Origin of the sequence: Halalkalicoccus tibetensis (assembly GCF_037996645.1) — an archaeon.
Lineage (GTDB): Archaea > Halobacteriota > Halobacteria > Halobacteriales > Halalkalicoccaceae > Halalkalicoccus > Halalkalicoccus tibetensis.
Window position 1 is genome coordinate 1 of record NZ_JBBMXV010000003.1, and the last position, 56,379, is coordinate 56,379.

48 protein-coding genes, 3 tRNA genes and 3 rRNA genes (1 of these 54 only partly in view) are annotated in these 56,379 nt (G+C 67.0%); 25 read left to right on the forward strand and 29 right to left on the reverse strand.

All coding sequences use genetic code 11. From position 1 onward, the window contains the following. Both WOA58_RS08450 and trpB read left to right on the forward strand, forming a co-directional pair. Positions 1 to 492, forward strand: a 492-nt coding sequence (locus WOA58_RS08450; protein WP_340603756.1) for a SufD family Fe-S cluster assembly protein, incomplete at its 5' end; no start/stop codon positions are given. Between the two features lie 92 nt (positions 493 to 584). Next, on the forward strand, positions 585 to 1,736 hold the full coding sequence (gene trpB, locus WOA58_RS08455; RefSeq protein ID WP_340603757.1) for a tryptophan synthase subunit beta: 1,152 nt from the start codon (positions 585 to 587) through the stop codon (positions 1,734 to 1,736). On the opposite strand, the gene WOA58_RS08460 is transcribed toward trpB, so the two are convergent. Then, complete coding sequence (locus WOA58_RS08460; protein WP_340603758.1) at positions 1,733 to 2,107, reverse strand: DUF7522 family protein; 375 nt, start codon at positions 2,105 to 2,107, stop codon at positions 1,733 to 1,735. The two genes, trpB and WOA58_RS08460, sit on opposite strands and share 4 nt — an antisense overlap. A 151-nt stretch (positions 2,108 to 2,258) precedes the next feature. Between WOA58_RS08460 and WOA58_RS08465 the strand changes: the two genes are divergently transcribed. From WOA58_RS08465 to WOA58_RS08475, 3 genes are read left to right on the forward strand one after another with little or no spacing between them, the layout of a single operon-like run. Then, complete coding sequence (locus WOA58_RS08465) at positions 2,259 to 3,050, forward strand: SDR family oxidoreductase (protein WP_340603759.1); 792 nt, start codon at positions 2,259 to 2,261, stop codon at positions 3,048 to 3,050. Beyond that, positions 3,047 to 3,391, forward strand: coding sequence for a cupin domain-containing protein (locus WOA58_RS08470; protein WP_340603760.1), 345 nt, complete (start codon positions 3,047 to 3,049; stop codon positions 3,389 to 3,391). Before WOA58_RS08465 ends, WOA58_RS08470 begins: the two co-directional genes overlap by 4 nt. Further along, positions 3,388 to 4,200 (forward strand): fumarylacetoacetate hydrolase family protein, encoded by an 813-nt coding sequence (locus WOA58_RS08475; RefSeq protein ID WP_340603761.1) that lies wholly within the window; start codon positions 3,388 to 3,390, stop codon positions 4,198 to 4,200. The genes WOA58_RS08470 and WOA58_RS08475 overlap by 4 nt, the downstream gene beginning before the upstream one ends. Here the strand turns inward: WOA58_RS08475 and WOA58_RS08480 are convergent. Next, entirely contained in the window at positions 4,197 to 4,787 is a 591-nt protein-coding gene (locus tag WOA58_RS08480; RefSeq protein WP_340603762.1) for a DUF502 domain-containing protein, read from the reverse strand. The two genes, WOA58_RS08475 and WOA58_RS08480, sit on opposite strands and share 4 nt — an antisense overlap. 105 nt (positions 4,788 to 4,892) lie before the next feature. On the opposite strand from WOA58_RS08480, the gene WOA58_RS08485 reads away from it, so the two are divergent. After that, positions 4,893 to 5,108 carry a hypothetical protein gene (locus WOA58_RS08485; RefSeq protein ID WP_340603763.1) on the forward strand — a complete coding sequence of 72 codons (216 nt, stop codon included), beginning with the start codon at positions 4,893 to 4,895 and terminating at the stop codon, positions 5,106 to 5,108. A 16-nt stretch (positions 5,109 to 5,124) separates the two neighbouring features. Here WOA58_RS08485 and WOA58_RS08490 read toward each other — a convergent pair whose 3' ends face one another. From WOA58_RS08490 to WOA58_RS08500, 3 genes are all read right to left on the reverse strand, one after another. Further along, positions 5,125 to 5,406: a DUF6360 family protein gene (locus WOA58_RS08490; RefSeq protein WP_340603764.1), complete on the reverse strand. Its 282-nt coding sequence runs from the start codon at positions 5,404 to 5,406 to the stop codon at positions 5,125 to 5,127. 69 nt (positions 5,407 to 5,475) lie between these two features. Continuing rightward, positions 5,476 to 7,251: a nitrite/sulfite reductase gene (locus WOA58_RS08495; RefSeq protein ID WP_340603765.1), complete on the reverse strand. Its 1,776-nt coding sequence runs from the start codon at positions 7,249 to 7,251 to the stop codon at positions 5,476 to 5,478. A 91-nt stretch (positions 7,252 to 7,342) separates the two neighbouring features. Further along, positions 7,343 to 7,651, reverse strand: a complete 309-nt coding sequence (locus tag WOA58_RS08500) for a hypothetical protein (RefSeq protein ID WP_340603766.1) — start codon at positions 7,649 to 7,651, stop codon at positions 7,343 to 7,345. A 457-nt stretch (positions 7,652 to 8,108) separates the two neighbouring features. Here WOA58_RS08500 and WOA58_RS08505 point away from each other — a divergent pair, with 457 nt between their 5' ends. Then, a complete protein-coding gene (locus WOA58_RS08505) occupies positions 8,109 to 8,774 on the forward strand; it encodes a DUF7119 family protein (RefSeq protein WP_340603767.1) in 666 nt (221 codons plus the stop codon). Here WOA58_RS08505 and WOA58_RS08510 read toward each other — a convergent pair. After that, positions 8,755 to 9,990: an ArgE/DapE family deacylase gene (locus WOA58_RS08510; RefSeq protein ID WP_340603768.1), complete on the reverse strand. Its 1,236-nt coding sequence runs from the start codon at positions 9,988 to 9,990 to the stop codon at positions 8,755 to 8,757. The two genes, WOA58_RS08505 and WOA58_RS08510, sit on opposite strands and share 20 nt — an antisense overlap. 83 nt (positions 9,991 to 10,073) lie before the next feature. Here WOA58_RS08510 and WOA58_RS08515 point away from each other — a divergent pair. Then, a tRNA-Lys gene (locus WOA58_RS08515) sits at positions 10,074 to 10,147 on the forward strand. A gap of 381 nt (positions 10,148 to 10,528) precedes the next feature. On the opposite strand, the gene WOA58_RS08520 is transcribed toward WOA58_RS08515, so the two are convergent. The 7 genes from WOA58_RS08520 to WOA58_RS08550 all read right to left on the reverse strand — a co-directional run bounded on the left by WOA58_RS08520 (position 10,529) and on the right by WOA58_RS08550 (position 17,546). Further along, positions 10,529 to 10,708 (reverse strand): hypothetical protein, encoded by a 180-nt coding sequence (locus WOA58_RS08520; protein WP_340603769.1) that lies wholly within the window; start codon positions 10,706 to 10,708, stop codon positions 10,529 to 10,531. 339 nt (positions 10,709 to 11,047) lie between these two features. After that, a tRNA-Cys gene (locus WOA58_RS08525) sits at positions 11,048 to 11,123 on the reverse strand. A gap of 233 nt (positions 11,124 to 11,356) precedes the next feature. Then, positions 11,357 to 11,470: ribosomal RNA gene (rrf, locus tag WOA58_RS08530) — 5S ribosomal RNA — on the reverse strand. A gap of 114 nt (positions 11,471 to 11,584) precedes the next feature. Next, positions 11,585 to 14,504 (reverse strand): 23S ribosomal RNA (locus WOA58_RS08535). A gap of 273 nt (positions 14,505 to 14,777) precedes the next feature. Beyond that, positions 14,778 to 14,849 (reverse strand) — tRNA-Ala (locus WOA58_RS08540). Positions 14,850 to 14,965: 116 nt separating this feature from the next. After that, positions 14,966 to 16,439, reverse strand: a 16S ribosomal RNA gene (locus tag WOA58_RS08545). Together the 16S, 23S and 5S rRNA genes with 2 tRNA genes alongside form the textbook arrangement of a ribosomal RNA operon. 798 nt (positions 16,440 to 17,237) lie before the next feature. Further along, positions 17,238 to 17,546, reverse strand: a complete 309-nt coding sequence (locus tag WOA58_RS08550) for a non-histone chromosomal MC1 family protein (protein WP_340603770.1) — start codon at positions 17,544 to 17,546, stop codon at positions 17,238 to 17,240. 181 nt (positions 17,547 to 17,727) lie between these two features. Here WOA58_RS08550 and WOA58_RS08555 point away from each other — a divergent pair, with 181 nt between their 5' ends. Beyond that, entirely contained in the window at positions 17,728 to 17,925 is a 198-nt protein-coding gene (locus WOA58_RS08555) for a hypothetical protein (protein ID WP_008419196.1), read from the forward strand. Between the two features lie 16 nt (positions 17,926 to 17,941). Further along, positions 17,942 to 19,000, forward strand: coding sequence for a quinone-dependent dihydroorotate dehydrogenase (locus WOA58_RS08560; RefSeq protein WP_340603771.1), 1,059 nt, complete (start codon positions 17,942 to 17,944; stop codon positions 18,998 to 19,000). Between the two features lie 9 nt (positions 19,001 to 19,009). Here the strand turns inward: WOA58_RS08560 and WOA58_RS08565 are convergent, their stop codons facing one another. From WOA58_RS08565 to WOA58_RS08575, 3 genes are read right to left on the reverse strand one after another with little or no spacing between them, the layout of a single operon-like run. Next, on the reverse strand, positions 19,010 to 20,575 hold the full coding sequence (locus tag WOA58_RS08565; protein ID WP_340603772.1) for a tryptophan--tRNA ligase: 1,566 nt from the start codon (positions 20,573 to 20,575) through the stop codon (positions 19,010 to 19,012). Further along, positions 20,572 to 21,603, reverse strand: coding sequence for a tRNA-intron lyase (gene endA, locus WOA58_RS08570; RefSeq protein ID WP_340603773.1), 1,032 nt, complete (start codon positions 21,601 to 21,603; stop codon positions 20,572 to 20,574). The genes WOA58_RS08565 and endA overlap by 4 nt, the downstream gene beginning before the upstream one ends. A gap of 30 nt (positions 21,604 to 21,633) precedes the next feature. Further along, positions 21,634 to 22,356 carry a DUF91 domain-containing protein gene (locus WOA58_RS08575; protein WP_340603774.1) on the reverse strand — a complete coding sequence of 241 codons (723 nt, stop codon included), beginning with the start codon at positions 22,354 to 22,356 and terminating at the stop codon, positions 21,634 to 21,636. Positions 22,357 to 22,437: 81 nt separating this feature from the next. Here WOA58_RS08575 and WOA58_RS08580 point away from each other — a divergent pair, with 81 nt between their 5' ends. Then, a complete protein-coding gene (locus WOA58_RS08580; protein WP_340603775.1) occupies positions 22,438 to 23,088 on the forward strand; it encodes an HAD family hydrolase in 651 nt (216 codons plus the stop codon). Here the strand turns inward: WOA58_RS08580 and WOA58_RS08585 are convergent. Both WOA58_RS08585 and WOA58_RS08590 read right to left on the reverse strand, forming a co-directional pair. After that, on the reverse strand, positions 23,071 to 25,407 hold the full coding sequence (locus WOA58_RS08585; RefSeq protein WP_340603776.1) for a DEAD/DEAH box helicase: 2,337 nt from the start codon (positions 25,405 to 25,407) through the stop codon (positions 23,071 to 23,073). The genes WOA58_RS08580 and WOA58_RS08585 overlap by 18 nt on opposite strands. 36 nt (positions 25,408 to 25,443) lie before the next feature. Continuing rightward, positions 25,444 to 27,000, reverse strand: a complete 1,557-nt coding sequence (locus WOA58_RS08590) for a TrkH family potassium uptake protein (RefSeq protein ID WP_340603777.1) — start codon at positions 26,998 to 27,000, stop codon at positions 25,444 to 25,446. A 99-nt stretch (positions 27,001 to 27,099) separates the two neighbouring features. On the opposite strand from WOA58_RS08590, the gene lipA reads away from it, so the two are divergent. The 5 genes from lipA to lpdA all read left to right on the forward strand — a co-directional run bounded on the left by lipA (position 27,100) and on the right by lpdA (position 33,325). Then, on the forward strand, positions 27,100 to 28,035 hold the full coding sequence (lipA, locus tag WOA58_RS08595) for a lipoyl synthase (RefSeq protein ID WP_340603778.1): 936 nt from the start codon (positions 27,100 to 27,102) through the stop codon (positions 28,033 to 28,035). Positions 28,036 to 28,251: 216 nt separating this feature from the next. Next, positions 28,252 to 29,364 carry a pyruvate dehydrogenase (acetyl-transferring) E1 component subunit alpha gene (gene pdhA / locus WOA58_RS08600; protein ID WP_340603779.1) on the forward strand — a complete coding sequence of 371 codons (1,113 nt, stop codon included), beginning with the start codon at positions 28,252 to 28,254 and terminating at the stop codon, positions 29,362 to 29,364. Further along, positions 29,365 to 30,354 (forward strand): alpha-ketoacid dehydrogenase subunit beta, encoded by a 990-nt coding sequence (locus tag WOA58_RS08605; protein ID WP_340603780.1) that lies wholly within the window; start codon positions 29,365 to 29,367, stop codon positions 30,352 to 30,354. A gap of 2 nt (positions 30,355 to 30,356) precedes the next feature. Then, positions 30,357 to 31,898 carry a dihydrolipoamide acetyltransferase family protein gene (locus tag WOA58_RS08610; RefSeq protein WP_340603781.1) on the forward strand — a complete coding sequence of 514 codons (1,542 nt, stop codon included), beginning with the start codon at positions 30,357 to 30,359 and terminating at the stop codon, positions 31,896 to 31,898. A 2-nt stretch (positions 31,899 to 31,900) separates the two neighbouring features. Continuing rightward, positions 31,901 to 33,325: a dihydrolipoyl dehydrogenase gene (gene lpdA, locus WOA58_RS08615; RefSeq protein WP_340603782.1), complete on the forward strand. Its 1,425-nt coding sequence runs from the start codon at positions 31,901 to 31,903 to the stop codon at positions 33,323 to 33,325. Here lpdA and WOA58_RS08620 read toward each other — a convergent pair whose 3' ends face one another. Beyond that, the gene (locus WOA58_RS08620; protein WP_340603783.1) at positions 33,326 to 33,628 is read right to left on the reverse strand and encodes a DUF7577 domain-containing protein; all 303 of its coding nucleotides are present in this window, start codon (positions 33,626 to 33,628) and stop codon (positions 33,326 to 33,328) included. A 48-nt stretch (positions 33,629 to 33,676) separates the two neighbouring features. After that, positions 33,677 to 35,626 (reverse strand): ABC transporter substrate-binding protein, encoded by a 1,950-nt coding sequence (locus WOA58_RS08625; protein WP_340603784.1) that lies wholly within the window; start codon positions 35,624 to 35,626, stop codon positions 33,677 to 33,679. A 113-nt stretch (positions 35,627 to 35,739) separates the two neighbouring features. Between WOA58_RS08625 and WOA58_RS08630 the strand changes: the two genes are divergently transcribed. From WOA58_RS08630 to treF, 3 genes are all read left to right on the forward strand, one after another. Then, the gene (locus WOA58_RS08630; RefSeq protein WP_340603785.1) at positions 35,740 to 36,591 is read left to right on the forward strand and encodes a prephenate dehydratase; all 852 of its coding nucleotides are present in this window, start codon (positions 35,740 to 35,742) and stop codon (positions 36,589 to 36,591) included. Between the two features lie 61 nt (positions 36,592 to 36,652). Continuing rightward, positions 36,653 to 38,608, forward strand: coding sequence for a bifunctional metallophosphatase/5'-nucleotidase (locus tag WOA58_RS08635; protein WP_340603786.1), 1,956 nt, complete (start codon positions 36,653 to 36,655; stop codon positions 38,606 to 38,608). Positions 38,609 to 38,714: 106 nt separating this feature from the next. Then, a complete protein-coding gene (gene treF / locus WOA58_RS08640; protein ID WP_340603787.1) occupies positions 38,715 to 40,199 on the forward strand; it encodes an alpha,alpha-trehalase TreF in 1,485 nt (494 codons plus the stop codon). Here treF and WOA58_RS08645 read toward each other — a convergent pair. Genes WOA58_RS08645 through WOA58_RS08665 form a run of 5 tightly spaced genes read right to left on the reverse strand, consistent with a single transcriptional unit; the run spans position 40,196 to position 44,171 of the window. After that, entirely contained in the window at positions 40,196 to 40,600 is a 405-nt protein-coding gene (locus WOA58_RS08645) for a hypothetical protein (RefSeq protein ID WP_340603788.1), read from the reverse strand. The genes treF and WOA58_RS08645 overlap by 4 nt on opposite strands. After that, positions 40,597 to 41,352: an ABC transporter permease gene (locus tag WOA58_RS08650; RefSeq protein ID WP_340603789.1), complete on the reverse strand. Its 756-nt coding sequence runs from the start codon at positions 41,350 to 41,352 to the stop codon at positions 40,597 to 40,599. The genes WOA58_RS08645 and WOA58_RS08650 overlap by 4 nt, the downstream gene beginning before the upstream one ends. Then, a complete protein-coding gene (locus WOA58_RS08655) occupies positions 41,352 to 42,194 on the reverse strand; it encodes an ABC transporter ATP-binding protein (protein WP_340603790.1) in 843 nt (280 codons plus the stop codon). The genes WOA58_RS08650 and WOA58_RS08655 overlap by 1 nt, the downstream gene beginning before the upstream one ends. Before the next feature lie 22 nt (positions 42,195 to 42,216). Beyond that, entirely contained in the window at positions 42,217 to 43,044 is an 828-nt protein-coding gene (locus tag WOA58_RS08660; RefSeq protein WP_340603791.1) for an ABC transporter permease, read from the reverse strand. Continuing rightward, positions 43,041 to 44,171: an ABC transporter substrate-binding protein gene (locus WOA58_RS08665; protein ID WP_340603792.1), complete on the reverse strand. Its 1,131-nt coding sequence runs from the start codon at positions 44,169 to 44,171 to the stop codon at positions 43,041 to 43,043. Before WOA58_RS08665 ends, WOA58_RS08660 begins: the two co-directional genes overlap by 4 nt. 381 nt (positions 44,172 to 44,552) lie before the next feature. Between WOA58_RS08665 and leuS the strand changes: the two genes are divergently transcribed. Both leuS and WOA58_RS08675 read left to right on the forward strand, forming a co-directional pair. After that, the gene (gene leuS / locus WOA58_RS08670) at positions 44,553 to 47,204 is read left to right on the forward strand and encodes a leucine--tRNA ligase (RefSeq protein WP_340603793.1); all 2,652 of its coding nucleotides are present in this window, start codon (positions 44,553 to 44,555) and stop codon (positions 47,202 to 47,204) included. 64 nt (positions 47,205 to 47,268) lie between these two features. Further along, positions 47,269 to 47,475 (forward strand): DUF7535 family protein, encoded by a 207-nt coding sequence (locus tag WOA58_RS08675; protein ID WP_340603794.1) that lies wholly within the window; start codon positions 47,269 to 47,271, stop codon positions 47,473 to 47,475. Positions 47,476 to 47,481: 6 nt separating this feature from the next. On the opposite strand, the gene WOA58_RS08680 is transcribed toward WOA58_RS08675, so the two are convergent. The 3 genes from WOA58_RS08680 to thsB all read right to left on the reverse strand — a co-directional run bounded on the left by WOA58_RS08680 (position 47,482) and on the right by thsB (position 51,092). Beyond that, complete coding sequence (locus tag WOA58_RS08680; RefSeq protein WP_340603795.1) at positions 47,482 to 48,468, reverse strand: ornithine cyclodeaminase family protein; 987 nt, start codon at positions 48,466 to 48,468, stop codon at positions 47,482 to 47,484. Between the two features lie 46 nt (positions 48,469 to 48,514). After that, positions 48,515 to 49,219 (reverse strand): hypothetical protein, encoded by a 705-nt coding sequence (locus tag WOA58_RS08685; protein WP_340603796.1) that lies wholly within the window; start codon positions 49,217 to 49,219, stop codon positions 48,515 to 48,517. Positions 49,220 to 49,418: 199 nt separating this feature from the next. Continuing rightward, positions 49,419 to 51,092: a thermosome subunit beta gene (gene thsB, locus WOA58_RS08690; RefSeq protein WP_390220763.1), complete on the reverse strand. Its 1,674-nt coding sequence runs from the start codon at positions 51,090 to 51,092 to the stop codon at positions 49,419 to 49,421. 540 nt (positions 51,093 to 51,632) lie between these two features. Between thsB and WOA58_RS08695 the strand changes: the two genes are divergently transcribed. Then, on the forward strand, positions 51,633 to 53,735 hold the full coding sequence (locus WOA58_RS08695) for a minichromosome maintenance protein MCM (RefSeq protein WP_340603797.1): 2,103 nt from the start codon (positions 51,633 to 51,635) through the stop codon (positions 53,733 to 53,735). 5 nt (positions 53,736 to 53,740) lie between these two features. On the opposite strand, the gene hisA is transcribed toward WOA58_RS08695, so the two are convergent. Further along, positions 53,741 to 54,469, reverse strand: coding sequence for a 1-(5-phosphoribosyl)-5-[(5-phosphoribosylamino)methylideneamino]imidazole-4-carboxamide isomerase (hisA, locus tag WOA58_RS08700; protein WP_340603798.1), 729 nt, complete (start codon positions 54,467 to 54,469; stop codon positions 53,741 to 53,743). A gap of 222 nt (positions 54,470 to 54,691) precedes the next feature. On the opposite strand from hisA, the gene fer reads away from it, so the two are divergent. The 3 genes from fer to WOA58_RS08715 all read left to right on the forward strand — a co-directional run. After that, entirely contained in the window at positions 54,692 to 55,081 is a 390-nt protein-coding gene (gene fer / locus WOA58_RS08705; RefSeq protein ID WP_340603799.1) for a ferredoxin Fer, read from the forward strand. Between the two features lie 79 nt (positions 55,082 to 55,160). Continuing rightward, positions 55,161 to 56,099: an A24 family peptidase gene (locus WOA58_RS08710; RefSeq protein WP_340603800.1), complete on the forward strand. Its 939-nt coding sequence runs from the start codon at positions 55,161 to 55,163 to the stop codon at positions 56,097 to 56,099. A gap of 43 nt (positions 56,100 to 56,142) precedes the next feature. After that, positions 56,143 to 56,379, forward strand: partial view of a helix-turn-helix transcriptional regulator gene (locus WOA58_RS08715; RefSeq protein WP_340603801.1) — the 5' end (the start) only. 552 nt of this gene lie beyond the right edge of the window; the window shows 237 of its 789 coding nt (coding positions 1-237); its start codon is at positions 56,143 to 56,145; its stop codon lies beyond the right edge, outside the window.

Consider the following 56,379-nt stretch of genomic DNA (forward strand, 5'->3'; position numbering starts at 1 on the left):
ATCCTGAAGGGGCGCGGCGCGAGCGCGAACCACATCAGTATCGCCTTCGCGGGCGAGGGTCAGGACATCGACACGGGCGCGAAGGTGTATCACAACGCTCCGAACACCAACTCGACGATCGAGTCCAAATCGATCTCGAAAGATGGCGGGCGGACCAACTATCGCGGACTCGTCCACATCTCGGACGGGGCGCACGATTCGTCGACGGCAGTCGAGTGTGACGCCTTGATGTTCGACAACGAGTCGATCTCGGACACGATGCCGTACATGGAGATCAACGAGTCGAAGGTCGACGTCGCCCACGAGGCGACGGTGGGCAAGATCGGCGACGAGGACGTCTTCTACCTCCAGTCGCGTGGTCTGGACGACGACGACGCCAAACAGATGATCGTTTCGGGGTTCATCGAGCCGATTACGGAAGAGCTGCCCATCGAGTACGCCGTCGAGCTCAACCGGCTCATCGAGCTCGAGATGGAAGGCAGTCTGGGCTGATCGCCCGGGTCCGAGCTCGTTTTTCGCGTTTTTCATTTCCCGAGCGGGTAGCCAAGGGTGTCCTTTATGCGCTCCGAGGAGAACCCTCGGGTATGTCGACGGGAGATTTCGAGGGATACGGCGGCCGACACGTCCCCGAGGCGCTCGAGGGACCGCTCTCGGAGCTGGCCGAGGCCTACGACGAGGTCGGGAAGAGCGAGGGGTTCCAGGAGGAGTTCCGGAGCTATCTCGAGGAGTTCGCGGGCCGGCCGACGCCGCTGTATCACGCGCGCAACCTGAGCGAGCGCTACGGTGCCGAGATCTACCTCAAGCGCGAGGACCTCCTGCATGGCGGCGCCCACAAGATCAACAACTGCCTGGGCCAGGCCCTGCTGGCAAAGCGGGCAGGCCGCGAGCGCCTGATCGCCGAGACGGGCGCCGGCCAGCACGGGGTCGCGACCGCGATGGTGGGCGCGCTGTTGGGCCTCGAAACGGAGATCTACATGGGCGAGAAGGACGTCGCCCGCCAGGAGATGAACGTCTTCCGGATGCGCTTGATGGGCGCGGAGGTCAACGAGGTCACTCGCGGCGGGGCCGGACTGGCGGATGCGGTCGACGCCGCCTTGGAGGACTTCGCCGAGAACGTCGCGGACACCCACTACCTCGTGGGCAGCGTGGTCGGCCCCGACCCGTTCCCGCGGATGGTCCGCGATTTCCAGTCGGTGATCGGCCGGGAGGCCCGCGAGCAGTTCCGCGAGCGAGTAGGTGAATTGCCCGACGCGGCGGTGGCCTGTGTGGGCGGCGGCTCGAACGCCATCGGGCTGTTTCACGCCTTCCGCGACGACGACGTGGACTTCTACGGCGCGGAGGGCGGCGGCGAGGGCAGCGACTCGACGCGCCACGCCGCCCCGCTCGCGAAGGGCCGCGACGACGTCCTCCACGGGATGCACACTCGAGTCCTCGACGAGGACGTCGAGGTCCACTCGGTCTCGGCGGGACTGGACTACCCCGGCGTCGGTCCCGAACACGCGATGTTCCGGGCGGTCGGGCGCTGCGAGTACACCGGCGTCACCGACGAGGCGGCGCTGGCGGCCTTCCGAGAGCTGAGCGAGGCCGAGGGGATCATCCCCGCCCTGGAATCGAGCCACGCGGTCGCGCGCGCGATCGAGCTGGCCGAGGAGGGCACCCACGAGACGATCCTCGTGAACCTCTCGGGTCGGGGCGATAAGGACATGGAGACCGCGGCCGAGCGCTTCTCGCTCTAGCGCAGCACGGAGCCGATGGCGCTCGCGAGCGCCTCGAAGTCCTGCATGCTGATGCCGTCGGTGGTGACGAGCACGCCCTCGCGGTCGGTCGTCAGGCGCACGAGGTAGCCGCCGTCGAACACCCGGATGGTGTAGCTGTAGTCGCCGAGCTCCGAGCCCGCGTAGGTGTCCTCGGTGAGCTGGAAGCCGCGCCACTCGTGGCCGATGAACGTCGAGAGGTCGGCGTCCTGCTCGAGGTCGCTCCTGAGGTAGAGCTGCTCGAAGTCGTCGCGCGTGAAGTAGGTGACCGACCGGAGGCTGTCGCCGATCGCGGTGCGACAGGTACGGACGATGTGGTCTGCGGTCTCGGGGTCGACGAGGTCTGCGGTCATGCCGGAAGGGGTCGGGCCAGCCACATAAACCCTTACAGTGACTGTGAAACAGTGGCACATGCGGTCGTGCAACGAGAAGGGGGACCCGGACCGGATAGGAACTGCCGCCACGCCAATCCTTTTGATCCTCGCTCGCGCGGGTAGGGCTGTCATGGATCTACAGATCGAGGGCAACGCGGCGCTCGTCACGGCGTCCTCAAGCGGGCTGGGGAAGGCCTCCGCGAAGGCGCTCGCGCGCGAGGGCGCGAACGTCGTGATCAACGGACGCGACGAGGAACAACTGGAGGAGGCCCGCGAGGAGATCGAGGAGGTGGCCGAGGGCGAGGTCGTCGCCCAGCCGGGCGACCTGACCGACGCCGACGACATCGAGACGCTGGTCGAGACCACGGTAGAGGAGTTCGGCGGGCTCGACCACCTCGTGACCAGCGCGGGCGGGCCGCCCAGCGGGCCGTTCATGGAGACCGAGGAGGACGAGTGGTATCACGCCTACGACCTGCTCGTGATGAGCGTCGTCCGCCTCGTGAAGGCGGCCGCCCCACATCTCGAGGAGGACGGCGGCGGCACGATCGTCACCATCACCTCCCGGAGCGTGAAGGAGGCGATCGACTCGCTGGTGCTCTCGAACTCGGTTCGGATGAGCGTCATCGGGCTCGAGAAGACCCTCTCCCAGGAGCTCGCGCCCGAGGTGCGCGCCAACGCGGTGTTACCGGGGCCCCACGAGACAGCGCGGATCCAGGAGTTGGTCGACCAGGCCGTCGAGCGGGGCGACTACGACTCCTACGAGGAGGGAATCGACGACTGGAGCGACGGCATTCCCCTCGAGCGGATCGGCGACCCCATCGAGCTCGGTGACACCGTCGCCTACCTCTCCTCGCCGCTTTCGGGCTTCGTCAACGGCGTCTCGGTGCCGATCGACGGCGGGTCGGGGAGTTCGAACCTATGAAACACGTCGGGTTCGACGACGCCGAGAGCTACGAGCCCGAGGAGGGCTGGGGACGTCGGGCGCTCGCCGGCAGTGAGAAGTTCACCTTCGAGTGGTTCGAGAAGCCACCGGGCCACAGCTCGCCCATGCACGACCACGAGAACGAGCAGGTCTGCCTCTGTCTCGAGGGCGAGCTGGTCGTCCACACCGAGGAGGAGACGGTCACGCTGGGCGAGTACGACTCCGTCTGGCTCGACGCCTGGGAGTCCCACCGCGTCGAGAACGCGGGCGAGGAGCGTGCCGTCGGCCTCGACGTCTTCGCGCCGGGGCGCTCGTTCGACTTCTGGACAGACCGCGAATGAAGTATCTCGCACGCACCCAAGCGGGACGGGCGCTTCTGGGCGACGAGGAGGGGTTCGTCCCGCTGTCGGCCGCGGGGTTCGAGAGGGTTTCCGCGGCCCTCCCCGCCGCGGCGGCGGGCGAGCTTCCCGCCCCGAGCGAGCTCCCCGTTCGGCGCGTTCCCCGCGAGGGGATCGCGTTCGGGCTTCCGATCGCGCTGGAGGCGCTCGGGAAGTGCTGGGGGATCGGGCTGAACTACGAGGAGCACGCGGGCGACCTCGACGAGAATCGCCCGGAGGAGCCAGCGAGCTTCATGAAACCGAAAACGGCGGTGACGGGTCCCGGCGGTCCCGTTCGACTGCCGCCGACAGCGGAGACCGATCGGGTGACCGCCGAGGCCGAGCTCGGGGTCCTGCTCGGGCGGACCGGGAGCGACGTCGAGGAGCCCGACGACGCGATCGCGGGCTACCTGCCGGTGATCGACATGACCGCCGAGGACGTCCTCGAGCGCAACCCGCGCTTTCTCACGCGCGCGAAGAGCTTCGATACGTTCCTCGTGCTCGGGCCCGCGATCGCGGTCCCCGACTCGCCGCCCGAGTTCGGCGAACGGCGGGTCGCAACGGTGCGAAACGGCGAGGTCGTGGCCGAGAACCGGATGGCGAACATGCTGTTCTCGCCCCGCGAGCTCGCCGCCTTCCACTCGCGGGTGATGACGCTCGAGGCGGGGGATCTGATCTCGACTGGGACGCCCGGAGCGGGCGTCATCTCGGCGGGCGACGGGGTTCGCGCCGAGGTCGAAGGAATCGGGTCGGTCGACGCCGACGTCGTTTAATCGTCCGCGGGCGGGGCGGCAAGTTCGCCGCCCGGCCGGTTCTTGTCCCCGAAGCCGGCGCTCAGCAGCCGCGTCATCGCCTCCTCGACGGTCTCGTCGGTGAGCTCGACGGTCTCGGGTTCAACCTCGATCACGTAGCCCGTCGTGACGTTGGGGGCGGTCGGCATGAACAGGAGCAGGCGGCCGTCGTCGGTCGTCTTGCCGGTCTTGAACGCGGTCACGCGGGCGCCCATCCAGGTGGTGATTTTGACGGGCTCCTTGAGGTCGGTGTCGCCCGAGACGGCCGTTTCGACGGCGATCTGGGAGGCGTTGTAGACGACCCGGAGGATCGGAACGCGGTTGATCGCCGTGTCGAGCCAGCCGCTCGCGAGCGCGCCCCCGGCGGTGCGCGTCGCCACCCCGACGACCGCGACCGCGAGGGCGAAGACGGCGATGGTGGCGGCGACCCGAGCGAGGGGGTCCTCGATCACGCCGACCAGCGGGAGCCCCGCGATGAGGAGGAACAGCCAGCCGGTCGCGTACAGCGTCACCAGGAGCGGCACCAGGACGACGAGCCCGCTCCCCAGGTCGCGCTTCCACTCTGACATCGCGAGTGAGTAGCGCGCGGACCGTTATGAACGTGCTGGGCGAGGAAAAAGCACGAACGCAGATCGGGCGGAACGGTTTTGCTATCGGATCCAGTGCTCGAAGACATGCCCGGCGAGGTCGGGTCAGTACGAAGACGACTGGCCGTCGGAATCGTACTAGTCATCTGTGGTGCCGTTGCATCCGCAGCGGTCGGCGTTCGCCAACTGGGTCGGTTCGAGGTGACAGTGATGGTCGGTGGCATGATCGCCGCCAGCTGGGTGGTTTTACTCGTTATCGGAGTCGCTGTCGGTTACCAGCGAATTCGTGAGTGTCTGCGGTGAGGAAAACGGTAGTCGGTTACTCGCTGGCCGCGTCGACCCGGTCGGCCTGCTTCTCCAGATCGGCGGCGAGCGTCCGGGCCTGCTCGGCCGACAGCGTCACCGAATCGGCGTGAGCGGGCAGGTTCTCGAGGTCGGTGTTGTCGAGTTCGAGTTCGAGCGAGACGTGGTCGGGGTCCTCGCGGGGCGCGGTGACGTTGAGGATCGCGAGCGCCTCGTCCGTCCAGCCGTGGCCCTTCGCCTCGCCGTCGAGCAGGTCGAACGTCGTGTAGGCGTTGACCTTCATGATTCGGTCGGGCATGTCGGGACGAAGGCGAGGCAGACACTTAGCGGATGTGGAAAACGGGGCGGAACGGCGGAGCGACTGCCGTCAGTCGTCCGCGGACATCGGCGTGTCGTCGGGGTACGCCGGCGCGGGGCTGGAGTCGAGGTCGTCGTCCTCGGCGTAGGGGTACCAGGTCTGCTTCGTGTTGTGCATGTAGGGGTCCTCATACGAGGTCTCCTCGGGCTCGACGAGCGCCGAGAGCGTCTCCTCGTCGCGGTCGACGACGAACTCCCGGAAGGTCTCGCCGTCCTCGCGCTCGGCGGCGAAGCCCTCGACGAGGTTCGCGATCGCGCCGGGGACCTCGTCGGCGGGCACGCGCTGGGTGACCCAGTCGGCGAAGTTGGGGTTCTCGCCCAGCCCGCCGCCCAGGCCGATGTCGAGCGCTTCGACCGGTTCGCCGTCCTTGCGGGTCTTCATCCCCCGCAGCGAGACGTCGGCGATCTGGGGCTGAGCGCACGAAGCCGTACAGCCCGAGAGGTGGATGTGGAAGTCCTCGATGTCCTCGGGGAGCTCGACGTTCTCCTTGAGCCAGCGCGAGTAGCGCACCTGTCGGTTCTTCGTCTCGACGATCGACAGCGAGCAGAACTCCGTACCCGTGCAGGCGATCGAGCCGCGCTGGAACGGGTGGGGATCGGGGCTGTACTCCGAGAGCAGGGGCTCGTCCAGGAGCCCGTCGAGGTTCTCCTCGGGGACGTCCGTGAGGATGACGTTCTGGCGCTGGGTGACGCGGGCCTCGCCGCTACCGTACTCGTCAGCGATGTCGGCGAGTTCGATCACCTCGTCGGCGCCCATCCGACCCACCAGCACGTTCAGGCCGACGTAGTAGTTCCCGTCCTTCTGCTCGTGGACGCCGACGTGGTCGGCGTGGCCGTGGGTCGTGCCGGCGTTGTACGAGTAGTTCTCGCGGAGGTCCTCGCCCGCGGTCTCGAGCTCGAAGTCGACGTAGTCCTCCTGGAGGACCTCGCGGAACTTCTCGGGACCCCACTCGTCCATGAGGAATTTTATTCTAGCGTTGTAGCGGTTCTCGCGGTCGCCGTGGTCGCGAAACAGCGCGCTGATCCCGCCCGAGACCTCCACTGCTCGTTCGGGCGTCGCGAAGACGTCGATGTTCTTCGCGAAGCGGGGCTCGTTTCGCGCCAGCCCGCCGCCGACGCGGATGTTGAACCCTTCGACCGTCTCGCCGTCGATCTCCTTCTCGGCGGGTTCGAGCGCCAGGTCGTTGATGTCGCCCTGGCCACAGCCCTCGTCGCAGCCCGTCACCGAGACCTTCCACTTGCGGGGGAGGTTCGAGTGCTCCTCGTTGCCCTTGAACGTGTCGTGGAGCTCGTGGATGGTGTCGAGCGCGTCGACGTGCTCGTTCTTGTCCTTGCCGGCGACCGGACAGCCGACGATGTTCCGCCAGGAGTCCCCACACGCCTGGATCGTCGAGAGGCCCGCCTCCTCGAGCTCGTCCCAGATGTCGGGGACGTCCTCGATGTTGATCCAGTGGAGCTGGATCGCCTGCCGCGTGCTGTAGTCCGCCCAACCGTTGCCGAACTCGGGGTTCTCGGCGGGGCCGGTCGAGTACTTCTTTGCGACCTCGCCGATCGCCCGGAGCTGGCCGGGCTCGAGCACGCCGTTGGGCGGGCCGATCCGCATCATGAAGTAGCTCTCCTGGCCGGCGCGCTGGTGGTACAGCCCGTACCACTTGAAGCGCTCGAACCAGGCGTCGTGTTCGTCGTCCGGGATCGCGTCCCAGCCCTCCTCGGCGAACCGCTCCATGTGGTCTCGGATCTCCATCCCGTAGACCTCGTCCTTCCACTCCTCGGTATCGGTCGGCATGGATACCGGTTGTCCTCCCACGCCTAAACCCACCGCCCTCTCGTCAACGGTGGCCGGTGCTCGGGGTTACCGGAGAATGCTGCCGCCAGTGTCAGGCGGGCCTGACGCTGTGTTCGCGCGAGGGATCGACGGGGACGAACCGACCGTCCTCGACGTGGCCGATCGTGAGCCAGCCCATCGAACCCCGTTCCCCGCAGGTGATGCAGTGGCCGACCGCGCGGACCTCGACCGCGTCGCCGTTCGGGCGGACCTCGAAGAAGGCCTCGAGCAGTACGTCCGCGGTCTCACACTCACAGAACTCGTGCTCGGAGAGCCGCCAGAGGTCGCTGACGCCGACCTCCCGGGAGTCGTCGACGCTGATCCACGCCCCGTCGTCGAGGATCCGAACTGGAACGTCCATACCGGGACTACGCCCGCCGGCCCCTTAGCCCATCGGCCCGCGCAAGGCGTACCGACCCTGATGACGGGTGGTTTCGGGACAACCGCACGAGGGCAGCCGTTCGGCGATGATTTCGGCGACAGAGATAGGGACAACAATCCCCGGTATGTGGGAGTTGGGGTAGGGCTTGACCCTGCACGCGGGTCTATACGCGACCCTCACGAACGGGAGGATGATGACACGGAACCGCGACGAGGAACGCCAGCACGCCCCGGCGGATGTCGCACCGGAACTCCACGAGGGGGGCGAACGATGAGCGACGAGAAACGCGACGACGAGCATCTCGCGGACATCGAGGAGGGCGCCGGCTGTACCGAGATCTGGGAGCACCTCTCGGAGAAACGCGAGCGCGAGCGCGACCAGTCCGACTAGCCCGTTCGGCGACGACGTTTTGAGGGCGGGAACTAACGGGTAAGTAATGACCACTGAGCGACCGGACGATTCGTCGAGCGGCCGGGAGTCCCCGGTCGGCAAACCGGTCGTCAGGGGTGACGCGACCGTCGCCGGCGAGCGCGCCCGCGAAGCTGTCCAGTTCGACCCCGAGGACCGAGAAAGCCTCGCGGAGGCCGCTGAAACCGTCAGGCAGTTCTCCGAGAACACCGCCGGCAGCGAGGACAACATCTACATGCTGCGCGGGGCGGCGGCCTGTGCCGCACTGGTCCGCGGCGAGGGCTCGTACAAGGCGGCCGCGGAACGGGCCGGCGGCAAGGCCTCGGTCGCGTTCATCCGCAAGTGGGCGAGGGTCCACGACCTCCCGCAGGCGATCCGGCGCCACGTCGCGATGGGTCACATCGCCCCGACGGCGGCGAAACACATCGCCCGCGTCGCCGGCGACGCCCGGTTCCAGGTCGCGTGGGTGACCGTCGACAACGATCTCACCGTCCGTGAGATCCGCTCGATCGCGAGCGCGATCAACGACGGGGCCGCCCCCGAGGAGGCCCTCGCGGCCCACGGAATCGTGGCCGGAGAGCTCATGGTCCGACTGCCCATCGAGAGCTACCGCGAACTGCGCCGGGAGGCCGCCTTCGAGGGCGTCCCCCCGGGTGAGATCGTCGACAGGGCGCTCAACGAGTACCTCGAGTGAGGAACTCCCGGCCCGCCCGCTCGAACAGTTCCGCCGCTTCCGTCACCTCCCCCCAGTCGATCGTCTCGTCGGGGAAATGCGCCTGCTGGACCGATCCCGGACCGAAAACGACGGTCGGGATCCCGGCCTCGATGTAGTGGCGCGCGTCGGTCCCGTAGGTCGCGCCCCGAGCCCCGGAATCGCGCCCGGCCGAATCGAGCGCGGAGCGGACGGCACGGACGATCGGCTCCTCGGCGTCGACCTCGGCGGGCTCGAACTGCACCGAGAACCGCTCGAACACCGGCGGGTGAGCCGAGAGCCACTCCGAGCCGGCGACCAGCTCCGCGATCCGCGCGTCGACCGCTTTCTCGACCGCGTCGACGGTCTCGCCCGGCGCGACCCCGATGCGGAACTCGCTTTCGAGCCGCGCGGGGACGGAGGAGGCCCACGAGCCCGCCCGAACGGTACCGGCGACGATCGGCCACGGCCGGGGAAACTCGTCGTACAGGGGGTGGGTCACCTCGCGGGCGCGTTCGGATTCGAGATCCGCGAGCGCCCGTCGGATCCGCTCGAAGTGGGGGAGAACGCTCTCGCCGTGCCAGGGCGTGGCCGCGTGGGCCGATCGGCCCGTCAGCGTGAGCCGCTTCATCAACGACCCCTCCGTGGCGATCACGGGGGCCAGCCGGGTGGGCTCGGCGACGATCGCTGCGTCGGGCTCGTAGGGATACGGTGACTCCAGCGCCGAACTCGCCGCCCCGATCCCGCCCTCCTCCTCGCCGACGACGCTCTCGACGATCACGCGCCCGTCGAGGTCAGCCTCCGCGAGCGCCGAGGCGGCGAAGACGCAGGCCGCGAGCCCACACTTCATGTCGGCCGCGCCGCGGGCGGTCAGCTCGTCGCCGGTCCACGCTGGCTCGAACGGGTTGGAGGACCATCCCTCGGCCTCGGCGGGGACGACGTCGACGTGGCCGTTGAGCAGCAGCGTCGGCCCGTCGCCCGAACCGAGCTCGAGGACCCCGGCGACGCTCGGCCGGCCCTCAGTTTCGATCGCCCCGGGGTCGTCGGGAAAGGAGGAATGGGCGGCGAGGCGCTCGGGGGAGGCCTCCCATCGGTAGGTCTCGAAGCCCAGCCGATCGAGGCGACCCTCGAGCCACTCCTGTGCGGGTGCTTCGTCGCCGTCGGTGGTGTCGAACGCGAGGAGGCGCTCGGCGAACGCCCGCCGTTCCGCGTCGTTCATGGAGAGGGGTCGCGGACCGAGGGCTTAGGGGTTCGGATCGAATCCTGAACGCTTATGTCCGTGGCGCGGCGAGTTCGTCGTGAGGGCCGGTAGCTCAGTCCGGCAGAGCGTCTGACTCTTAATCAGACGGTCGCGTGTTCAAATCGCGCCCGGCCCGCTTTTGCGACGAGCAAGCTCGCGAGTGGCAAAACGGTCAGAGCGATTTGAACGCAGGGAACACGCAGCGCAAACGGAGTGAGCGACCGTGTGACCGAGTGTTCAAATCGCGCCCGGTCCGCTTCTGTGAGGAACGGACGTGACGAGCGAAGCGGCCACCAGCACGTTCGAACGCAGCGAGCAGCTCCGCTGTGACCGAGTGTTCGAATCGGGCCCGGTCCGCGTTCCCGGCGCCACCGGATCGATAAGCCGTCCATAGCTGTTGTGGACGGTACGAGCGGAGCGCTAGAGGCCCGTCACGGACGCGGAAGGCCGCTGCAAGAACTGGGAGGGGATACTGACGCGCAGCCGTTGGGCCGGTACTGGCCGGGGTCGGTGAGAGCTATCCCCTGACCGGCAGATACGACATCGAGACGAGCAGGAAGACGGTGATGCCACTGAGAACGGTGATCCAGAGGAGCCCCTCCTGGTTCGGTACGAGCCCGAAGGCGCCGGCCGCCCACGCGCCGGCACCGACGAGGACGAAGAGCGCCGCGTACACTGCGGCCGCGCGTCGTTGCATACTGCGAGGGATGTACTCCCGGGGGTATAGAAGTTACTTTTCGCCACAGGGCACCGTCCCCGGTTGGAAAGTGCGTACACCAATCACTGTCCCTGATTCACTGGCCTCGTCGAGGGCGATCTCGAGGACTACGAGCCGATCGTCGAGATGATCGACGAACTCGGCTTAGACTTCAGCGACGAGGAGCTCGTCGATGACGACTGATCGGTAATCCGGGTCGCCCCCTCGGTCGCCACGAGGAACGGCGCTGCGTTCGGGATCGGACGGATGGTGTGCGTGATGTGATGGAATCACTGGAACGGACGTCCGTCGACGCTATCACTTCTGGTGGGAAGAATAAGCCAAGGGCCGGATTCGAACCGGCGATGGGCGGCTCTGCAGGCCGCTGCGTTAGGCCGGACTCTGCCACCTTGGCGCGTGCGAAACTACCCGCCTGCCGGACATAAGGATAGCGGTCCGGGACGGTGCTGTCGCTGTCTGTAAATGAAAAAAGCCCGCGACCCCGAAGGGTCGCGGGCTTTGAAGTATGAATGGAAGGCGGCGAACCACCAGTTGCGAGCCGTTGTAACGGACCGGTCTCGGGTTCCACCGGGACGGACCCAGCGTGTACTTCCGATTGCGGTCCTGGGCTCGTACTTGGCCCCTCTTGCGAGGCAGTTTTCCCAGAGGCTCGCGCACTCCAGTACTCGCGGGAACGCTGGCGGGCTTATCTGCCGTGTTCGGAATGGGTACGGGAGTCGCCCCGCCGCTATGGCCGCCTTAATGCCGATCAACGGAATCGAACCGTTGTAATGCCATCATCGGTGCTTGCCGTTGTGTACGTGCGATTCAGTTAACGCCTGGATCCGTTTACTGGTCACGGAACAATGCGGTATGAATGTGTGGCTTTGACCTGTTAGTGCTCGCGGGCTTAACGCCTCGTTGCCTCGGCGCGCACACCCCGAGTCTATCGAACTCGTCTTCTACGAGTGGTCTCAACGGTACCTCTTTTCCAGGTGGGTTTCGAGCTTAGATGCGTTCAGCTCTTACCCCGTGTCACGTAGCTGCCCGGCACGTGCCCTCTCGGACAACCGGTACACCAGTGGTGACCAATCGTAGTTCCTCTCGTACTATACGATCGTTCCCGTCAGGTACCAAAACACCCCCAATAGATAGCAGCCGACCTGTCTCACGACGGTCTAAACCCAGCTCACGACCTCCTTTAATAGGCGAACAACCTCACCCTTGCCCGCTTCTGCACGGGCAGGATGGAGGGAACCGACATCGAGGTAGCAAGCCACCCGGTCGATATGTGCTCTTGCGGGTGACGACTCTGTTATCCCTAAGGTAGCTTTTCTGTCAGCAATTGCCCGCATCGGGCAGGCTAATTGGTTCGCTAGACCACGCTTTCGCGTCAGCGTTCCGTGTTATGAAGAACACTGTCAGGCTTCCTTATGCTCTTGCGCTCTTTTCCGGGTGTCCGACCCGGATGAGGAAACCTTGGGGCGCGCTCGATATCTTTTCGAGCGCGTACCGCCCCAGTCAAACTGCCCGGCTACCGGTGTCCTCCTCCCGGAGTGAGGGTCGCAGTCACCATCGGGTAGTATTTCAATGATGCCTCGGCGACGCGCTGGCGCGCGCACCTGTGTAACGGCTCCTACCTATGCTGCACAATGGCGACCACGTCCCAGCGACAGCCTGCAGTAAAGCTCTATAGGGTCTTCGCTTCCCCTTGGGGGTCTCCAGACTCCGCACTGGAACGTACAGTTCACCGGGCCCAACGTTGGGACAGTGACGCTCTCGTTCATCCATTCATGCAAGCCGCTACTAAAGCGGCAAGGTACTACGCTACCTTAAGAGGGTCATAGTTACCCCCGCCGTTAACGGGTCCTTCGTCCTCTTGTACGAGGTGTTCAGATACCCGCACTGGGCAGGATTCAGTGACCGTACGAGTCCTTTCGGATTTGCGGTCACCTATGTTTTTACTAAACAGTCGGAGCGTCCGAGTCACTGCGGCCTGCCCCTACACAGGGCAGGCATCCCTTATCGCGAACTTACGGGACTAACTTGCCGAATTCCCTAACGTCGGTTGCTCCCGACAGGCCTTGGCTTTCGCCGCCATGAGTACCTGTGTCGGATCTCGGTACGATCGTTGTACTCGGTTTTTCACGGGCTCCAGGTTGAACCGATTTTCACTATCCCGCCGTTCGTCCGCTTCGTGCCATTACGGCTTCCACGGACTTTGACGGTTCGACCGGGCGAGTGCCCGGCTCGGTCGGCCCCGAAGCGTCACCTTTCAATGTACAACGGTACTGGAATATTAACCAGTTTCCCGTTTGTCCCCTTCGAACTACGGGGAGACTTAGGATCGACTAACCCTCGGCTGATCAGCATTGCCGAGGAACCCTTACTCATTCGGCCGTCGGGGTTCTAACCCGACTAACGCTGCTACTTTGACCAGGATTTTCGTCACCGATCGGTCCACGCGAGCTCTCGCCCGAGCTTCCATCCGATCGGAGCGCCAGTCTACACGATTGCGTTGTGAAACGCACGGTCAGGTCTCGGTGGTGAGCTTGAGCCCCGATCATTTTCGGCGCCTCAAACCTCGGCCGGTAAGCTGTTACGCTTTTCTTAGAGGGTAGCTGCTTCTAAGCTCACCTCCCGGCTGTCTAGGGCTTGAGACCACCTTCAATCGCACTTAGCTCACACTTGGGGACCTTAACCCGACTCTGGGTTGTCTCCCTCACGGTGCACAGGCTTACCCCGGCACACCGGATTCCTTGCGTCGACGGCGTCCGTAGGTTCGGAGTTTGACAGGGGGGCGCACTCCTCTCGGAGTGCGGTCCCCCAATCGGTCGCTCTACCCCACGAACTACCTCAGCAAAGGTCATGCTTCGACATGTTTCGACTGGAACCAGCTGTTTCCGGACTCGATGGGCCTTTCACCCCTATACGCAAATCACGGGAGGGTATTGTAAGACACCAACCCTAACAGGCCTCCACGTGCCTTTCGGCACGCTTCACCTTGCATGCGCATAGATCGTCCGGTTTCGGGTCGTGCCCGTTTGACTCCCCGCGCTTGAACACGGTGGCCCTCGTCGTAAGACTGCGGCCATATCGGTTTCCCTACGCCTTCCCCGATTCTCGGGTTAGACTCGCCAAACAAGCACACTCCCTGGTTCGTTTTTCAAAACGTACGACGGAACTTCGGCTCCCTGTGGGTCCTACTACGGGCTTGCACCCAGTTCGTTTACCACAGGGCCTTTTAAGCCCCGTCGCTCGATCGCCAACTGATTTCAGGCCCTATTGCACCTCCCTTCTGAGGGTGCTTTTCAGCGTTCGCTCACGCTACTTGTTCGCTATCGGTCTCGAGGAGTGTTTAGTCTTGGCCGTCGATGCCGGCCATATTGACGAGGGATATCCAACCCCCGCTACTCTGGAACTGACGCACGTCGTACTGGTCTGTGTTACGGGGCTATCACCCTGTATCGCGCTCCGTTCCAGGAGACTTCACACAGACGATCCGACGATGAGAGTCAGCCCGAACACCACATTGCCCGTAAGGGCTTCGGTTTGGACTGTGTCGATTTCACTCGCCGTTACTCACGACATCCCGTTCGGTTTCTCTTCCTGCCGTTACTGAGATGTTTCAGTTTTCGGCGTTCCCCATTGCGCAAGGCAATTGCGAGAGGATTCCTATTCGGAGATCCCTGGTTCTTAGCCTCCATGCGGCTCCCCAGGGCTTATCGCAGCTTGGCACGTCCTTCATCGGCACTCGAGCCGAGCCATCCACCAGCTGGCACAGTAGCCACGCTGGTTGATCGCTGGCTGTCGATCAGCCAGCAATCGAATGTTGATCGCTAGCTGTCGACCAACTAGCAATCGATATTGTCACTGTGACCCGGTAAACGGATCCAGTGGACGTCTGAATCGCACGTACACACGGCATCATCTACACACCCGCTGCGAAGCGGTGCGTGCATCGACCCTTCCCACCCACGCTTGCACGGGGCGGTGCATCAGTCTCGTTCGGATTCGATCATACTCCCTTGCCCCACTTAAGGGACACGGTTTCGATCTCCTCCGGACATGGACCCACTGGGATTCGAACCCAGGGCATCCTCCTTGCAAAGGAGGCACTCTACCGCTGAGCTATGGGCCCGTCCTCTTTCGAGGGGTGTAGCCCTGGTAGTTCTGAAGTGCCCGATCGAAGGGCGGGCGGTCGCAAACTACGGACTGCCTAAGGTGGGTCAGGCGCGTCGGCCTGATCCCGGTCAGTGGAGGTGATCCAGCCGCAGATTCCCCTACGGCTACCTTGTTACGACTTAAGCCCCCTTGCGAAGCCCAGATTCGACCGTCGTGCGACGGCCTCATCCGGACCTCACTCGGGTGCTTTGACGGGCGGTGTGTGCAAGGAGCAGGGACGTATTCACCGCGCCCTTCTGAGACGCGATTACTACCGAATCCAGCTTCATGCGGGCGGGTTTCAGCCCGCAATCCGAACTACGACCGGGTTTAGGAGATTAGCGCCCCCTCTCGGGGTGGCGTCCCACTGTCCCGGCCATTGTAGCCCGCGTGTAGCCCAGCACATTCGGGGCATACTGACCTACCGTTGCCCGTTCCTTCCTCCGTGTTAGCCACGGCAGTCTCCCTAATGTACCCAGCTACCACAAGGGTACTGCTGGCAATTAAGGATGCGGGTCTCGCTCGTTGCCTGACTTAACAGGACGCCTCACGGTACGAGCTGACGGCGGCCATGCACCTCCTCTCAGTGGCTCCAATAAGCTCATCACACTGATCTTCATCGCACACTGTCGGTGCTGGTGAGATGTCCGGCGTTGAGTCCAATTAAACCGCAGGCTCCTCCGGTTGTAGTGCTCCCCCGCCAATTCCTTTAAGTTTCATCCTTGCGGACGTACTTCCCAGGCGGCTCGCTTCTCGGCTTCCCTACGGCACAGCACTGGCTCGTAGCCAGTGCCACACCTAGCGAGCATCGTTTACAGCTTGGACTACCCGGGTATCTAATCCGGTTCGTGACCCAAGCTTTCGTCCCTCACTGTCGGATCCGTCCTCCCGAGGCGCTTTCGCCACCGGTGGTCCGTCCAGGATTACAGGATTTCACTCCTACCCCGGACGTACCCCTCGGGTCTTCCGGTCCCAAGCCGACTGGTTTCCGCCGGACGTCCGCTCGTTGAGCGAGCGGATTTCCCGACAGACCTGTTCGGCCAGCTACGGACGCTTTAGGCCCAATAATATTGGCCATCACTCGAGCTGCCGGTATTACCGCGGCGGCTGGCACCGGTCTTGCCCAGCTCTTATTCACCTACCACCTTACGGTAGGCAAAAGCGAGGACTATATGCCCTCGCACTTGGAGTCCCCTTATCGCACGTTCGTGCAGTGTAAAGGTTTCGCGCCTGCTGCGCCCCGTAGGGCCCGGTATCTTGTCTCAGATACCGTCTCCGGGCTCTTGCTCTCACAACCCGTACCGATTATCGGCACGGTGGGCCGTTACCCCACCGTCTACCTAATCGGCCGCAGCCACATCCTATGGCGCCGGAGCGTTTCGTGCTCTCTGTAATTCCAACGTGAGAGCGGTATTCGGTATTAGCCTCAGTTTCCCGAGGTTATTCCGATCCATAGGGTAGTTTGGCCACGTGTTACGGAGCTATTCGCCACGGGTCTGAACCCGTGCGACTAGCATGGCTAAATCGGACTCCAATAGCAATGGCCTCCGGCAGGATCAACCGGAATGGTCCTGAGCGAATGCTCAGGGTTAGGCGGGTACACAAAGTTGTGTACACATTGCATGGTCCGTAGTTCGGCGACCAGTCCCGAACTTCGATCGGGTGTCACCGAACTACCAGGGCTAACATCAGATCCCATCTGTACGGCGGACCGCAGGGGTGGAATCCTCATTTCCTTCGGACCTGAGTGTTGGCTTCGATGGGTCATAAACCCTTCGAAGCTCGTCGGCGAGGAGAGGTGAATCCCCTCACCCATCAGGCCTCGATTGTAGGGCGCTGTGAACGCCCTACGATCACATCGTGTCTTTCTCCGCATCACATCCGAGTGCCCATAACCACTTAAGGGCATCGGATCGAGGTCGGCGCCGGAATCGGATACCGGCGTCGACTTCGCGGTGTTCAATCCGACGCCCCTGAACCGTATAAGGGCATCGGATTCCCACTGGCGTTGGAACGCAACGCCAGCGGGGGATCGCCCCGGAGTCGCCCGGGGCGTCCTTCGCATTTCTTCGAATGGCAGGTGAACATATAAGGCCGTCGTTCGATCGGCGCCTCGTCCTGCGATACCATGATCCGGAGTGGCGTGGTCGTCGCGGCCACAGTCCCGTATGGGCGCCGCTACCCGAGCTCGTGTGTACCGGTAGAACTGTCGCACGGATGGAGGTCGGCAGGTCATCCCGTAGCCGTGGGCCGTCGGTCGCGCCGAGTGGTGTCCGCGCGTATGTGTGTGCGTCCGCGAAGGTTGTATGTGTGGCGAAACGCTCCGCTGTGGATCGGGAGAACGACGTCCCCCACCCGAGTCGGACTACTCGTCGATGTGCTCGATCCCCTCCTTCGAGACGTTCGCCTCGGTGATCTCAGAGGGCATCCAGTCGGGGCTGTCGTCGGGGGCGGTCTGCTTCCACGCCCATCCCTCGTAGAGATGGACCTTGTCCGTCCCCTTCTCGCGGAGTTCGATCGGTGTTCGATCCGCCTCGTCCTCGCTCGGGGCGGGGTCGAGGCGACGGGCCGCCTTCAGTGCGGCCTGTCGGGGGGTGTTACCCGAGAACACGCTCGATTCGTCGCCGTCGTCTTCGCGCAAGGCGAAGTTTCGTTTACCGTCTTCGCGGACCATTGTAGTGCTCCATGTCAGCCCAACACATCCCACATAATAAATATATCCCCCGAATCGAGTGCCGGCGGCCGGTTCACTTATATGCCCACTCGGACGCGGCGTGCCCCGAGCGGGCCGCCCGAACCCCTGATGAGAAAACACTTATGTAGAACCTGGGCTGAACGTTCGATAGAACTCCCCGATGGTGCGAAAAAAGAAACTGAGCCCGAGTGGCGCGAAGGACGACCAGGGCCAGTATCACAACGTACATCTCAACCTCCACGAGGACGAACTGGCCGTCGCGGGGATGGATATCGGTGACGAGGTGTTCGTCCGCGTCCGGGAGGACAAGATCATCATCCAGAAGGCCGACAAGGACGAGGTCGAACACGACTTCTGACCCCCATCGGTCCCGAATGTCCTTATACTCCGTTCTCCGGCCGGCGCTGTTCCGGCTGCCGGCCGAGACCGCACACACTGCGGTCACCGATCTCCTGAAGCTCGCCCAGCGAACGCCGGCGAGCTCGCTTCTCGAAGGTCGCTATCGGGTGGACGACCCCCGACTCGAGGTCGATCGCCTCGGGCGGCACTTTCCCAACCCCGTTGGGGTCGCGGCCGGCTTCGACAAGAACGGCGAGTTCCCGCTCGCGCTCGCGGCGCTCGGCTTTGGCCACCTCGAGATCGGCGGCGTCACCGCCGACCCCCAATCGGGGAACCCCAGACCCAGGATGTTCCGCCTCCCGGAGGACGACGCCATCGTCAACCGGATGGGCTTCAACAACGACGGGGCCGACCGCGTCGGGGCGCGCCTCGAGCGCGCCGCGCTCCCCGACGTCCCCGTCGGCGTGAACCTCGGCAAGTCAAAGGCGACCCCTGCCGAGCGGGCACCCGAGGACTACCGCTACACCTACCGCCGGCTCGCCGAGCACGGCGACTTCTTCGTCGTCAACGTCTCGAGCCCGAACACTCCCGGACTGCGCGAGCTCCAAGGGGAGGACCACCTCCGGGGGATCCTCACGGCGCTCCGGGACGCCGGCGCGGATCCCCTGCTGGTCAAGCTCTCGCCCGACCTCACCGACGGGGCGATCGAGGACGCCATCGGCGTCGTCGAGGAGCTCGACCTCGACGGGATCATCGCGACCAACACCTCGACCGATCGACCCGAGAGCCTCCGGGGAGAACACCGCCAGGAGGCGGGTGGCCTCTCGGGTAAGCCGATCGAACCGCGGGCGACCGACGTGGTCCGGTTCATCGCCGAGCGGACCGACGTCCCGATCGTCGGCGTCGGCGGCGTCTTCACCGCCGAGGACGCCTACCGGAAGATCCGCGCGGGCGCGAGCCTCGTCCAGCTCTACACGGGCCTGGTCTATCGGGGCCCCTCGATCGCCCGCGAGATCAACGAGGGGCTGCTCGCGCTGCTCGAGCGCGACGGGTTCGACTCGGTAGAAGCGGCGATCGGCGCGGACCTCGAATAGCTCGAAAAGTCAGACGCGCTCGGGATCAAGCTCGATGTCGAGCTCCGCGAGCAGCTCCCTCGCCTCCTCGCGTTTCTCCTGGTGTTCCTCGAGGAACTCTTCCATCAGTACTGCCGCCTGCTCCTTACAGCCCCCACAGAGGCGTTCGCCGCCGACGCACTCGTCGTAGACCTCCTTCGCGAACTCGTCGTCGTCGCCGGCCAGGAGGTAGGCGTACAGCTCGTAGACGGGACACTCGTCGGCCTTCCCGCCGAGCTCGCGCTGCTTCTCGGCGGTCTCGCGCCCGCCCGTGGTCGCGGAGTTGACCTTCTCGTAGCCCGTCTCGGGGTCGTCGAGCAGGCTGATGTGGCTCGCCGGGATCGACGAGGACATCTTCCCTCCGGTGAGGCCGGTCATGAACCGATGGTAGAGCGAGGAGGGCGCACGGAAGCCGTAGCCGCCGTGGTCGAGTTCGACCTCGCGGGCGAGCTCGTCGGCCTCCCCTTGGGAGAGCTCGAACGTGTCGATGTGGGCCTCGTAGACGCGCTTCTCGCCCTCGACGGCCTCTATGAGCGCCTCGAACGCCGCCTCGGTCGCGTTCCGATCGAGGAACCGTACCCGCGGGCGGAGCGGCTCCTTGCCCGCCGCCCGCAGCTTCTCGACCGTCGAGTCGATCGTCGCGGGGTCGTGGAGGTCCGCGAGCGTGTCGTACTCGGCGATCCAGTCGGCGGCCTCGACACAGCGCGGTCGGTCGGGCTCCTCGGCGAACTCCCCGCGCTCCTCGTAGGCGCGCGCGAGCACTGCCCGCTCGCCGGGGTCGGCCTCGAAGCTCGCGTAGGCCTCGGTGACGCCGAAATAGCGGGTCCGAGCGGCCAGATCGCGCGCCAGCCGGACGTGGGGGTCCTGGTCGGGCCCTACCGGGATCACGGTGGGCTTGGGCTCCTCGAGCTGCGGGTAGAGGATGTCGGCCATCTGGGTGACGACCGACTGCATATGTGAGACAGACGTCTCGCCCTCGAAGCCGTAGATCGCCGCCATCTCCGAGAAGTTGACCTCGCTGCCCAGCTCGAAGGCGAGGTCCTGCAGGTCGTGGTTCTCCGACTGGCGGTAGAGCTCGCCCTCCTCGGGATCGAATCCGAGCGCGAGCAGGCTGAGGAGGTAGTCCCGGGCGTGTTCGTCGATCTCCGCCCACGACATGCCCCGCGCGGAGTGGGCCTCGAGGTCGGCGATCAGCCCGTAGGTGTCCCCGCCCTGCTCCTGGTGCCAGATCAGCTCGTCGAAGACGAGCTTGTGGCCGATGTGGGGATCGCCCGTCGGCATGAACCCCGAGAGCGCGGCGAAGGGCTCGCCCTCGCGCATCGCGCGGGCCACCGGGCCGTAGTCGCGATGGCCGAAGATCACGCCCCGGCGCATCAGGTAATGGGGGTCGGCGACGTCGGGGAAGATCCCGTCGAACTCCTCGATGCCGAACTGCTCGAACAGGTTCCGGTAGTCGTCGACCGCCGAGGAACCCCACGGGTCGAGGGCGACGTCGTCGGTGGCGGCTCCCCCGTCGGGCTGTACGTCCTCGGCCTCGTGTGGTGGTTCCTCGCTCATGGTGTGAGTCTGCCGACCGAGATCCAGGCCGGCTCCGTACCGTCGTTCGCGTCCGTCAGCGCAAAAACCATTCGTTTGCGCACCCCGTGGGCCAGCCGGACGTCGAGCGCGAGCTCCCGGGGCGAGCTGACGTGATCGGGGCGCAGCACCCGGACGAGGGACTCGGAGTGGCCCAGCTCGTCGACCGAGTCGACGTCGGCGTAGACCCGGAAGTCAGCCCCGAACTTGAAGCCGGTCTTCGGGACGACCCCCCGCTCGCGCAGCGCAGCGTAGACCGCGAGCCGGCGGTCGAACCGCTCACCCTCGACGGCCCGGCCGCGGTCGAGAACCCCGTCGTCGATCGAAAGCGAGCCCCGATCCGCGAGATAGGCGGCCTCGACCAGCGAGAGCTGGATCGGGCCGTCGGCCCCGCTCTCGCGGCCGGCCAGCGGCTGACCGTAGAACCCCTCGGAGAACAGCGCCTCGGGCGGGTCCCAGGCGACTGCCCGATCGGCGAGCAGGTCCGCCTCGGTCGACCCGGAAAACCCCGTCGAGGTACCCTCCACGGCGGGCCGCCCGACCTCGAAGTAGGTCACCTCGCTCTCCTCGTCGACGACGGCGATCGACCCCTCGAGGTCGGCGACGGGGAGCGACTCGCGCTCGCCGGCGACCCGGAGCTCGTAGAGCCGATCGTCGTCCCACGGGCCCGAACCCCGCTCGTAGACGACGAAGTGGGCACCCTCCGACGGGTCGGGAACCCAGCCCTCGCGTGCGGGCGAGAGGTAGAAGCCCCGTTCGCGGAGGTCGGCGTAGACGAGAAAGCGGACGAGGAAGGTCGGGTCCGCCATCCGCCGGACGAACGCCGGGAAGTCGAGGTCCCCCACCCGGAGGTCGCCCCGGGAGAGCAGATGGGCCGCCTCGACGGGCGCCAGCGCGATCTCGTTGCCCTCGACCGGGCGGCCGTAGCCCCGCGAGTCGTAGTAGCGCTGGCGGGCGTCGCCCGCGACGCGGACCACCCCGTCCTCGAGTCGGCCCCGCGGTTCGTTCATGTCCGCCCTTGCGCGAGGGCTCTCAAAGGCTCACCGGTCGTCGCACGTGGAGTCGAGACAGCGCCGTCCCCTGGGGGTCTCGAAGCGCGGCAATCCACACTCGCAGGCCCCGATCACGACCCCGTCGGGGATCACGTAGCCGACCTCGCAGTCGGGGTAGTTCTCACAGCCCGCGAGCAGCCCGCCCCGGCGGATGATCCGGAGGGATCCGTCGCAGTCCGGACAGTCCCACTCGCGATCGAAGCACTCGCGCACGGCGTCGTCGAGCGACTCGCACTCCCGGGAGAGACAGAGCTCGAAGCGCTCGCCGCGCGCGACCGACATCCTCGGCAGCCCGCAGTCACAGCGCTCGTCGAGGACGCTCGCGCCGTCGGGCAGCCCGTAGCGGGCGTCGCAGCCGAGACAGGAGACGGCCCCGCCGGCACGCACGAGAACGCGCTCGCAGTCGGGACAGTCCCCGATCGGGATCCCGGCCCTCGATCCGGGATACTCGCCGAAGCCATAGGCGCTCCTCGACTCGACGCGGAGGGTTCGGTCGCCTGCGATCGCCGTAATGGAAAACCCACCGTTTCGGGTGCGGGCCACGGAGTCGGCGCGGGTGAGCCACGCCACCGGTTGGTAGCCGTCAGTATCGTGGACGAGCACGGTGTTGTCGGGCTTGAGCAGGACGACCACCTCGCCGCGGTGAGTCCCCTCACCGGTGTGAACGAGGCAGTCGCCGGCGAACACGGAGAGCGTATCGGCGTCTGGCATGGGCCAGTTGGTCCGCCGCCCGTATATGAACGTTCGCGCGGCGGTCGGCAGGACTTTGCCGTGCGAGCGGGCAGGTCCGGTATGGACTGTGTGCTGTTCGACATGGACGGCGTGATCGTCGACTCGGAGGACTACTGGGTCGATCGCGAGCGCGAGGAGCTACTGCCGGCGGTCGTCGAGGAGGACGTCCCCGTGAGCGAGATCACCGGCATGAACTATAAGGAGATCTACGAGTACCTCGATTCGAACTACACGACCCTCGTCGATCGTCCGGAGTACATCGACCGGTTCGAGGAGATCGCCCGCGAGATCTACACCGAGCACGCCGAACTCATGCCCGGGTTTCGCGACCTGCTCGCCGACCTCCACGAGCACGGCGTCCGAACGGCGATCGTCTCCTCGTCGCCACCCGACTGGATTGAAACCGTCACCGACCGGTTCGACCTGGAGAGGTTCGACGAGATCGTCAGCGCCGAGCACATCGACGGGCCCGGCAAGCCCGAGCCGGCGATCTACGAGCACGCCGCCCGGGAGATGGGCGTCGAGCCCGGCGACTGTATCGTCGTCGAGGACTCCGAACATGGCGTCGAGTCCGCCGCGGCGGCGGGCGCGTACACCCTCGCCTACGAGACCGCCACGAACGACGACCACGACCACTCCGCGGCCGACGAAAGCGTCTCGGGGCCCGATGAACTCCGCGAGCGACTGCTCGCCCTATGTGACGCGGACTGATCGGCTCTCGGCCACGGGCCGAAGCGGCAGGTCGGGGAAGACCACCTCGATCGTGTAGGTGAGCTCCTCGGCGTTCCCGCCAAAGACACCCACGGGAACCGTCGTCGAGCCGAGGAACGTCTCGGTCTCGGTCATCTCCACGTCATTGACCGTCACGCGAACCGCGGCGTTGGCCCCGCCCGCGATCGACTCGACCTCGACCTCGCACATCTCGTTTTTCCCCTGACCGATGGATTCGGGGAACGCGCCCCAATCGAAGCGGAGGGCGGGCAGCGAGCCGGCGTTCTCCAGCACTCGCTCGGCGACGCTCTCGGTCAGCCCGGCCTCGACCAGCCCCTCGACGCCGGCCTCGCGCACGTCGCCCGGCGAGGTGAGCCCCTCGCCCGCGAGCTTGCTCGCGCGGCCGGGCCCGATCCCCGAGACCGCCGTCAGCCCGACCGCGTCGTCGCTAACGCCGTACTCGACGCGCCCCTCGATCCGGCTCACGAGGTTCGCGCTCCGGGGGTCGGCGAAGCGCTCGCAGAAGGCGTGGAACGCCGCCAGCAGCCGGAGCGTGTTCTGGCGGATCACCCACGCGTCGCCCGAGAGCTCCGAGGGCGTCGTGCCGGTCATCGCCCCCCGGAGGATCGCGAGCACCTTCCGCTCGCCCGCGTCGAGGTCGCCCCCACGCCCCGAGAGCGCCGCGTCGATCGCGTCGCGCTCGGACTGGCGAGCGCTGACGCTGTCGAACTCGCTCGCGCGCGCGATCGTCTCGAGGACCGCGTCCTCCTCGATGGACTCGCGGATCGCCAGGTCGTGAAAGCGGGCGGCCGTCCCCAGGCGGAGGTAGTACTTCGAGGCGAGCACGCCGAGCGGGGTGGTGTCGACCGACAGGTCCTCGTCCACCGTGAGGAACCCCCGCTCGACCAGCGAGTCGAGGGTCTCGCGCACGCGCTCGCGGAGCGTCTCGAACCCGTACTCGGCGGGCTGGCTCCGTGCGCGCACGTAGTAGAACGTCGTCTCGAGCCACTCCATCACGTCCTCGAGGCTCTCGATGGTGCCCATCGCCACCTCGGCGTTCAGGTGGGCGTCGATGTCCTCCGCCAGCCGGGACTCGATCTCCTTTCCCTCCCGCAGGAGGCGGCGATAGCGGTCGGCCTCCGAGCGATCGCAGATCACCCAGCCGTAGCCCACGTCGTCGTAGCCCGGCCGGCCCGCCCGCCCGAGCATCTGCAGGACGTCGAGCGGGCTCATGTCGACCTCGCCCTCGAGCGGGTCGTGGTACTTCGTATCGCGGATGACGACGCAGCGCGCGGGCAGGTTCACGCCCCAGGCGAGGGTCGAGGTCGAGAACAGCAGCTGTATCTTGCCCTCCTTGAACCACTCCTCGATCAGGTCCCGGTCGTTCTTCGAGAGGCCGGCGTGGTGGAAGCCCACGCCGTCGAGCGCGGACTGGCGCAGCGTGTTGTTCTCCAACCGTTGGGTTTCGGTGTGGAAGTCGTAGTCGCCGCGCGCGCCCATCGGGACGTCGCGCTCGACGAGCTCGTCGCGGGCCTTCTTCGCGGCCTGCACGGTGTCCTGGCGGGAGGCGACGAAGACGAGCGCCTGGCCGTCCTCACGGACGTGGGGCTCGGCCAGATCGAGCGCCCGGTAGAGCCGGCGGTACTTGTCCGCGAAGGAGTTCTCGCCGTGCGAGTAGGTCTTCACGTCGGCGTGGAGGTCGACCGGGCGGTAGTCGTCGCCGAAGGCGAAGGTCGTCTCGGGGCCGGCGTCGAGCCAGTCGGCGACGTCCCCGATGTTCGGCATGGTCGCGGAGAGCGCGACGATCCGTGGCTCGCAGAGCCGTCGGAGCCGCGAGATCGTTACCTCCAGCACCGAACCCCGCCGATCGGAGTCGAGCAGGTGGACCTCGTCGATCACGCAGCAGTCGACGTCGGTGACGAAGTCGTATCTGCGGGAGTCGTGTTTTCGGGTCGCCGAGTCGGCCTTCTCGGGAGTCATCACGAGGATGTCCGCGCGGCGCGCCCTGCGCGGGTTGAGGTCGCGCTCGCCGGTGACGACGTAGACCGAGTAGCCCAGCTCCTCGAAGCGTTCCCACTCGCCCTCCTTCTCGTTGGTCAGCGCGCGCATCGGCGCGATGAAGAGCGCGGTGCCGCCGTCCTTGAGCGCGCGACAGATCGCCAGCTCGGCGAGCGCGGTCTTGCCGCTGGCGGTGGGTGCGCTGGCGACGACGTTCTCGTCGCCCTCGATCAGCGCCGGCAGCGCCTCGCGCTGCATCGCGTTGAACGACTCGAAGGGGAAGGCCTCCGCGAACTCGGGGAGCGCCTCGGCGACCTGCATCTGTCGGGTAGGGGGGCCGGCGGAGGAAAGGCGTTTCTAGTCGTTGCCGTCCTCGCCCTCGCTCTCGATGTCGGTCCCGAACCCCTTGATCAGCACCCGCGCCAGCGCGGCGACCGGAATGATCTCGAGGCGGCCGATCCACATGTTGAGCATGAGGATCCCCTTCGCGGCGTCGGGCATCCCGTGGCCCGTGAGCCCGGCCGAGATCCCGACGTTGCCCTGGGCGCTCGCGACCTCGAAGAGGACGGTCTCCAGTGGCTCGCCGAGGACGACCAGCAGGCCGACGACGCCGACCAGCAGGAGGAGGATCCACAGCAGCCCGACCGCGGCGGCCTGATCGAACTCCGAGGAGGACTGGTCGACGGTGGCCTCGCCCTCCTCGCTTGCGACGTCGGGCGTCCGGTCGACGTCGTTGAAGAACGCCTGGGTGATCCGGTAGTAGGATCCCTTCATCAGCGAGATCAGCCGGATGACCTTGATCCCGCCGGCGGTCGAGCCCGAGGCGCCCCCGATCGTCATCCCGGCGACCAGCATCAGCATGGCCTCGCCCGACCAGAGCGTCCCCAGCGCGCCGTCGGTCTGGAAGCCGGTACAGCTGAGTGCCGAGACGAACTGGAAGACGCCGAAGCGGATCGCCTCGCCGCGGGTCTCGAAGGGGCCGCCGAACAGGAACATCGAGACCAGCAGCGCGCCGACGGCGAACAGCACGAACAGCCAGCGCGTCTGGCGGTCCTCGTAGAGCGCGCGGACCGACCCCTTGAGGACGTAGTAGTGGACGGCAAACGAGATCGCCCCTAGCGCCATGATCGGCAGCAGGACGGCCTCGATCAGCGGGCTGTCGTAGGCGGCGATGCTGTCGTCGACGACGGTGAACCCGCCGGTCGAGATCCCGGTCATCCCGTGGTTGATCGCGTGCCAGGCGGGCATCCCCGCGAGCCAGAGCGCGACGATCGCGATCACGGTGACGGCGACGAACACCCACCAGATCGCGCGCATGGTCTCGCGCGTGCTCGATCCGATCTCCTCGACGGCGGCCTTCTCCTCGTAGAGCTGGCGAAAGGAGCCGCTCTCGCCGGTGAGGACGATCGCCGCCGCGAGCACGACGACGCCGATCCCGCCGATCCACTGGATCAGCGAGCGCCACCACTGGATCGTCGCGGGGTGTTGGGCCTCGTCGAGACTCATCGTCAGGCCCGTCCCGGTGACGCCGCTGGTCCCCTCGAAGACCGCGTCGACCGGCGAGAGGAAGACGGCGAGGGTCCGATTCAGTTCGGGGGTGGCGAGCCAGCGCGGGTCGAGCGCGACCGTCCAGGCGACGAAGAGGATCGGCAGGCTACAGAGGACGCCGCTGAACAGCCACGCCAGCGCCGCGGTGACGAGCCCGTGGGCGGGATCGGTGTCGGGCGCGTCGCTCCCCCAGCGGGTCAGCAGGGCGCCGAGCCCACCGGTGAGCGCCGCCGAGAGCAGGAGGGCGGGGATCGCGTACCACTCGCCGAAGACGACGGCGACGATCGACGATCCGGCCATCAGCCCCGCCAGCAACACGAACAGCGTGCCGAGGTCGCCCCCGATCGTCCGCGCGTCGTCCCACATCCCTTCGACCTCCGCATCCCACGGGGGAGGGAGTTGGCCCTTCGATCGCCGGGTCGCGATCCCCGCAGGTTTTTGCCCCGCCGCTCCCCAGTGGTGACAATGAGCCTTTCGCGCAAGCCCAACTGGCTGAAGACGCGGCCGCCGTCGGGCCGGGAGTTCGCCGGGATCAGACGCACCCTGCGCGAGCACGACCTCCACACGGTCTGTGAGGAGGCCAACTGCCCGAACCTCGGGGAGTGCTGGAGCGGCGGGGCCTCCGGCGACGGGGGGACCGCGACGTTCATGCTGATGGGCGATCGCTGCTCGCGGGGCTGTAACTTCTGTGACGTCGAGACGGGCGGGATGGAGCCGCTGGACGAGGACGAACCCGCGAACGTCGCGAGCGCCATCGCCGAGATCGGCCTCGACTACGTCGTGCTCACCAGCGTGGATCGCGACGACCTGCCCGACCAGGGGGCGGGCCACTTCGCCGAGACGATCCGCGAGATCAAGGCGCGCCATCCGGGCATCCTCGTCGAGGTGCTGATCCCCGACTTCCAGGGCGAGCCCGAACTGGTACGGAAGATCGTCGACGCCGAGCCCGACGTGATCGCCCACAACATCGAGACCGTCGAGCGGCTGCAGTTCCCCGTGCGCGACCGGCGGGCGGGCTACGAACGGAGCCTCTCCGTGCTGGAGCAGGTGAGCGCCGAATCGGGGATCCACACGAAGACGAGCCTGATGCTCGGCGTCGGCGAGCACGGCCATGAGATCTACCAGACCCTCTCGGACCTCCGGGAGGCGGCGGTCGACGTCGTGACGCTGGGGCAGTACCTCCAGCCCTCGCGCTCGCACCTCGACGTCGAGCGCTACGTCCACCCCCACGAGTTCGAGACCTGGCGGCGGGTCGCCGAGGAGGAGCTGGGCTTTCTCTACTCCGCGTCGGGGCCGATGGTCCGCTCGTCGTACAAGGCGGGCGAGCTGTTCGTCGAGGCCGTTCTCCGGGAGGGCGAGTCCGTCGAGGCCGCCCGACGGACGGCCCGCGCCGGCCGGTAGTACCGACCGAACGTCCAATCGGAATCGACGTCACGGTAGGAAGGTTAACGACCGTTCGGTTTCGTTTCCGCTACTGGCGACATCGTCATCCGAGAGGCCGGTTCCCACGTGCGGCGTCCGGATTCGTGGCGGGGGCGTTACCTTCCTTAAAAACCGTTACGAAAATCCTATAACCCGAGCGGGAGACGGTCGTGGTATGTTGCGGAGTGGATATTCATGAGTACGTTAGACGGCGATCCCCGGGACCGGGTACAGGTCCTCGCCGACGACGGGTCGGTCCTCGAGGACGCGGAGGTCCCCGACATCGGCGAGGAGGAGGTCGTCGAGATGTATCGCCAGATGCGCCTGGCCCGGCGTTTCGACCAGCGGGCGGTGAGCCTCCAGCGCCAGGGGCGGATGGGGACCTATCCGCCCCTCTCGGGCCAGGAGGGCGCCCAGGTCGCGAGCGCGCACGCGCTCGACGAGGCCGATTGGACGTTCCCGAGCTACCGCGAGCACGGGGCCGCCCTCGTTCGGGGGCTCTCGCTCGAGCGGACCCTCCTGTACTGGATGGGCCACGAGGACGGCAACGCGGTTCCCAACGGGGCGAACGTCTTTACCGTCGCCGTCCCGATCGCCTCCCAGCTCCCCCACGCCGTCGGCTGGGCGTGGGCCGCGAAACTCGACGGCGCCGACGAGGCCGCGATCTGCTACTTCGGCGACGGCGCGACGAGCGAGGGCGACTTCCACGAGGCGCTGAATTTTGCAGGTGTTTTCGACACCCCCAACGTCTTCTTCTGTAACAACAACCAGTGGGCGATCTCCGTTCCACGGGAACGCCAGACCGCGAGCGAGACGCTGGCGCAGAAGGCGACCGCCTACGGCTTCGAGGGCGTCCAGGTCGACGGCATGGACCCGCTCGCGGTGTATCAGGTGACCCGCGAGGCGATCGAGAAGGCGAAGGACCCCGGCGAGGGCGAGGCCCGACCGACCCTGATCGAGGCGGTCCAGTACCGCTTCGGCGCCCACACCACCGCCGACGATCCCTCGATCTACCGCGAGGACGACGAGGTCGAGGAGTGGAAGAAGAAGGACCCGATCCCGCGATTGGAGACGTTCCTCCTCGAGAACGGCTACCTCGACGGGGAGGGCGTCGAGGCCATCGAGGCCGGGATCGAGGAGGAGGTCGCCGACGCGATCGACGCCGCGGAGTCGGTCGAGCGACCCGAGCCCGAGGAGATGTTCGCGGAAGTCTACGCCGGGATGCCGGGGCGACTGGAGGAGCAGTTGGACTGGTTCCGGTCGATCCGCGAGACACACGGCGACGCGGCATTACTGGAGGACCACTGAATGAGCGAGACTGAGACACGGAACCTGACCCTGGTACAGGCGGTGCGGGACGGACTGGCCGACGAGATGCGAGCCGACGACGACGTGCTCGTCATGGGCCAGGACGTCGGCAAGAACGGCGGCGTCTTCCGGGCGACCGAGGGGCTCTACGACGAGTTCGGCGCGGATCGCGTGATCGACACCCCCCTCGCGGAGTCGGGGATCGTCGGCACCGCGATCGGGATGGCTGCCTACGGCCTGAAACCCGTCCCCGAGATCCAGTTCTCGGGGTTCATGTACCCCGCGTTCGACCAGATCGTTTCCCATATGGGACGCCTCAGGACGCGCTCGCGCGGGCGCTTCACCTGTCCGATGGTGCTTCGCGCGCCCTACGGCGGCGGGATCCGCGCGCCAGAGCACCACTCCGAGTCCAAGGAGGCGTTCTACGTCCACGAGCCCGGCCTCAAGGTCGTGGTCCCCTCGACGCCCTACGACACGAAGGGGCTGCTCACCAGCGCGATCCGCGACCCCGACCCCGTCGTGTTCCTCGAGCCCAAGCTCATCTACCGGGCGTTCAGGGAGGAGGTGCCCGACGAGTCCTACGAGGTTCCCCTCGGGGAGGCGGCGATCCGCCGCGAGGGCTCGGACGTCTCGGTCTTCACCTGGGGCGCGATGACCCGGCCGACGCTCGAGGCGGCGGAGAACCTCGCGGGCGAGATCAGCGTCGAGGTGGTCGACCTCCGGACGCTCTCGCCGCTCGACGAGGACGCGATCGTCGATTCCTTCGAGAAGACGGGGCGGGCCGCGGTGGTCCACGAGGCGCCCAAGACCGCCGGGCTTGGCGCGGAAATCGTCGCCACGATCCAGGAGGAGTCGCTGCTCTACCAGGAGGCGCCGGTAAAGCGGATCACGGGCTTCGACACGCCGTTTCCGCTCTACGCGCTGGAGGACTACTACATGCCCGAACCCACCCGCATCGAGGAAGGTATCAGGGAGGCCGCCGAGTTCTAACCATGGTCAGGGAGTTCAAACTGCCCGACGTCGGCGAGGGCGTCGCCGAGGGCGAGATCGTCCGGTGGCTGGTCGAGGAGGGCGAGGAGGTCAGCGAGGACCAGCCCGTCGCGGAGGTCGAGACCGATAAGGCGGTCGTCGAAGTGCCCTCGCCGGTGAACGGCTCGGTGAAGGAGATCCTCGCCGAGGAGGGCGAGGTCGTCCCCGTCGGGAACGTGATCGTCACGTTCGAGGTGGAGGGCGAGGCCGGGACCGAGAGCGGCGAGGACGAGGAGCCGACCGAGTCCCAGGAGCAGGTCAGCGAGGAGCCCGCCGATATCGGCGGCGAGCCCGCGATCACCGAGGCCGACGACGATGCGGGAGCGGACGCGGAGCCCGAAACGCCGTCGGGCCGCGTGTTCGCTCCGCCGCACGTCCGGCGGCTGGCCCGCGAGCTCGGCGTCGAGATCGGGAGCGTCGAGGGGTCGGGCCCGAGCGGCCGGGTCACCGAGGGCGACGTACGAGAGGCCGCCGAGAGCGACGACGACGAGGAGTCGAAGGGCCCCAAGCAGTTCGACACGGAACTGAAGTCGGCCACGAGAAAGCGCGGCGAGGATCGTGAAGAGGGCGAGGCCGCCGAGCCCGCGGATCGCGAGCGGACGCTGGCTGCGCCGGCCACTCGAAAGCTCGCCGAGGACGAAGGGGTCGACCTGAACCGGGTTCCCGCGACGGAGGAACGGGACGGCGAGGCGTTCGTCACCCCCGAGGCGGTCCGGGAGTACGCCGAAGCCCAGCGCGAGGCCCAGGCCGCCGACGCCGAGGCACTCGCGGCGACCGGACGGGAGGGCGAGCGCGAGGAACGGGACGAACGCGAGGAGCGGGTCCCCTACCGGGGCATCCGCCGGACGATCGGCACGCAGATGGCGAACTCGAAGTTCACCGCGCCCCACGTCACCCACCACGACACCGCCGAGGTCGAGGGGCTGGTCGGGGCGCGCGCCGATCTGAAGGCTCGCGCCGAGGAGCAGGGGACCCGGCTGACGTACATGCCGTTCGTGATGAAAGCGATCGTCGCCGCCCTGCAGGAGTACCCTGAGCTGAACGCCTCGCTCGACGAGGAGGCGGGGGAGATCGTCCGGAAGAACTACTACAACGTCGGGATCGCGGTCGCGACGGACGCGGGGCTGATGGTGCCCGTAGTAAAGAACGTCGACGAGAAGGGACTGCTCCAGCTCGCCGAGGAGGTCGAGGAGCTCGCGGGGAAGGCCCGCGATCGATCGATCTCGAGAGAAGAGATGCAGGGTGGCACCTTCACCATCACGAACTTCGGGGCGATCGGCGGCGAGTACGCCACCCCGATCATCAATCATCCCGAGGTGGCGATCCTGGGGCTGGGCGAACTGGCCGAGCGGCCGGTCGCGGAGAACGGCGAGGTGAAGGCGGCTCACACGCTGCCGCTGTCGCTGTCGATCGACCACCGCGTGGTCGACGGCGCGGAGGCGGCGGGCTTCACGAACCGCGTGATGGAGTACCTCGAGAACCCACTGCTGCTGCTGTTAGATTAACAATGGTCGTTGGAGACATCGCAACTGGCACGGACGTACTGGTGATCGGCGCGGGACCGGGCGGCTACGTGGCCGCCATCCGCGCGGGACAGCTCGACCTCGACGTGACACTCGTTGAGAAGGACGCGTATGGAGGGACCTGTCTGAACCACGGCTGCATCCCCTCGAAGGCGCTCATCACGGCGACGGGAGTCGCCCACGAGGCCGCGAACGCCGAGGAGATGGGTATCCACGCCGATCCCGCCGTCGACATGGGCGGGATGGTCGAGTGGAAGGACGGCGTGGTCGACCAGCTTACGGGCGGCGTCGAGAAGCTCTGTAAAGCGAACGGAGTGAACCTCGTCGAGGGGCGCGCGGAGTTCGCCGACGGGAACACGGCCCGGGTCGCCCACGGCGGCGAGGGCCAGGGGAGCGAATCGATCGAGTTCGAGCACGCGGTCGTCGCGACCGGCTCGCGCCCGATCGAGATCCCCGGCTTCGAGTTCGACGGCGAGCACGTCCTGAGCTCGCGCGAGGCCCTCTCGCTCGACTCGGTGCCCGACTCGCTGGTGATCGTCGGCGGAGGTTACATCGGGATGGAGCTCGCGGGCGTGTTCGCGAAGCTCGGCACCGACGTGACGGTGGTCGAGATGCTCGACGAGGCGTTGACGGGCTTCTCGGACGACCTCGCCAAGCCGGTGATCGACAACATGGAAGAGCTCGGCGTCGAGATCCGCCTCGGCGAGGCCGCGAGCGAGTGGCATGAGACGGGCGACGGGATCAGCGTCACTACGGAGACCGAGGACGGCGAGGAGACCGGCCACGACTGCGAGAAGGTCCTCGTGGCCGTTGGCCGCCAGCCCGTGACCGACACCCTGAACCTCGAAGCGATCGGCCTGGAGCCCGACGACGGCGGGTTCCTCGCGACCGACGACCGCGCGCGGACCGACGTCGGGAACGTCTTCGCGGTCGGTGACGTCGCCGGCGAGCCGATGCTGGCCCACACGGGCATGGCCGAGGGCCAGGTCGCCGCGGAGGTCATCGCGGGCGAGCCCGCGGCGCTCGACCACCAGGCGATCCCCGCGGCGGTGTTCACCGAGCCCGAGATCGGGACGGTCGGAATGACCCCCGAGGAGGCCGAGGAGGCGGGCTTCGAGCCCGCGGTCGGCGAGATGCCGTTTCGCGCGAGCGGGCGGGCGCTCACGACCGGCCACACCGAGGGGTTCGTCCGGATCGTCGCCGACGCCGAGAGCGGCTTCGTCCTGGGCGGGCAGATCGTCGGCCCCGAGGCCTCCGAGCTGATCGCGGAGATCGGGCTGGCGATCGAACTGGGCGCGACCTTAGAGGACGTCGCGGCGACGATCCACACCCACCCCACCCTCTCGGAGGCGGTCAACGAGGCCGCCGAGAACGCGCTTGGCCACGCGATCCACACGCTCAACCGCTGATCAGAGCGAACGCTCGGAGGGCGAGTGGTTCCGGTAGCCCGGGATCGACTCGCCCGAGAGGTCGGCGACACAGTCCCGGCAGTAGCGGTACTCGGGGTCGTTCTCGGCGCCACACTCGTTACAGGAAACCGCCTCGCGCCCGTCGGTCGCCTCCGCGCCGTCGACGTCGACCGTCTCGGGAGCGAGCGCCCCCGGGTCACGGTCGTCGGAGTCGTCCCTAACGCGGTAGTAGAAGTAGGCGAGTGCGAGCAGTTGGACGACGGCGAACGCCGCCACGATCTCGAGAGCCCAGGTCTCGAGCATTGGTCTACCGAACGCAGGGAATCGACGCACTTAGCATTTGTGCCGGCCCTATCGCCGGTGAACGGTGAGCGCCTGCAGGCGGAGGTTCGAGCTCCCGACGCCGGGGATCCCCGAGAGGAAGCCGGCGAAGTCGGCGGTGTTGACGGGCCACTGGCTCCAGCGATACGACCGCACGAGCGTCGGCGCCTCGAGGTAGATCCGCTCGGCGGCCTCGCGCACCAGCTCGTCGCGCCGGTCGGCGTCGGGCTCGCCGCGGGCCGCCTCGATCGCCTCGTCTGCGCTGGGGCCTTCGAGACCGTAGCCGGCCGCGTTGTACCCGAACGACCCGTCGGCAGGGGCGTTGTCGCTGTGAAAGAGGTCATACAGGGTGGGAGCACCGTGCGCCGAGAGCGCCGACCACTGGCCCGGGTAGAGGTCGAACTCCGCCTCGAGATACGCCCGATCCGCGATCTCGATTTCGCTCGCGATCTCCCGCTCGACGGGGATCCCGAGCCGCCGGAGGTCCCGGACGTACTCCCCGATGAACTCGGCCTCGCGGGGGTTCGCCTCGTCGGGCGGCGCCAGCAGCTCGATCGGGCCGCCGTGGAGCTCCTCGACCGTCTGACCGTCCGCGTAGAGCTCCGCCTCGACCCCGGCCTCCGCGAGGACGTCCGAGCGCACCTCGCCGAGCTCGTAGTCGTAGGCCGCCTCGTTCTGACCCGTGGTGCCGAACCCGGTGAGGCTGCCGGGGTACTCGCGGCCGGCGTAGCTTCCCTCGCCCCCGTCGACGACCGCGCCCGACGCGAGGAACTCCTGGATCGACCCCGCGTCGAGTTCGCCGTCCGTTCCACGGAAGCCGAGCACCTCGAGAACCGGGTGGGGATCCTCCGCAGGGGTCTGCTGGACGGGCTCGCCCGCCGCCGTTTCCGGGCGGAGGTGCTCGAAGCCGGGCGGGACGACGACGCTGCCCGGGATCGCGTAGCCGCGCTGGATGTCGGCCCAACGGTCCCGGTCCATCGCCATGCCGAGCGCCTGGCGGAACGCCTGGTCGTCGAGCGGGGGCGTCCGCACGTCCATCGTGTAGTGGTCGTAGCCGTCGTCGTGGCCGGCGACCAGGCCGAGCCCCTCCCGATCGTCGATCGCGTCCGCCCGCGCGGGGTCGAACCCGGCGTCGTGGATCGCGTCGATCCCGCCGCCGGCGAGCTCTCGGTCGAGGGCGTCGGTGCTCCCGAAGGGGCGGAGCTCGATCGCATCGAGGAAGGGGCCGCCCTCGATCAGCAGGCCGTGCTCCTCGACCCAGTCCTGACGGGTGAGCGGCCAGTCGTCGGCGAGGGCGATCTCGAACCCCGACTCGGGGTCGCCCGCCGTGAGCCGTCCCGGGCCGAGGCCGACCGGCTCGTCGGGCTCGTGGTCGGCGGGATCGTCGACGTCGCTCCAGACGTGTTCGGGCAGCAGGGGGACCGAGAGCTGTTCGGCCTCGTAGCTGCCGATCGCCTCCGAGAGGACGAGCTCGACGTCGGCGCCGTTCCCCTCGCCGACCGACTCGATGGGATCGACCGTCGAGCGAAAGCGTCCGGGCTCGTGTTCGGCGTAGTACTCGTAGGTGAACAGGACGTCCTCGGCGGTGAACGCCTCGCCGTCGGTCCACTCGAGGTCGTCGCGGAGATCGATCGAGACCGTCGTCCCCTCGCCGGTGTCGTCGGCGCTCCAGTCGACGAACGCCCAGGGCATGGCCTCGAACCCGTCGGGCTCGATGAGGACGCCTGGCTGGTAGAGCAGATCGAGCAGCGCGTCCGTGGGGGCCGAGCCCGCGGTCAGCGGGTTCGGCGCCTCGAGGGCGCCCGGCAGGCCGACCGTGAAGGTCCCGCCGCGTTCGATCGTCTCGGAGTCGGCCTCGCCCGGCCGGGTATCGGAGTCTTCGTCCCCGTCGTCGGACAGACAACCCGCGACCGGGAGCGCGAGCACCCCCGCCCCCGCCCGCAGCAGGGAGCGGCGCGCGGCGTCGATGGGCTCCGCCATATACGTTTCCCAGCCGGTATGGACACGTAAACATCGGGGTCGACCCGGCTCGGGATGTGGTAGCGCCGGCCGTATCCGAGGCCTTTTAGCGATGAGCGCGAAACCCGTCGGCCATGAGAGCAGTCACGCTGGGGCCGGCCGGGACCTACTCACACCGGGCGGCCGGGGCCGTCGCCAGCGAGGTCGACTTCCGCGAGTCGGTGTCCGGGATCGTCGAGGCCGTCGCGACCGGCGGGGCCGATCGCGGCGTGATCCCCATCGAGAACAGCATCGAGGGCAGCGTCACCGAGAGCCTCGACGCGCTCGCGGACTACGAGGTGAGCGTCGTCCGCGAGATCGTCACGCCGATCCGCCACGCGCTGCTCGCCCAGGGCGAGGAGTTCACGACCGTCGCGAGCCACTCCCAGGCGCTCGCCCAGTGCCGGGAGTATCTCGACCGGGAGCACCCCGACGCCGAGATGGAGCCGGTCGCGAGCACCGCCCGCGGGGTCGAGCGCGCCCGCGAGGACGCCTCGATCGCGGCGATCGGCCACCCGGAGAACGCTGCAGGACCACGTCCTGCTGGCAGTCGGACGGAGTCCGACGACGCCGGGGATGACCTCCGGGTCCTCGCCGAGGACATCCAGGACCGCACCTCCAACGCCACCCGCTTTCTGGTCGTCGCCCCCGTCGACGCGCGCTCGGAGGCCGGCGGGAAGTCCTCGTTCGTCGTCTATCCGAGCATGAACTACCCCGGCCTGCTGCTCGAGCTCTTGGAGGCGTTCGCCGACGAGGACATCAACCTCTCGCGGGTCGAGTCCCGACCGAGCGGCGAACGGCTGGGCGATTATCTCTTCCATTTCGACTGCGAGACCGGCATGTACGAGGAGCGAACCCAGAGGGCGCTCGAACGGATCGAGGCGATCGCCGAGAAGGGATGGGTGCGCTGGCTCGGCTCCTACGACACCGAGCACGTTCTGGAATGAAATCGGACAGGTATATAATAACAAGGGCAAGTAATATCAAGTTCGGCCAGTAGTTGATCGTATGTCCCACGACTGCGGGGGCGACCACGAGGAGTACGAGCAGCGGGGAACGCCGGCTGGGGATCGAAGCACGGTCAGCAAGCGGGGTCACGCGAGCCGGCGGACGGTGCTCGGCGCGGCGGCCGCCGGCCTCGCGGGGACGGCCCTGTCGGGGGCAGCCGGTGCGGAGAACGGCGACGGCGGCGACACCGTCACGATCGTCCACGACCTCCACAGCCACAGCGACATCGGCGAGGTCGGCGAGCCGAACATCGCGCGCTACCAGGCGACGATCCGGGAGCGCCTCGCCGAACGCGAGGACAGCGTCTTCCTCACGAGCGGCGACGAGCTGGGCTCCTCGCTGATCTCGTTCTACACCGAGGGCGCCCACAAGGTCGAGTTCATGAACGACATGGGGATCACCGCCGCCGGGGTGGGCAACCACGACTTCGACTACGGGATCGAGACCGCGATCGATCGCTTCGGCGCGAGCGAGTTCCCCTGGCTCAACTCCGCGCTGTTCACCCCCGACGGCGAGCCGCTCCCGAACACCGAGCGCTGGCGGATCGTCGAGGTCGGCGACGTCACACTGGGGCTGTTCAACGTCGTACTCCGGGGCTTTCACGACATCACCGACTACCCCGACGAGTACGAGGCCCGCGACCCCATCGAGGTCTCCCGGGAGATGGTCGACTGTCTCCAGCGCGAGGGCGCGGACGTGATCGTGCTCGCCTCCCACGTCGCCCACGAGACCCACTACGAGATCGCGGAGGCGGTCGACGGGCTCGACGCCATCTTCGGCTCGCACTCGCACGTCACGTTCGACGAGGCCGAGATCCACCACGGCACCGTGATCAGCGAGATCGGCTACGCCTACGAGCATCTGGGCGTGATGACGCTGGACAGGGAGGGCGGGCTGGTCTCCTGGGAGCGGGTCGATCTCGACGAGGGGATCGAGCCCGACCCCGAGTTCAAGGCCCGGCTCGAGGCACAGTACGACGAGCTCGACGAGGAGTTCTCGGCGGAGGTCGGCGAGACCGAGGTCGAGCTCGACGCCTCGGGTGCCGTCAACTACGCCCGCGAGAGCCGACTGGGCAACCTCGTGGCCGACGCGATGCTCGACGCCGGCGAGGACGCCGACGTCGCCTTCCAGAACGCCGGCGGGCTGCGGACCAACGACACCTACGGCCCGGGGACGCTGACCGCGGGCGACGTCCTGGGAATCCTCCCGTTCGCCAACGCGGTGGTGACCTTCGAGGCGACGGGCGCGGAGATCCGCGCGGCCCTCGAGAGCCGCGTCGACACGCTACCGGAGGCGCCCTTCGGCGCTCAGCAGGGCCAGCAGGTCGGCGGGCTGAGCTACGAGTGGAGCGGCCACGGGGAGGCGGCGATCGGCGAGGTCTTCGTCGACGGCGAGCCCCTCGATCCCGAGGGCAGCTACACGGTGGCGACGACCGACTACATCAAGGACACCGCGAGCGGCTACGACAGCTTCCGCGGGGCGGAGGTTCTCTGGCAGTCGAGCGACCTCCTCGGCCCGGTCGTGATGCAGTACATCGAGGAGCAGGGCTCGGTCGCGCCCGAGATCGAGGACCGGATCCTCCGGGTGGACGAGGACGTTGGCGAGCAGACCGACTGGTCGATGGCCGGCGGCGAGCTCACGCTGTGGTTCGATCTCCCGGAGGAAGCGACGGGGATCGACCCCGAGGGCTTCTTCGCGCTCGCTCCCGACGGCGAGCGCTTCGAGGCCGCCGGCGTCGAGGAGGACGGCGGGGCGGTCGCGGTGACGTTCGACGGCGAGCGGCTTCCCGAGCTGGCGAGCGGGGAGACCCCGCTTCGGGTGTTCGGCGGGTTCGATCCCGACAGCGAGGCCTACGGCTACACCGACGAGGACGGCGCGCTCCGGGAGCTTCCGGTCTCGGCGGCCTACGGGACGTTCGTGATGAAGGGGTCTGTCACCGCACCCGTCGACGGGTAGGTCTCGGCCGACCACGACCCCGTGTCGGGGGAGGACCGACCCGGATGATCGACCGGGAACGAACGAGCCGACAGACACAAAGTGGCTCCACGTATTAACCCCGACCATGCCATCTCATGCCCCCTATCCTCAGCTCGACGGACCCCTCTTCGAGATGGCCCAGCGAAACGGCGTCTTCCCCGACTCGAAGACGCTCGTGGACTGCGTGCCCGCCATGGACCCCGAGGAGATCGACCACCGCTTCGAGGACGAGGAGGACGCCGACCTCGAGCGGTTCATCACGGAGCACTTCGTCCTCCCGGAGGACCCGATCACGGGCGGGGATCCCGCGACCGCCTCGATGGAGTGGTACATCGACAGCCTCTGGGAGCATCTGATCCGCGACCCCGTCGAGACCCGTGAGGGCGAGACGATCATCCCGCTGCCCCACCGCAGCGTCATTCCCGGCGGACGGTTTCGCGAGACATACTACTGGGACAGCTACTTCACCGCCGAGGGGTTGGCCGTCACCGGCCGGCTCGACCTGATCGAGGAGATCGCGGCCAACTTCGCGTCGCTGATCGAGCGCTTCGGATTCGTCCCCAACGGCGGGCGGGTCTACTACACGAGCCGGTCGAACCCGCCGCTGTACCACCGCCTGCTCGACCTGCTCGCTCACCAGCGCGGGCCCGAGTCGGTCCGCGAGTTCCTCCCGGCGCTCGAGAGCGAGTACGAGTTCTGGATGGACGGCACCGAGGGCCTGAAGCCGGGCGAGACCCACCGCCGGGCCGTCGGCGTCGAGGGCGGCACCCTCAACCGCTACTGGGACGACCGTGCCCGCCCGCGCGTCGAGTCCTACCGCGAGGACGTCGAACTCGCCGAGAGCACGAACCGCGATTCCAAGGGGCTCTATCGCGACGTCCGGGCGGCCTGCGAGTCGGGCTGGGACTTCTCCAGTCGCTGGTTCGCGGGCGAGGGGATCGAGACGATCCGGACCACCGACCTCGTCCCGATCGACCTCAACGCCTTCCTCTACGGGATGGAACGGTCGCTCGCGGGCTGGCACGAACGCGCCGGCGACGACGAGCGGGCCGCCGACTACCGTCGGCGGGCGGACGAACGTCGGGCGCTGGTCGACGAGCACTGTTGGAGCTCCGAGGAGGGCTTTTACTTCGATCACGCTTGGGCCGAGAACGATCGGACGGATGCCTGGACCCTCGCAGGGACAGTCCCGCTGTTCACCGGGATGGCGAGCGAGGAGCAGGCGGCGGCGGTCGCCGAGGTCGTAGAAGAGCGGTTCCTTCATCCGGGCGGGCTCGTGACCACGCTCACCGAATCGGGCGAGCAGTGGGACTTTCCTAATGGATGGGCGCCCCTCCAGTGGATGGCGGTCGTCGGGCTCGCGGGCTACGGCCACCAGAAGCTCGCGACGCAGATCGCCGGCCGGTGGCTCGACCTCAACAGAAGCGTCTTCGACGAAGCGGGGCAGATGCTCGAGAAATACGACGTCACAGGGGGCTCGGGCGAGGGTCTGGGCGGGGAGTACCCGCTGCAGTACGGCTTCGGCTGGACCAACGGCGTCGCGCTCGCGCTGCCCGAACTGCTCTACTAGACCAACAGCTCCCAGAGATACGTCGTCGAACCGGCTCCACAGTGACATCCCTCGACACGGACCAACGTGCCGGCCGCCCCGCTCGCGAGAAGGGCCCCCAGAGCCACCCCGGAACGGGAGCCGACGACCGCGAGAAGGAGCCCGACCGAGAGCAGCGCCGCCGACAGCCCCGTGAGGTAGAGCCAGCTCTGGCCGATCCCGACCGAGGCGACGATCAGGAGGGGATCGGCCCCGGCGGTCTCGAGGGGGATCCGGCTCGGCAGTAGCGTGAAGTCGTACAGCGGGCCGCCCAGCGAGGTGCGCCGGACGAGCGCCCCGAGCGCGAGCAGGAACGCCACGCCCGTGACGAGGGACGCGGCGATCCGTGCGGCGGGTCGCGGGGGGGAACGCGCGAGGCTCACGCCGCCTCGACCTCCTTCCAGCCGATCTGCCAGTTCGCGAACAGCCGCACCAGCGCCGAGGAGACCGCCCCGAGCACGCCGATCGTGATGATGCCGACGATGATCGCCGGGTAGGAGCCGCTGGTGTAGGCCGACCAGGTGAGAAAGCCCAGTCCGGTGCCGCCGGCGACCATCTCGGCGGCGATGAGGTTGACCCACGCCAGCCCCATGCCGACGATCATGCCGGCGTGGATCGCGGGCAGCGCGCTGGGATAGATGACGTGCCGGAACGTCTGAAACGAGGTCGCGCCCAGCGACTGTGCGGCCCGCGAGAACTCGACCTCGACGCCGCGGGCGCCCTGGATCGTGTTCAACAGGATCGGGAAGAACGCCCCCAGAAAGGTGATGAACATGATCGAGAGCTCCGCCGCGGGCAGGACGAGGATCGTGAAGGGGATCCACGCGATCGGCGGGATCGGGCGCAGCATCTCGAGGGCCGGAAACGTCAGGTCGGCGAAGACGGTGTATCGGCCGATCAGCAGCCCGAGCGGGATCGCGATCGCCGCCGCGACGACGAACGAGGCGAGTACGCGAACCGTGCTCCGGACCGTCGAGATCCAGAAGTCCTCGCGGTAGAGCTCGGCGGAGAAGGCCGTCGCCACCTCCATCGGCGTCGGCAGCCCCGAGACGAGCCCGAGGCGACTGGCGGCGAGCCAGAGGATCGGGACCGCGAGGATCGAGGCCAGTCGGACGAGCCTTCGTCGGGACTCCATCAGGCGCTTTCCTCCTGTTCGAGCGCGCGTTGGGCCTCCTCGCGGATCACCGACAGCGCGCGTTCGCGCAGCTCGGTGAAGCGCTCGGTGGTGACGACCTCGGGATCACGCGGCCGGTCGAGATCGACGTCGATGACCTCCTTGACCTGCCCCGGTCGGGCGGTCATGACGACCACGCGGTCGGCCAGGAGGATCGCCTCCTCGACGTCGTGGGTGATGAAGAGCACCGTCCGGTTGTCGCGCTCCCAGACCTCGATCAGCTTCTTCTGCATGATCTCCTTGGTCAGCGCGTCGAGCGCGCTGAACGGTTCGTCCATCAGCATGATGTCGGGGTCGTTCGCGAGCAGCCGGGCGAGCTCGGCGCGCTGTTGCATCCCGCCCGAAAGTCCCGAGGGATAGGCGTCCTCGAACCCGTCGAGGCCCATCTCGTCGAGGATGCTCCGGGCACGGCCCTCCTCGACGCCGTTTCGCATCTGCGGGCCGAACTCGACGTTCTCCTGGACCGTCTTCCAGGGGAACAGGCGGTTCTCCTGGAAGACGACGCCGCGCTTGGGGTCGGGGCCGGAAACGCGGTCGCCGTCGACGACGACGTCGCCCTCGGTGGGGTCGAGGTAGCCGGCGATGCAGTCCATGACCGTGCTCTTCCCGCAGCCGGACGGGCCGAGCAGCGCGACGAACTCCTCGGCCTCGATGTGGAGGTCCATGTCGTCGACGGCGAGGACGTCCTCGCCCTCGGGGTCGTAGACCTTCGTCAGGTGGTCGATGTCGATGGCGCCGGTCGCCTCCGTGGTCGGTTCCGCGTCGGCCGTCGAGTCGTGCGTGGTCCGTGTCTGGTTGCTCATGGTAGTGTAGTGGTGAGTGGTGTCAGTCGATCTCCTGCCAGCGGGTGAGTCGGTGGCCGGTGCGGTGGACCGCGGCGGCCGAGACGTAGCCGAGGAACCCGATCGCGATCATGCCGACCGCGACGGTCGGGGTGTCGAGCAGCCGGTAGGCCTGGAAGATGATGTAGCCGATGCCGACGCCGCCGGCGATCATCTCGGCGGCGACGACGGTGATCCAGGCCAGCCCGACGCCCAGCGAGACGCCCGTGATTATCGAGGGCGTCGTCGCCGGGATGATGACGTGTCGGAAGATCTGTCGCGAGCCCGCACCCAGGCTCGAAGCGGCCTGAACGTACTCCTGTTCGACGGTCTCGACGCCCTCGATGGTGTTGACGAGGATCGGGAAGAAGGCCCCGACGAAGACGACGAAGATCACGCCGCTCCTGAAGGTGGGCATCAGCAACAGCGCGATGGGCACCCAGGCGACGGGCGGCACCGGCCGGAAGACCTCCAGGGCCGGGAACAGCGCGTCCTCCCAGCGCCGGCTCGTCCCGATGATCAGTCCGAGCGGGATGGCGATCGCCATCGCGAGCAGGACCGCGACGACGACGCGGAACGCCGAGTAGGCGGCGTGTTCGTAGATCGTCTCGCCGCCCTCGGTCATGGGCGCGCCGGCGAGCGCCTCCGCCAGCGCCGCGAGCGTCACCTCGGGGCCGACGAAGTTGTCGAACCCGAGGACGCCGATCCGGACGACCGCCGACCAGACGAGGAAGAAGAGGACGATCGAGAGGAGCTGCAGGACGCGCCGTGGCGGCGTCGGAACGCTCCCGTCGAACTGGCGCTGGAGCCGGTCGATGGTGCTCGTGCTCATCGTTCGGCCTCCCGGAGGGGGTCCCAGTCGGCCTCCTCCTCGAGCTCCTCAACCGCCGCGGCGAGCGGCTCGGTCCGGTAGCGCTCGTCGGGCGGGACCTGCGAGATGACCTCCTGGTTCTCGTGGAGGAACTCGGGGGCCTCCTCGCGCATCAGGCGCTCGGCCGGCTCGACGGCCTCGTAGTCGGTGTAGAACAGCATCCGCTCGACGTCGGGGTTGACGTCGATGTTCTCGTAGAGGGTGCCGTAGAGCGTCTCGCGCTCGTAGTCGCGCAGCTGGCCCTCCTCCTGGATGAGGTCGATCGTCCGCTCGGGGTCCGTGGCCATGATGTGTTTGGCCTCGAGCTCGGCCTTGAGCCAGCCGCGTGCGGCCTCGGGATGGTCCTCGACCAGCGAGTCGAGCATGAGGAGGCCGGCGGCGTCGTTCGCGTCGTACTCGACGCCGGTGAAGAGGTACTCGGCGGCCTCCTCCTGGTAGACCGACCGCGAGGGAGCCGGCTCCCAGCCGGCGCCCGCCGCGAGGTTGCCCTCCCGGATGTTGGTCACGACCGTCTCCATGCCCTGGTCCGAGAGCTCGACGTCGATGCCTTCCTCCTTGATGGCCTCGAGCAGGAACCGGTGGGTGCAGGTCCCGGTGGTGACGCCGATCTCGCCGCCGTCGAGGTCGGCCGGCTCCTCGAAGTCGCTGTCGGCGGGGACGAAACAGAGGTTACACTGCTGGCCCTCCGAGAAGCCCGCGAGCGCGACCAGGTCGATCGGGGTCTCCTCGTTGGCGATCGCGGTGATCGTCGGCATGTCGCCGGTGTAGCCGATGTCGTTCTGTTCGGAGATCATCTTGTTGCCGATCACCGCGCCCTGGAGGGCGACCTCCCAGCTCGCCACCGAGTAGCGATCCGGGAGGTACTTCTCCCAGAGGTCGGCGTGGCGGATCACCAGCGCCGACCACGACTCCGTGTAGAAGGGCTGGTAGCCCACGATGAACGACTCGTCGTCGAACCCCGCGACGGCGCCGCCGAACACGTCGCTTTCGGTACAGCCCGCGAGCAGCCCCGCGCCGGCCGCGCCGGCGGTCGCCAGTGCCCCTCGCCGAGTGGTCGTTCGAGTCGATGCCCGCTCGTCGTCAGCCATTGTCGTGAAGGTCCATGATCGATGTCCGAACCCGCTGCGGTGATGCCCCCCACCACGGCGATGGGATAAATAATTCGTCGTCCGTTATCATCAGATATTTTCTCTTCGCTCTCAGAACAGTTAGGCCTGATGATGCAAGGAGGTTAATGCTGAAGTAGCTATACCGACGCAATCAGGGACTGTCGACCGAAGTTTTAACAGAGGGATGGAGGACGCTACAGGCGGGGATGACGTAGTCGTATTCCGTCGTCCGTGATCGCACAGTTCGTCGGTTCGATTCGACCTCGTGTCCCTGGTTGCCGAACACCACTCCCGAGGGGACCGAGGGGATTGGTGGATGGAAAGCTATAGGGAGATCTCCCGACCATCCGTATATAAGAAATGAGCGAGCGGAATTACGACCACACGGCGATCGAGCGCCGGTGGCAGGAGGCGTGGGACGGGGCGGACGCGTATCGCACGCCGGACGAGGTCGAGGACCCGACGTACGTCCTCGGGATGTACCCCTATCCGTCGGGGAAGCTCCACATGGGCCACGTTCGGAACTACACGATCACCGACGCGTACGCGCGCTACCGTCGGATGCGTGGCGACAGGGTGCTCCACCCGATGGGGTGGGACGCCTTCGGCCTCCCCGCCGAGAACGCGGCCAAGGAGCGCGACACCAACCCCCGGGACTGGACGTTCGACTGCATCGAAACGATGCGCGACCAGATGAAGTCGATGGGCTTCGGCTACGACTGGGACCGGGAGATCGCCACCTGCACGCCCGAGTACTACAAGTGGAACCAGTGGCTCTTTGCCCGGTTCCACGAGGAGGGGCTGGTCGAGCGCCGGGACGCCGAGGTCAACTGGTGTCCCAACTGCGAGACGGTGCTCGCGGACGAGCAGGTCGAGGGCGACGAGGAGCTCTGCTGGCGCTGTGACACGCCGGTCGAGCAGCGCGAGCTCGAACAGTGGTTCCTGCGGATCACCGAGTACGCCGACGAACTGCTCGAGGCGATCGACGAGCTGGAGGGGTGGCCCAACTCGGTACGCCAGATGCAGCGCAACTGGATCGGCCGGCAGGACGGGACCGAGCTCGAGTTCGAAATAGAAGGACACGGTCCGGTCACCGCCTTCACCACCCGCGTCGACACGATCCACGGCGCGACGTTCTTCGCACTCGCGCCGGACCACCCGATCAGCGAGGAGCTGGCCGAGAAGGACGAGGAGGTCCACGAGTTCGTCGAGGAGGAGGCCGATCCCGAGGGCGACGAGCCCAACGGCGTTCCGACGGGACTGACCGCCACGAACCCCGCGACGGACGAGGAGATCCCGGTCTACGTCGCCGACTTCGTGCTCTCGGACGTCGGAACGGGCGCGCTGATGGCCGTGCCGGGCCACGACGAGCGCGACCACGCCTTCGCGACGAAGATGGACGAGGAGATCCGCCCCGTCATCGCGCCCGAACCCGAGGAGGGCAGTGAACCCGAGGCGCCGGACGTGAGCGAGGAGGCCTTTACCGACGACGGCGTCCTCGTGAACTCCGGCGAGCACTCGGGGCTCGACAGCGCGAGTGCTCGCGAACGGCTCACCGAGGGGATCGAGAGCGCCGAGGAGTCGACGCAGTACCAGCTGCGCGACTGGGGGATCTCCCGCCAGCGCTACTGGGGGACGCCGATCCCGATCGTCCACTGTCACGACGACTGTGGCCCCGTCATGGTGCCCGAGGAGGAGCTGCCCGTCGAGCTACCGGAGTTCATCAACACCACCGGCAATCCGCTGGACGCCGCCGAGGAATGGAAGGAGACGACCTGTCCCGACTGCGGTGCCGACGCCACCCGCGAGACCGACACGATGGACACGTTCGTCGACTCCTCGTGGTATTTCTTGAGGTATGTCTCGCCGGACCTCGAGGACGCCCCGTTCGACCGCGAGCGGGCCAACGACTGGATGCCCGTCGACCAGTACGTCGGCGGCATCGAACACGCCGTGATGCACCTGCTGTACTCCCGGTTCTTCACGAAGGTGCTCGCCGACCACGAGGGTCTGGAGCACCGCGAGCCCTTCGAGAACCTGCTGGCCCAGGGGATGGTCCAGCTGGAGGGCGAGAAGATGTCGAAATCGGTCGGCAACGTCGTCTCGCCCCAGCGCATCGTCGAGGAGTACGGCGCCGACACCGCCCGCCTGTTCATGATGCAGGCCGCCCAGCCCGACAAGGCATTCGACTGGAGCGAGGACGGGGTGCAATCGACCTACGCCTTTCTGAATCGGCTGAAGGGGATGGTCGAGGGGTTCGTCGAAAACGAGCCGGACGGGACGGACGACGCCGTCGCCAGTTACGTCGGAAGCGAGATCGACGCGGCGATCGCCATCGCCACCGACGAGTACGACGAACTGACGTTCAACAAGGCGCTGCGCGAGAGCCAGGAGCTCGTCCGGACGCTCCGGCAGTACGCCGAGTACGCCGAACCCCACGGGGGGACCTATGAGCGCGGGCTGTCGGCGGCCGTCCGGCTGCTCGCGCCGGTCGCGCCCCACCTCGCCGAGGAGCTGTGGGAGGAGCTGGGCGAGGAGGGGTTCGTCGCCGAGGCCGACTGGCCGGGCGCCGAGGTCGACCGCGCGTTCGTCGAGAAGCGCCGTCGGCTGGTCGAGAACACCCGCGAGGACGTCCGCGACATCGTCGAGGTCGCCGGCATCGAGGACCCGAAGGCGATCGACGTCGTCGTCGCGCCCGACTGGAAGTACGACGCCCTGGAGATCGCGATCGGGAGCGACGCCGACAACCTGATCGGCGAGCTCATGGGGGAGGACCACATCCGCGAGCAGGGCGACGCCGCGGCCAGCTACGGCCAGGACCTGCAGGCCGAACGCGAGGCCCTCTCGATGACGCTCCCCCCCGAGGAGGAACACGCGGCCCTGGAGGCCGCCGCGTGGCTGCTCGAACGCGAGTTCGAGGCCCCGGTCTCGGTCGTCCGGGCCGACGGGGCCGACGACGACGTGGTCGGGAAAGCCGAACCCGGTCGGCCGGCGATCGAGATCGAGGACTGATCACCACCCGGGACGCGCCGGGCGACTCGAAAAAGGTTATTCCGTCGGGCGACCTACTCGAGCCATGAGCGAATCGGACGACTCCACGGTCAAGGAAGCGCTACGAACGGTGACGCCGCCCTACCGGGGGCGACCCGACCGCGAGATGAACCTGATCGGTTTCGCGTACTTCCTCGTGCTGCTGGTCGTCCTCGTCCCCCTGCTTCCCTTCCTCCTCATCGTCTGGGTGCTGACGAAGGTCCTCGGAGCCGTCCGGCAGAAGGCGGCGTGAACCGGGTCAGTTGAGCCCGAGCAGGTCGAACGGGTAGCCGTTGTCGTTCTCGTCGGCGTGCTCGTAGACGACGTGAGCCGCGGCCACGTCCTGGATCGCGAGGCCCGTCGAATCGAAGACGGTGAGCCCGTCCTCGGGAGTGCGACCCTCGCGCTCGCCGACGACGATCTCGCCGATCGCGGCGTGGATGTCGTCGTCGGTCAGCGTCCCCTCGTTGTACGGGACGTTGATCTCGCCCGAGTGGGTCGTCTGGGCGTGGTCGTCGATGACGAGCTTCGAATCGAGCAGGACCTCGTCGGCGATCTCGTGTTTGCCCTCGGCGTCGGCACCCATCGCGTTGATGTGAGTGTGCTCGCCGACCGCCTCCCGGGAGACGATCGGGTCCTCGACGGGCGTAACGGTAGAAAGGACGTCACACGAAGCGGCCTCCTCGATCGACCCGGCCGAGACGTCGAAGCGGTCCTCGAACTGGGAGACGAAGCGCTCGACGCGCTCGTCGTCGAGGTCGCTGATGACCACCTCCCGGATCGGGCGGATCTCGGCGATCGCCTCGAGCTGGGTGTAGGCCTGCACGCCCGCGCCGACGATCCCCATCGAGCTCGCGTCCTCGACCGCGAGGTGGTCGGTGGCGACCGCGGCGGCCGCGCCGGTGCGCTGCATCGTGAGCTCGGTGCCGTCCATGATCGCGAGCGGCACCGCGGTCTCGGGGTCCGAGTAGACCATCGTGCCGAGCACGGTGGGAAGGTCCTTCTTCGGGTTGTCGGGATGGACGTTCACCCACTTGATCCCGGCGGCGTCCCAGTCACCCGCGTCGAGGTAGGCGGGCATCGAGCGGAAGTCGCCGTTGTACTGGGGCAGGTCGATGTAGGACTTGGGCGGCATCTGGGCGTCGCCGCGCTCGTAGGCCGCGAAGGCGTCCTCGATGGCGGGAATGAGCTCCGAGAGACGCGCGTTCTCGGCCACGTCGTCGCTGTTCAGAAGTAACGTCTGCATGGCGGCGAATATTGCGGAGGGAACTTAGTTCCATCTGAATAGGAGGCTACTCCCCGAGGATCCTCCATCTTGGTCCAGATTCAGTCCGATAGCAAAGAGCAGGATCTGCGTCGTCAGGGCCATACTGATAATCTACTAATGCGGAAGAGTACAGAGATCCGATACCGGCAGAAGGATTGGCGAGACCTGCTTCTCTCGCAATCCTCCACATTATCCGCGTTGTCGTCTCCGAAGAGGCGTTTTCGTTATCAGGTACCTCACCCAGCCCAACAGCTCGTCTTTTGCCTTCACTATAATCAGCCGCTGTTTTCAGCCGGTCTTTGGTCGTAGCGTCGTTGTAAAGGCGCCCTAATGGCGCATTCCCCGTAGCAACAGCGAATACCTCCGGCTCGATAAGTTCGCCATCAATTCGGTACTCGTCTTGACCTAATTCATGGCGTTTCCAGTATCGAGGCAGTTGAACCGCAGCATCATAGATCGCAGAGCCATCGTTCCCGATCTTTACCTCTAGCGCCGTTGTTGGCCATTTTGAATCAGGGGACTCTATCAAGAGGTCGGGCTTATCGGCGGCATCTGTCGATACAAATCGGTCATATCCGTAACTGGGTTCTTTTTCCCAGTAGATATGGGAGTCATACTTCCCGAACCATCTGGATAGAACCAATTTCGCTTGGTTTTCGGGCTCAATGTCGCTGGACGTATCGGGAGCCCACCCGTGTTTCGGGTCGAAATCGCCAATTGAACCGTTCATAAACCTCGACAAAAATAAAACGGGCTCAGTGATGAGAGTCCCGGGTACGAAAGTAGTCTCAACGGACGAGTTGCCGTCCGCGAGGGCCGTAGGTCCGAGCGGTAGCACAAGGCGACCAACGGGAGCCTTGTGCGCTTTTGGTCCAGCTTTTACCGAACGAAGCCGCCGAAGGCGGCTGAGTGTAGCGTAAAAGGTGGGTTTACATCGCGCCGCCCATGCCGCCCATACCGCCCATGCCGCCCATGCCGCCCATGCCGCCAGGCGCGCCGCCCTCGTCGTCGCCCTTGTCGGTCGAGAGGTCGCCGGCGGAGATGATGTCGTCGATCTTGAGCACGAGGTTCGCGGCCTCCGTCGCGGAGGTCAGCGCCTGCTCCTTCGCGTGGGCGGGCTCGACGACGCCCGCCTCGAAGGTGTCCTCGACGTCGCCCGAGAACACGTTCAGGCCGGCGTGCTCGTCGCCCGACTCGTGGGCCGAGCGCAGGTCGACGAGCGTGTCGATCGAATCGAGGCCGGCGTTCTCCGCGAGCACGCGGGGAACGAGTTCGAGCGCGTCGGCGAAGGCCTCGACGGCCAGCTGCTCGCGACCGGAGACGGAGTCGGCGTAGTCGCGCAGACGGGAGGCGACCTCGACCTCGATGGCGCCGCCGCCCGCGAGCACGCGGCCGTCCGAGACGGTCTGTGCGACGACCTCGAGCGCGTCGCTAATTCCTCGTTCGAGCTCGTCGACGACGTGCTCGGTCGAGCCTCGAAGGAGGAGGGTGACGCCGTGGGCGTCCTCGCCCGTGACGTAGAACATGTCGTCGGTCTCGTCGCGGGTGACGCTGCCCTGGCCGAGTTCGGCCTCGGTCGCGCTGTCGAGATCCGAAACGACCGCAGCGTCGAGTACCTCCTTCAGGAACTCGAGGTCAGACTTCTTCGCGCGGCGCACGGCCAGGATGCCCTCCTTCGCGAGGTAGTGCTGGGCCATGTCGTCGATGCCCTTCTGGCAGAAGACGACGTTCGCGCCGGTCTCCTTGATCTGCTCGACCTTCTGTTTGAGCTGCTGTTCCTCCTTGTCGAGGAACTGCTGGAGCTGGTCGGGACTGTCGATGCTGACGTTGGTGTCGGCGTTTGCCTCCTCGACCTCGATGGCCTCGTTGAGCAGGAGGACCCGTGCGTCCTCGACCTCGCGGGGCATGTCGTCGTGGACGGGGTCCTTGTCGACGATGGCGCCCTCGAGGAGCTCGCTCTCGCTGGCCGAGCGGCCGGTCTGGGTCTCGATCTCGAGGAACTCGAGGTCGACGACGTTGTCGCCCTCGTCGGTCTCGACGGTGACCTGGCTGACCGCGTCGACGATCAGCTGGGCGAGGTGCTCCTTGTTGAGCTCGGCGCCCTTGCCGGTCATGGAGGTCTCGGCGACCTTCTTCAGGAGCTCCTCGTCGCTCGAATCGACCTGCTCGGCGACGTTGTCGACTTCCTCGCGGGCCTGCTCGCTCGCCATGTGGAAGCCCTTGATGATCGCCGTCGGGTGGATGTCCTGCTCGAGGAGGTCCTCGGCGTTCTTGAGGAGTTCGCCCGCGATCGCGACGGCGGTCGTGGTGCCGTCGCCGGCCTCGTCCTCCTGGGTCTCGGCGACCTCGATGATCATCTCCGCGGTCGGGTTGTCGATGTCCATCTCCTTGAGGATCGTCACGCCGTCGTTGGTGATGGTGACGCCGCCCGTCGAGTCGACGAGCATCTTGTCCATCCCCTTGGGACCCAGCGTCGAACGGACCGCCTCGGCGACCGCCCGCGCCGCAGAGATGTTGTAGTCCTGCGCGTTCTGGTCCTGTACGCGCTGTGCGTCGTCTCCCATGATGATCATGGGCTGACCCTGTTGCATTCGCTGGCTCATAGTCACCTGAATCGTTGTTTGTGGTTCTATATAAAAGTGCCGATCATGGCGGAACGGCCCGAATCGCCCGTTCGGGAGAGAACGGGTGAAATGCCGTCGCTCCGGCATATCGGCCCGATTCATGCCATGTGATATCAAGGTTCTTCGGATCGAGAACGGTGCGGCGGAACGGCGTTTAAATACTAATGCCGACAGTAGGGCCGGCGTGAGCGGGGCGGCCACGTCCGGCCGCCTCGCGAACGGGGCGGGGGAGGGCAGGTTTACTCAGTGTACTCATCGCGAGTGAACGGAGTGAGCGAGCGATCGGTCCGAGCGACCAACGGGAGCGAGGAGCGTTTTTGCCGCCGGAAAGCGATGCTTTCCGGCTGCTAACCAGAACGCGCCGCGTTCTGGTGATGGTCCAGCTTTTGCCAGCGAGCGAAGCGAGTGTGGTTCGAGACGGCGGAGCCGTCTCGTCATCCCGAAAGGCTTCGCCTTTCGGACGACAGCAATAGGTGGGTCCCGAAGGTTCATACACGGTCGGCGGCTACAGAAAGCAGTATGGCTAGTGCGGAGAACCAGGAGCTCGTCGGCCGGTTCGAGGAGTTCTACCGGAACTACTACCACGACGAGATCGGCACGCTGGCACAGCACTACCCGAACGAACAGCGCTCTCTCTATCTCGACTGGACCGACCTGAACCGCTTCGATCCCGACATCGCGGACGACTTCCGGAACCAGCCCGAGCAGATGCAGCCCTACGCCGAGGAGGCGCTTCGCCTCTACGACCTCCCGGTCGACGTGAGCCTCGGCCAGGCCCACGTCCGGGTGCGGAACCTCCCGGCTCCGACCGATATTCGAGAAATTCGCTCGAAGAACGTCAACACGCTGGTCGAGGTCCGCGGGATCGTCCGCAAGGCCACGGACGTCCGCCCGAAGATCCAGCAGGCGGCCTTCGAGTGCCAGCGCTGTGGCACGCTCACCAGGATCCCCCAGACGGGCGGCGACTTCCAGGAGCCCCACCAGTGTTCGGGCTGTGAACGCCAGGGCCCGTTCAAGATCAACTTCGACCAGTCGGAGTTCATCGACGCCCAGAAGCTTCGCGTCCAGGAGTCCCCCGAGGGATTGCGCGGCGGCGAGACCCCCCAGAACCTCGACATCCACATCGAGGACGACGTCACCGGCGAGGTCACGGCGGGCGACCACGTCCGGGTGACGGGCGTGCTGCATCTCGAACAGCAGGGTTCGAACGGGGAGCAGTCGACCATGTTCGACATCTACATGGACGGCCACACGGTCGAGGTCGAGGAGGAGCAGTTCGAGGACATGGAGATCACCGCCGACGACAAACAGGCCATCGTCGAGCTCTCCGGCGATCCGAACATCTACGAGCGGATGGTCGACAGCCTCGCGCCGTCGATCTACGGCCACCGCCAGGCGAAGCTCGCGATGACGCTGCAGCTCTTCTCGGGGGTCACGAAACACCTCCCCGACGGCTCGCGCACCCGCGGGGACATGCACATGCTGTTGATCGGGGACCCCGGGACCGGGAAGTCCGCGCTGTTGCAGTACATCCGCAACATCGCGCCCCGCTCGGTCTACACCTCCGGGAAGGGCAGCAGTTCGGCCGGCCTGACCGCCGCCGCCGTGCGCGACGACTTCGGCGAGGGCCAGCAGTGGACCCTCGAGGCGGGCGCGCTGGTACTCGCCGACCGGGGGATCGCCGCGGTCGACGAGCTCGACAAGATGCGCCCCGAGGACCGCTCGGCGATGCACGAGGCCTTGGAACAGCAGTCGATCTCGATCTCGAAGGCCGGGATCAACGCCACCCTGAAATCCCGGTGTTCGCTGCTCGGTGCCGCGAACCCGAAATACGGGCGGTTCGACCAGTACGAACCCATCGGCGAGCAGATCGACCTCGAACCCGCGTTGATCTCACGGTTCGACCTGATCTTCACCGTCACAGACAAGCCCGACGCCGACGAGGACCGCAAGCTCGCACAGCACATCCTCCAGACGAACTACGCCGGCGAGCTCAACACCCAGCGGACGAACCTCCCCTCGCCGGACGTCACCCGCGAGGAGGTCGACGCCGTCACCGAGGAGGTCGCGCCGGACATCGACTCCGACCTCCTGCGGAAGTACATCGCCTACGCCCAGCAGAGCTGCTACCCCCGCATGACCGACGAGGCCCGCGAGGCGATCCAGGAGTTCTACGTCGATCTGCGCTCGAAGGGCGCCGACGAGGACGCCCCAGTCCCCGTCACGGCCCGGAAGCTCGAGGCGCTCGTCAGGCTGGGGGAGGCGAGCGCGCGCGTCCGGCTCTCCGACACCGTCGACCGCGAGGACGCCGAACGCGTCATCGAGATCGTACGCTCCTGTCTGCAGGACATCGGGGTCGACCCCGAGACGGGCGAGTACGACGTCGACGTGATCGAGACGGGCCGCTCGAAGACCCAGCGCGATCGGGTGAAGGGGATCAAGGAGATCATTCGCGAGCTCCAGGAGGAGTACGACGGCGAGCCCGGCGCGCCCCAGGAGAAGGTCATCGGACGCGCGGCCGAGGCGGGCATCGAGGACAGCAAGGCCGAACACGAGATCCAGAAGCTGCGCGACAAGGGCGAGATCTACTCGCCCGACCAGGACCACCTCAGGCTGGTCTGAGCGGCTCAGGCGACCGCTTCGATCGCCTCCTCCAGCGAGAACCGCCCCTCGTAGAGCGCCGTCCCCACCACCACGGCGGCCGCGCCGGCTTCCTTCAGCGCGCGGACGTCCTCGACGCTCGCGACGCCGCCGCTGGCGACGACCGGGATCGAGACCGCCTCCGTGACCCGCTCGACAGGGCCCGTCTTCACGCCCTCCAGCTGTCCCTCGACGTCGACGTTCGTGAAGAGGATCGCGCTCGCGCCCAGCTCCTCGTAGCGTTCGGCGGCCTCGGCGGGGTCCTGCCCGGTGCCCTCGGTCCACCCGGAGACGACGACCTCGCCGTCCTTCGCGTCGAGGCTGACCGTCACGCTCCCCGGGTACTCGTCGCTGATCCCCCCGACGATCTCGGGGTTCTCGACCGCCGCCGTCCCGAGGATCACGCGGTCGACGCCCCGGTCGAGCAGGGCGATCGCGTCCTCGACGGTGCGGATCCCGCCGCCCAACTGGATCGCCACCTCGTCACTCACGGTGTCGAGAACGGCCTCGACGGCAGGGGCGTTCCGGCGCTCGCCCTCGAACGCGCCGTCGAGGTCCACGAGGTGGAGCGTCCGTGCGCCGGCCTCGACCCACCGGCGGGCGGCCTCGGCGGGATCGCCGTAGCGTTTCTCCGTGCCGCGCTCGCCCTGCACCAGCTGGACGACCTCCCCGCCCTGCATGTCCACGGCGGGGATCACCTCGAAGCCCTCGTACATGCTCCGGGCCACGGGGCCGGCGCGCCTAAACACACCGATCCCGATCGCCACGACGCGATCCCCCGTCTATGGGCCGTCACGCGGGTTTTGGTCGGCCAAATTTACGATCGAATTATGTTCGTATGTAGCCGCCAGAGTCCCTGTGCCCACCATAATCGACAGGTGCGACGATTCAAAAATGAACAGCAAGGTCTAACAGGCATGCCGACGAATGACCGAGTGATGCCAACAGTAGAATACCTCAACTACGAAGTGCTGGACGACCAAGGCTGGGAGATGGACGACGACGACCTCTTCGACGAGGCCGCCGACGCGGGCCTCGACGAGGAGGACTACGGTACGCTCGAGGTCAACGAGGGCGAGTACATCCTCGAGGCCGCCGAGGCCCAGGGCTACGACTGGCCCTTCTCGTGCCGCGCCGGCGCGTGTGCGAACTGCGCGGCGATCGTCTACGAGGGCGAGATCGAGATGGACATGCAGCAGATCCTCTCGGACGAGGAGGTCGAGGAGAAGAACGTCCGCCTGACCTGCATCGGCTCGCCCGACGCCGACGAGGTCCGGATCGTCTACAACGCCAAGCACCTCGACTACCTCCAGAACCGCGTCATCTGATCGGGCCCGTCGTCCCGACGGCGTTCGTTTCACGTAGAGAACCACAAAACATTCATCGGGCGCCCCCTCCCATAGGACCGTGCCCGCTTCGGTTCCCGATCTCCTGCGCCTCGTAGTCGTTCCCGTCCTCGTCTGGGCGGCCTATCGTGACGTGAAGACCCGCCGGGTTCCGAGCGTCACCTGGAAACCGGTGTTCGCGCTCGGGGCCGTCCTCTTCGTCTGGGACGGCCTAACGGCGTTCGCCGCCGGCGGACAGCCGTGGCTCTTCTTCCTCGTCGGCGCGGGGATCAGCCTGCTGATCGTGATCCCTGCCGCCTACGGGTTCTGGCGCTTCGGCGCGTTCGGCGGCGCCGACGCGAAGGCGCTGATCGTCCTCGCGCTGCTGTTCCCGACCTACCCGATCTACGAGGTCGGTGCCGTCCAGCTGCCGCTGGTCTGGACGCCGACCGGCGCGTTCGCGCTGACGATCCTCGCGAACACCGTCCTCGTGGGCGCGTGTTACCCGCTCGCGCTCGCGGCCGGCAACGCGCTCGCCGGACGGTTCACGCCGACGATGTTCGTGGGACGGCCGGTCCGCTGGTCGGAGGTCGAGCGGACCCACGGCCGGCTGCTCGAGGACGGCGAGGGGTTCACCCGGTCGGGGCTCGACCTCGACGCCCTGCGGATGTACCTCCGGTGGCGGGGGGCAACGCTTTCGGACCTCCGGGAGGACCCCTCCCAGTACCGGGACCCCGGATCGCTGCCCGCCGAGCCATCGCCGGCCGGCGACGGTGCAGTGGCCGATGGGGGAGTCGTCGAGGACGAGTGGGGCGCCGAGGCCTTCCTCGCCGACGTCGGGTCGGCCTACGGTACCACGCCGGCGGGGCTGCGTGCGGGCCTCGACGTGCTCACGACCCGTGAGACGGTCTGGGTGTCGCCGGGGATCCCGTTCCTGGTCCCGATCCTTCTGGGCCTGCTCGTGGGCCTGACCTACGGCGACCTCCTGATCGGCGCCCTCCTGACTGCCGGTGTGCTATAGCGTGACGATAACACTATAACGGTCGGTCCGGACAGTCGAGACGATGCCATCCCCGGACGAGCGCGTTCGTTTCCTCGCGACCTCCCCGAACCGCGTCTCCCTGCTCGCCGAGCTCGAGGAGGGGCCCAGACAGCCCGCCGAGCTCGTCGATCGGCTCTCGCTGTCGCGGTCGGCGGTCCAGCGCAACCTCCGGGAGCTGACCGAGCGGGGCTGGGTGCGCCGGGACGACGGCGGCTACGTCTCCACCGTCGGCGGGCGGCTCGTCCTCGGGGCGTACGAG

Coding starts and splice junctions, on each gene's coding strand:
- trpB (WP_340603757.1), top strand. CDS start 585: ATGTCGACGGGAGATTTCGAGGGATACGGCGGCCGACACGTCCCCGAG.
- WOA58_RS08460 (WP_340603758.1), bottom strand. CDS start 2,107: ATGACCGCAGACCTCGTCGACCCCGAGACCGCAGACCACATCGTCCGT.
- WOA58_RS08465 (WP_340603759.1), top strand. CDS start 2,259: ATGGATCTACAGATCGAGGGCAACGCGGCGCTCGTCACGGCGTCCTCA.
- WOA58_RS08470 (WP_340603760.1), top strand. CDS start 3,047: ATGAAACACGTCGGGTTCGACGACGCCGAGAGCTACGAGCCCGAGGAG.
- WOA58_RS08475 (WP_340603761.1), top strand. CDS start 3,388: ATGAAGTATCTCGCACGCACCCAAGCGGGACGGGCGCTTCTGGGCGAC.
- WOA58_RS08480 (WP_340603762.1), bottom strand. CDS start 4,787: ATGTCAGAGTGGAAGCGCGACCTGGGGAGCGGGCTCGTCGTCCTGGTG.
- WOA58_RS08485 (WP_340603763.1), top strand. CDS start 4,893: ATGCCCGGCGAGGTCGGGTCAGTACGAAGACGACTGGCCGTCGGAATC.
- WOA58_RS08490 (WP_340603764.1), bottom strand. CDS start 5,406: ATGCCCGACCGAATCATGAAGGTCAACGCCTACACGACGTTCGACCTG.
- WOA58_RS08495 (WP_340603765.1), bottom strand. CDS start 7,251: ATGCCGACCGATACCGAGGAGTGGAAGGACGAGGTCTACGGGATGGAG.
- WOA58_RS08500 (WP_340603766.1), bottom strand. CDS start 7,651: ATGGACGTTCCAGTTCGGATCCTCGACGACGGGGCGTGGATCAGCGTC.
- WOA58_RS08505 (WP_340603767.1), top strand. CDS start 8,109: ATGACCACTGAGCGACCGGACGATTCGTCGAGCGGCCGGGAGTCCCCG.
- WOA58_RS08510 (WP_340603768.1), bottom strand. CDS start 9,990: ATGAACGACGCGGAACGGCGGGCGTTCGCCGAGCGCCTCCTCGCGTTC.
- WOA58_RS08520 (WP_340603769.1), bottom strand. CDS start 10,708: ATGCAACGACGCGCGGCCGCAGTGTACGCGGCGCTCTTCGTCCTCGTC.
- WOA58_RS08550 (WP_340603770.1), bottom strand. CDS start 17,546: ATGGTCCGCGAAGACGGTAAACGAAACTTCGCCTTGCGCGAAGACGAC.
- WOA58_RS08555 (WP_008419196.1), top strand. CDS start 17,728: ATGGTGCGAAAAAAGAAACTGAGCCCGAGTGGCGCGAAGGACGACCAG.
- WOA58_RS08560 (WP_340603771.1), top strand. CDS start 17,942: ATGTCCTTATACTCCGTTCTCCGGCCGGCGCTGTTCCGGCTGCCGGCC.
- WOA58_RS08565 (WP_340603772.1), bottom strand. CDS start 20,575: ATGAGCGAGGAACCACCACACGAGGCCGAGGACGTACAGCCCGACGGG.
- endA (WP_340603773.1), bottom strand. CDS start 21,603: ATGAACGAACCGCGGGGCCGACTCGAGGACGGGGTGGTCCGCGTCGCG.
- WOA58_RS08575 (WP_340603774.1), bottom strand. CDS start 22,356: ATGCCAGACGCCGATACGCTCTCCGTGTTCGCCGGCGACTGCCTCGTT.
- WOA58_RS08580 (WP_340603775.1), top strand. CDS start 22,438: ATGGACTGTGTGCTGTTCGACATGGACGGCGTGATCGTCGACTCGGAG.
- WOA58_RS08585 (WP_340603776.1), bottom strand. CDS start 25,407: ATGCAGGTCGCCGAGGCGCTCCCCGAGTTCGCGGAGGCCTTCCCCTTC.
- WOA58_RS08590 (WP_340603777.1), bottom strand. CDS start 27,000: ATGTGGGACGACGCGCGGACGATCGGGGGCGACCTCGGCACGCTGTTC.
- lipA (WP_340603778.1), top strand. CDS start 27,100: ATGAGCCTTTCGCGCAAGCCCAACTGGCTGAAGACGCGGCCGCCGTCG.
- pdhA (WP_340603779.1), top strand. CDS start 28,252: ATGAGTACGTTAGACGGCGATCCCCGGGACCGGGTACAGGTCCTCGCC.
- WOA58_RS08605 (WP_340603780.1), top strand. CDS start 29,365: ATGAGCGAGACTGAGACACGGAACCTGACCCTGGTACAGGCGGTGCGG.
- WOA58_RS08610 (WP_340603781.1), top strand. CDS start 30,357: ATGGTCAGGGAGTTCAAACTGCCCGACGTCGGCGAGGGCGTCGCCGAG.
- lpdA (WP_340603782.1), top strand. CDS start 31,901: ATGGTCGTTGGAGACATCGCAACTGGCACGGACGTACTGGTGATCGGC.
- WOA58_RS08620 (WP_340603783.1), bottom strand. CDS start 33,628: ATGCTCGAGACCTGGGCTCTCGAGATCGTGGCGGCGTTCGCCGTCGTC.
- WOA58_RS08625 (WP_340603784.1), bottom strand. CDS start 35,626: ATGGCGGAGCCCATCGACGCCGCGCGCCGCTCCCTGCTGCGGGCGGGG.
- WOA58_RS08630 (WP_340603785.1), top strand. CDS start 35,740: ATGAGAGCAGTCACGCTGGGGCCGGCCGGGACCTACTCACACCGGGCG.
- WOA58_RS08635 (WP_340603786.1), top strand. CDS start 36,653: ATGTCCCACGACTGCGGGGGCGACCACGAGGAGTACGAGCAGCGGGGA.
- treF (WP_340603787.1), top strand. CDS start 38,715: ATGCCATCTCATGCCCCCTATCCTCAGCTCGACGGACCCCTCTTCGAG.
- WOA58_RS08650 (WP_340603789.1), bottom strand. CDS start 41,352: ATGGAGTCCCGACGAAGGCTCGTCCGACTGGCCTCGATCCTCGCGGTC.
- WOA58_RS08655 (WP_340603790.1), bottom strand. CDS start 42,194: ATGAGCAACCAGACACGGACCACGCACGACTCGACGGCCGACGCGGAA.
- WOA58_RS08660 (WP_340603791.1), bottom strand. CDS start 43,044: ATGAGCACGAGCACCATCGACCGGCTCCAGCGCCAGTTCGACGGGAGC.
- WOA58_RS08665 (WP_340603792.1), bottom strand. CDS start 44,171: ATGGCTGACGACGAGCGGGCATCGACTCGAACGACCACTCGGCGAGGG.
- leuS (WP_340603793.1), top strand. CDS start 44,553: ATGAGCGAGCGGAATTACGACCACACGGCGATCGAGCGCCGGTGGCAG.
- WOA58_RS08675 (WP_340603794.1), top strand. CDS start 47,269: ATGAGCGAATCGGACGACTCCACGGTCAAGGAAGCGCTACGAACGGTG.
- WOA58_RS08680 (WP_340603795.1), bottom strand. CDS start 48,468: ATGCAGACGTTACTTCTGAACAGCGACGACGTGGCCGAGAACGCGCGT.
- WOA58_RS08685 (WP_340603796.1), bottom strand. CDS start 49,219: ATGAACGGTTCAATTGGCGATTTCGACCCGAAACACGGGTGGGCTCCC.
- thsB (WP_390220763.1), bottom strand. CDS start 51,092: ATGAGCCAGCGAATGCAACAGGGTCAGCCCATGATCATCATGGGAGAC.
- WOA58_RS08695 (WP_340603797.1), top strand. CDS start 51,633: ATGGCTAGTGCGGAGAACCAGGAGCTCGTCGGCCGGTTCGAGGAGTTC.
- hisA (WP_340603798.1), bottom strand. CDS start 54,469: ATGTACGAGGGCTTCGAGGTGATCCCCGCCGTGGACATGCAGGGCGGG.
- fer (WP_340603799.1), top strand. CDS start 54,692: ATGCCAACAGTAGAATACCTCAACTACGAAGTGCTGGACGACCAAGGC.